Origin of the sequence: Vibrio algivorus, assembly GCF_030161215.1 — a bacterium.
GTDB classification, from domain to species: Bacteria; Pseudomonadota; Gammaproteobacteria; order Enterobacterales; family Vibrionaceae; genus Vibrio; species Vibrio algivorus.
This window is the reverse complement of the sequence record NZ_BSPV01000004.1, coordinates 1-57,671: the sequence shown is the minus strand read 5'-3', so window position 1 is coordinate 57,671 and position 57,671 is coordinate 1. Positions and strand designations below refer to the sequence as shown.

Below are 57,671 nucleotides of genomic sequence, written 5' to 3'. Positions count from 1 at the left end.
ACGACAAGAACTACCAACGTAATAACAATGCAAAACCTAAACTTTCCATTGTATTACAAGGACTTTCAGAGCTAAAACGCTTCTACCGCCAAAGTGACTAATGACTGAAACAATACAAATTAAGGGAGCTTCGGCTTCCTTTTTTTATATTTGAATTTTTACCCTATTTATTTGCTCAAAAAGCAAGCAAATAATTAAAATTAAGGGTTTACAAAAACTTAAGCTGTATATATTATTTATCGCAATTCGGAGGGATGGCTGAGTGGTCGAAAGCACCGGTCTTGAAAACCGGCAAGGGTTAATAGCTCTTCTAGGGTTCAAATCCCTATCCCTCCGCCACATTTATAACGCATTAAGCCCTTAATTTTTCTTAAGGGCTTTTTCGTATATACAGTACTACAAATCACTTTCATGACAATGAAGTGAGGACAATATACTTACAAAAGCACCCAATGGCGTGTATCAAACCCACACTTGCTTCCCTAAGGCTTTACAGAGATCTGGCTATCCATTCGATGAAAAGTTAGCTTGTTAACAAAAAATCGCTCATAATCCTTCCATTGAAGCTCTTGCCTACTTTGAAGATCACATTATTTCAGACCTACCAAGTAATATTGACCTATCTGGTCTTGAAGCGACTGAACCGAGCGAAAAAAGTATCCCTTCCAAAGTAAGTACCTTTTGTTTAATTACTTAAACGATTTCTAGAAAGTAAAGAGAAGCGCAATATTCGTCCGTTAACTGCTCACCAGATCAATAAATGTATTTCTCACTATCTGAATTTTCTTGAGATACAAAATGTGCGGAAGACATTGATTGCTACAATTCAAGATAGTGAGCCTCATCGCGAACAGCTAAATTTATCACGATTCCTAAGTCTAAGTGTTACTGAAGAACAGATTTATCTTATTGATAAATCAATGAGTATGCTCCGTGCCCCCTACAATCAACAGGGCAGCCATCTCGAACTTAGTCAATCTTTTGAAGTTATAAATTCCGATCTGAGATAAAAAGGTGACCTAAAATCGCACTTAGTTAGAAATGAGATACTTAAAAAATTGAGCAATAATAAGGACGGCTTGGGACGTTTCCTTAAAAGATTTGGAGAGAAAAGATAGTATGAAAAAGAAAAGTTGGATAGATAATTTTGCATATTTTCTAACTGAACAAGCTTTTTAAATCATACCAGAATTCTATCGACTAACTCATATTATGTATTCATAGTAAGTTGGCGGGTAAGAATCCTACTTACTTGCCCGAATGACTCTTGCTCCGAAATGAGTTTAAGTTGTAGTATCAACAGCCACCATAAGGTAGAACAGAGTCAAAAATGAGATTTACATACCAGCCTAAACGTCAGAAATGTAATACAATAAACATATGAACTCCAATGCTATAGCAAAAAAAGAACAACGAGATGAACATGAGCAATTCTATACAAGTCGAGAGCTTGGACGATTGCTGATTTCTCACTTACCAGACAAAACTTGGCTCAAAAATGAGCTAAGCGTACTGGATCTATGTATGGGACAAGGAGCGCTTTTAGAATGTGTATCGGAAGTTGCTCCTCAAGCCTCACTTTTTGGTACGGATATAGATCAACTCAATATAGATGCAGTAAATTTAAACTCACAGCTTGATATTGAGACATGCTGTATTGATGCCACCACCCCAGAGCTGAGTAATCTATACGCAAAAAAATACTTTGATATTATCGTTGGAAATCCTCCCTTCAAACTAATTCGTAATGATGTGCATATAAAATCTGAACTGGAAAGTATTGGTTATTATTCTTCATCAAAACATATAGAGGCGGAAATATATTTCTTATTATATGGCCTTAAACTTTTAAGAGATGGTGGCTACTTAGCCTATATTTTACCCGATGGAATATTTACAAAGGTATCACTAAAGACGCTTCGAAAGTTTCTAGTTAGTAAATTTTGTATTCGTTCCATTATGGAAATTGAACCTAAATCCTTCGACGGAACTGAAGCAAGAACCCATCTGTTAGTAATTAAAAAAAGTAATCCTGATAAATCGCCAGTTTCGTTATTGAAGGCTAACCTCCCAACACAAGCAATCTCTGAATCCGAGTTTGAGAATAGAGGTGACTACTCCTACTATAGAAAAGCTTGTGCTTTAAAAATGAAAACATTAGAAAGCCTTGGTGCTAAAATTTTTCGGGGAAGGAAAACAAAAAAAATGCTTTTAAACATGGAAGTTAGTAACTATATCCATACGAGCAATATTAGCCATTCAGGTTCAACTTTAAAAACTACACTCTGTGCTAACGATAAATTGGTTGCTATCAAGGGTGATATTATAATTGCGCGTGTTGGCACCCGATGTCTAGGTAAATTTGGGGTGGTAGAATCTGGAGAGTTTTTCGTGTCTGACTGTGTTTTTATCGTTAGATGCGAAAATATCAACTACCAAAAACTAATCTTGAATACACTTTCATCTCCTTTTGGTAAAAGCTGGATTGAGTCCGTTTCTAAGGGAGTTGGAGCAAGACACATAACAACTACAGATTTATATCAATTCCCGATTATTATAGAAAAAAATGAAAATACCTGAAAAACACGAGCAAATATATGATTATGCTGTAAAAGTAACTAAGCAGCTCATAAGGTTTAATTATTGGGATAGGTTAGAAATTTCCGATCTCGATGCTTGGCTAGATAACTTTGAAAGTGATGATGAAAAATATTTCGCTTCAGGAATTTTGTTATCTATCATATACAGAAGCAATAAATCTATAAATACCTTTGGTGCTAATATTATCCAAATAAAGCTCCCCAATATCTTAAAGAAGTATGGTGTTTATAGTATAGAATGCATTGAATCTTGGGAAAAAGATCTAAAAAATGGACAAACCCAAAAGCTACCAATAAGGTTCTCGGCAATCGAAGGCATTGATGGCAAACCAGGTAAGAGTGGATCTGCAATATATAGAGCAATATGTAATCAACATTTCCATTCTCGTCTAGGCGTCTTATGCAATGAAGTATCAACAAAATTGAAAAGTGATGATAACTTTAAAGTTCTTGTTTTGTTTGATGATATTCTTGGTACAGGAGCACAATTCAGAAAATATATTGATAAGTTTGAGATTGATGATTTGGGAATTAAAATAATATACTTCCCCTTTGCTGCATATCAAGAAAGCATCGATTCAATACATAAAGATTATAAGAACATTATAGTTTGTCCTGTTGAAGTTTTAACAGATAGTGAATCATTATTTTCTAAAGATAATTTGGCTTTTTTCAATAAATTTCACAGCCAAAACACTAGTGAAGAGATTAAAGAATTTTATTTAAAAATGTGTAAGAAAAAAAACATTAAAACAAAAGATACTCTTGGGTTTGGAAATTTAGCGCTTACATATTTCTTTAGCAACTCCGTTCCAAACAATAACATTGCAGCATTATGGTATGATAGCGAAACATGGACTCAACTGGTAGGAAGATAAATGGAAAAGAAATTATCTGACGTTGTATCAAAAAACCGCGCGGAAGAGTTCCCTGATGATCTTTGGGGTCAATATGTTCTGCCTTTAGAATACGAAGCTGCAAACCTGCATAAGTTGACCAAAGGTGCTGTTATAGAAGGTGGTAGAGGCTCTGGAAAGACGATGTTTTTGAAGTATCATTGTCACGAGACCATGTTTAGTCAACTGAGAACGAAATTACCTGATGACATTGCTAATCATATAGGTATTTATTGGAAACCAGATACTTCATTTACCCAAATGATTAGAGATGAGTGGTTAGACGAAATGTGGAGTTCGGCATTTAATACATATGCATCTCTATGTGTAATAATTGAGTTTTGTAAACTCTGTAATAGTATTGCTACTTCTAATATATCAAACAAACGCATAAAAGAAGGAATTAAAAAGGTTAAAATACCCAAAGTTCTGGCTGAGGATATTAATGTCGATCACATAGAACTAATAAGGTTAGAATCAGAAATAAAGTCTTGTTTATACAGATTGACTAACTGGATTAACCTGCCAAACACAACGAACCCTCCTTATAATCTTTCACTAAAACCTGTGATTAGTTTAGTCAGTGACTCGATAAGAAGCGTTGATGGAGTACTAAAAGATACAACTTTTCACATTTTAATTGATGAATTTGAAAATTTATCGTTCGACCAACAAAAAATAATTAACACTTATTTGAAACACAGTGAAAAGTCTTTAATTTTTAGTATTGCATATAAAAAGAACGCAAAGGTCAGTAATGAAACCTTGAGCCAAGAAAAAATAGTGGATAGAAATGATTTTAGGCGTATAGACTTAGAATCTATTTACTTGAACGATTTAAACCCCAAATCTTATGAAGTTCTTGCCGCTGAAATATTAGCGTTAAAGTTATTTGAAGCCAATTGTTCATCTAGTAGTGAAAATGATGAAATAATTCAAAACTACTCTAACCCTGATTTTTTAACTATACGTAAAGACACCACATATCAAAGCAGGTTAAGGCATAGTGTTAAGTCTCTATTCGAAAGTATGAATCTTACTGAAGTTAGTAAACTCATCCTTTCAGATAAAGTTCTATTGAATAAACTTAAATCAACCTTGATATTAGAAGGGTTAAAAAAACACAAGGAGCACTCCTTTTCAGAGCTTGACTTTATTGATAAAAACCACCCCGAAGCCAGCATAGTAAATGGGGCTATTTTGAATCGTAGCTCTACTGACTTGGTTACATTGAAAAAGGATTTTGAAAATTATAAATCAGGTAGTGATAATACACCATATAAAGGTTGGATAAGTAATAACTTATACGGTGTAATTTTATATATATATAATACATTACCACAAAGAGAATGCCCTTTATATGTGGGGTTTAACCAATTTATTTTGATGTCTAGAGGTAATTTAAGGCACTTTTTAGAATTATGTTACCAAACTTTCATAAGAGCAGAAGTACAGAGTGAACTCACTGAAAATTCAAGCGCTATTAATGTCGATATTCAAGGAAAAGCAACCAAAGCTACAAGTACTGCTCAGCTAGAGAAAATAGAAGAACTTGGCTCAAATGGAATTCACTTGAAAAGGCTTGCAAAAAGACTGGGCAGTTTATTTTCGCTATCTCAAAAAAGAAAATCTCAAAGTGAATCAGAAGTTAATCACTTTACAATAGCGTTATCCGACATTTCGTTGTTAAATGATGATACAAAAAAACTTTTAAACGAAGCATTGGTTTGGTCGGTTCTATTTCAAACTAGAGGAACAAAAGCCAAGTCAAATAATGACATAGAAATGATAGATTATATACTTCACCCTGTACTATCTTGCCATTTTGGTATTAGCCCTAGAAAAAAAAGGAAGTTGAAGTTTAACGTTGAACAAATAGAAACTATTTGCTACGGGAATGAATCAGATTTTAGTCAACTGAAAAATAAGTTTAATAAACAATGGGGTTTAGATAGTAAAAAATCAGAAGATAATGAATCAAACAATAAAAATGGGCAGTATTCATTATTATGATTAAAATAAAAAACATACATGAGCATTGCACTCTCGGTGACTTATCTATTTCTAATTATGATGTTATTTTTCACGGAAGAGAAGTCGATATAAGAACGAAGGAAATACTGAATAAGATTACTAAAGAATGCAATGGTAATGCTTTCTTTGTGAAATATAGCAAAGATGCTTTTCGTTTAAAAATTGGAAATGAAGATGTAAGTCCTAGAAAACTTGAAGAATTCTTTTCCTCCAAAATGTACAACTCAGTGTTCATTGAAGCAACTTCATTGGATTTACCTGAAATAATTTACATATTTTCTGGAATTACTTTATCGAAGTCTTCTTGCAATATCACTATTTCTTATTTAGAACCCGATGATTACCAGCGTTCAACAAATACTAGTGATAGTAAACAATCAGGAATTCAAGAACAGGAATTCAACCTTAGTGACAACCAGGGTAATTTCGGATATTTACCGCTGTTCGCTGTAAACAACTCCCAGATGTCAAAGTCAACTCTCGTGACAACTTTGGGATTTGAAAGTAGTAGACTTGGGCAATTACTTTCTCAAGATGACGGTTATGCGTATGAAAGGATAGAAGCTTATGTTGGCCTTCCTGCTTATAAACCTGGTTGGGAGAACCGCTCCATTTACAAACACATGAGATATTTATCACCAGATTCAGCAGAGTTAAAACTATTCCCAGCATGTAATCCATATGAATTTACCAAACAACTCGGCAAGCTTACTAGGAGAGGGCAAAATAAGCAGCTAGTTTTTGCTCCAATGGGAACAAAGCCAGCTGTAATAGCAATATCTACCTTTTTGGTAAATGAGTGCTTGGGACAAGATAAAAATTCTAAATTTGGTGCGCTCTATGATTTCCCTGAAAAGTCCCAAAATCGTAGTACTGGAGTAGGTAAAATATATTCTTATGATCTTGAGTCAAAGGTTAACGAATAATCAAATGAGAGAATACACTTAATGAGTGTTCAAGTATTTTACACATAGTTTTCGCTTGATTACATTAAGTTTGTTTGTATGATTTTTGATTGGCTAATAATAAATCGAGTGTGACAATAAATCAGAGTCAGCTGACTTAGACACTTGTATATTATTTTCAGCTTTAAGTATCAAAAAATCTTTTATATTTAAAGGGTTATAAAGAAGTCTTGACGAGAGGTAGTCTTCAACTCCCTATCCCTCCGCCACATTTAAGCTCCTGATTATTCAGGAGCTTTTTTCATCTTTAGGGTACTGAAAATCATCTAATTGTAAACATCCCCTAAAATACACCTCATATACACCTGCATACCAACCCTAAGACCTTACTTCAGGTTATTGATACTAATCTCTCGATTTGCTCTAAAACGGTAGCAAAACGACAAAGATAATTAGTAGTCTTTATGTTGTAGTTAAATTACCTATAAATTAAAGCTTTCACTAAACGCTACGATTCGATCAGCGTTAACCCCTCGGTCACTACGGCCGACTCGAGAGACACTACGTATATCAATACGACTTTGGTTGTTTATCGGTGTAACTTTAATGACTACATCGTCCATAAAACCAAAAAAGGCGGTTTTAGCTGTTGCTTCAAAACGTAATGCTTTTTGATCTTCAGCAACAATCTTCCATCCTTTACCTTTCGCTATATCGAGTGCTTTTTCGTACGCATCAGTGGCAGAAAGGTTAGATAATATTGGTTTAATGTATGGATACGCTGCTTTTTGAATGGTTGCGACCTCTTCCCCTGCATAAATTAAAGAGTTTTTGGCCCCTGTACGCGTATCATCCAACACTAAAAATTCAGGAGGGTTAGTTGTGTCGGTAGTAATATCATGAATGGCTGGTGCACGTTTTACGGGTATCATCATGCCATGGAGCATTGGTGCGATAAGTCCAACACCTATTAACATTGCAATCAAAGATTTAATCACACCTATACGATTACGAGTCACATACTGTGAAATAAACCCTAATGTGCTCAAAGTAAGTACAGATAAACCTATTGGATTGAGATAATTTCGAACATAACCAAATCCAACGATAGGTTCCCATAATCCTAAATGAGCGCCAAAGATCATTCCTATAATCGCAAGTAAAGCAACAGAAGCAATCACTAATAATAATGTGCCAATATGAGAGGTACGGTTGTTCATCATTTTCGATCCTTTGAAAGTGAGTAAAGAGTAATAATGAGCCATTTTAGACTCATTATTAGGTACTTTTTTATTTAGAGCTGCATTACTATGTATTTAATCAATTATTGATCATCTTGAACTTTGCGAGCCGTACGGAACCATTTGCATATCAAGACAAAGAATAATGGCGCAAAGTAATGGCAAATAAAGCACCTAGCCTTCCGCTGTTAATTTCAACTTTCACTTTCCTTATTGCTGTCACTGTGCTGGAAACAAATTAATCCGCCATGAGGCGTTGGATTTCTTCTCTGGTATTTAAGGCGATGTCCACAAAAGCACGCGTAGTCGCACTTTGGTTCGATTGTTTATATTGAAGCTGCACGGGAATATAAGAGTTAGTGTTTTCTATTTCAATAAAATGACAACCCTCACTGTACAACTTCCGCAGACAATATGGCGCAATGGCAACCCCCAATCCTGCTGCAACCTCAGTGACCAAGGTTTGCATGTGTCTAGGTTGGCTAATAATGTTGGGTGAAAAGCCAGCTTGTTTACATAGCATAATGGTTTCATCGAACAGCCCCAGAGCTTCATCGCGATTAAAAATAATGAAAGGATCCTCTTTTAATTTCGAGATCGTAATAGACGTTGCGGTTGCTAACGGGTGGTTTTCATTGACGATTGCCACCAGTTTATCGATATAAATATCGTGTTTGAAATAATCATCCGCAATTGCATTTGGTAAAGGGCGAGAAAACGAAATATCAATTTGATCTTTTTTCAGCGCTTCGATTTGCTCTGTTGCCGTCATTTCAAACAAAGTAATGTGCACGTGGGGAAATTGCGCTTTATACAAGCGAACAAGCTTTGCCATAAAAGCCAAGCAGGCTGAGCTTAAATGCGCAATATTAAGGGTGCCAAGTTGTCCACTATGAGCACGTTTGACCTGCGTTTTCGCTTGCTCGGTTAAGGCTAAAATCGCCGAGGCATCTTTGAGTAACTGCTCACCGGCTTGGGTAATGGTAACGTCTCTGGAATTGCGCTGAAAAAGCGTCACCCCAAGTTCACTTTCAAGTGCCGAAATATGGCGGCTGATCGCAGGCTGCACCGTATGCAATTGTTTGGCCGCATCGGAAAAGCTTTGATGTTTCGCCACACTGATGAAACTTTTTAACTGTTTGATATCCATGATTGGCTCATTTTAATAATGATGGAGTCCATGAAAGGAAATCTATACAACTTTGATATAGATTCGATAAAATCTTATCATTTTTGTTATTCATCCGTAAGCATTATGCTGCTCTCATTGTTTTTTTCAAGTGAGTTTATGATGAATCATTCCACATCTTCTCCAACATTAAGTCGATTTATCTTATTGTTGATGACCACTGCGATTGCAGCAACAGCGGCCAATTTATACTACAACCAACCGATTTTACCTTTGATTGCGCATGAATTTAATTTAAGTGATTCGCAAATTGGCGGTGTTCCTTCGTTAACCCAATTTGGTTACGCCTTTGCTTTATTATTTATTTCACCGCTTGGGGATTCAGTACCCCGCCGCCGTTTAATTGGCATTTTGTCGTGTTTGTTAGTGGCCGCTTGTGTAGTGGCAGTGATAACGCCGAGTTTTCCATTGTTATTATTGGCGGTCTTTTTGATTGGTGTCAGCGCCAATATTACCCAGCAATTAATTCCATTTGCGGCCTCAATGGTGACGCCTGCACAAAAAGGCGCAACGCTAGGCACCTTAATGATGGGCTTAACGTTGGGCATCCTGTTATCACGTACCTTAAGTGGTTTTGTTGGGGAACATTTTGGCTGGCGCAGTGTATTTATTATGTCGGCATTATTGGCAGCGACCTTTGGCATTTTATTACGGGCCTTTTTACCTAAAAATCAACCACAAACCAGCTTGAGCTATGGAGCGTTGTTAAAAAGTACCTTAGCGCTTTTTGTGCAACATAAATCATTGCGTATTTATACCTTAGCTGGTGCTTGTTGGTTTGCAGCTTTTAATGTGTTGTGGGCGACCTTGGCCTTGTATGTGAGTGATGCGCCATTTCACTATAATGCTCAACAAGCCGGTTTATTTGGTGTGATTGCTCTAGCGGGCGTGATCGGTGCAAAATCATCGGGTAAATGGGTGAATGCCCTTGGCTCCAGAAAACTGGTGATGATGGTGTTGATCTTAGCGGCGATAGGGTTTGCGCTAACCGGAGTCTTTATCGGTAACTTATGGGCTTTAATTATAGGCATTATTCTGATTGATTTTGCTATATTTAGTGCGCAAGTTGCCAACCAAGTACGGGTGTTTAGCATTGACCCGAGTGCGCAAAGCCGTATCAATGGTATCTACATGTTGGGATATTATTTAGGTGGCGCGGTAGGTTCTGTTGCTGGGGTAAAAGCGTTTGCCTTGTACCAATGGCCAGGTGTGGTGGCGGTAAGTATTGCCTTTATTGTGACTAGTGTCGTGATCAATGCGTTTGCTAAAAAATAGCCTTTATTTATCAATAACCAAAATTATCTAAGTAGTTGATGGTTTTTGTGTAATTGTCATCTATTTATACATATTAAAATTTATAACATCTTCTACTCACTTGTCCGATAACGGCTCTTTTCTTCATACATCTGTTTATCTGCCTGATGTATTGATTGCGTTAAAGATGTTATATCGTCAAAATGGCTATAGCCAATCGAGATACTTAAGGTAATATCTTTAGTAAATGCCGTACCACTAATGGCTTGATGAAGTTTACGTTTAATTTTTTCGGGGTTAAGAATTTGTGTATTGGTAACAATCAAAAACTCATCCCCACCTAGACGTATACAAACATCCGAAGCTCGCATACAGTAACGCATCCCTGACGCAATATAACGAAGCGCATCATCGCCTACCTGATGGCCATAGTTATCATTAATATCTTTAAAGTCATTAACGTCAATATAAAACAGTGTACCTTTTGTCACCCCCATCTCACCCATTTCATCTAACACCCGTTTATTAAACAATCCGGTAAGCTCATCAGTTTTTGAGAGTGATGACAAACGTATAGCTTCTTTCTTGTGCTTATTTAATACACAGTACACCATCGCCATAATGAAAAGCATCGATAAGAACCATGGCAGAACATACTTAGTGATGTAATCGGTTCTCATATAAGCGGTAATAGTAATTCCGTTATATTCCTCTTGCTTGAATAATATTTGAGGAAAGAATCGGTTATCTCCTATAGAAAACTTCTGATCTCGAAACTCAATATCCAACGTCATATACTGACTTAACCATGGCCCTAATGAATCCAGCATTTGCTTTTCAAGTTTAAAACGCATACCTAAATCACCAACTAACTTATTATTGACAAACACGGGGGTAATCAAAACAACAATGCTATTACCTTTTGGATAGGAACGCTCTAGAGTGGTAAGTATAGGTTTCTTGTAGTCAATAGATATATCATCTTTTCTATAGCGAAATGGCGTCAATCGAGGAGGTTGCGAGCTAAGGTTGAGTCGATTCTTGGTATAAGCAAATTGTTGGCCTTCAGAATAATAAGTGAAGAATGCACCAGGAGCACTATTGTCTTCTTCTGCCCAACTTCGGTCTAATTCATGCATAAATAAAGATAAATTAAACGGCAAATTAACCACATCTCCCTGAGCAATCAACGCACCTGCGTACTCAGAAAATTGATCAGATGTTATGTTAAAGCCTTCGATACCGAGCGATTCAATTTTTGTCAGTTTCAATTGTTGGTTTAGCTGATGAGACTCTTCCAGCATTGGCAATATTTCGGAGAGGTGTGCGGAAATTTTTTCATTTGAAACAAAGTATTGTGAAAGATCATTTTTCATATCAGACACAACACTTTCTGCATAATTGAAAATTGTGACGCAACTATAAGCAAGCCAACACAGTATGCAGGTCAAACATAAATATAAAAAAGAATGAGATGATTCTTGCTTAGATCTAGGCATTCAACATCCTTTTATTCATAAGAAACTATATTAAAAGTTAACAGCTTCGCTTAGCTGATAAATGTACTGGTTTCACAATATAGAGATTAAACCTATACTCAAAGTAATTGGAGTTGCAGTGAGGCGACAAGTGAATGAGACCCCATGAGCATAGCTCGCCTATGACTTTCTTTAATAAAGAGATAGGGGGGCGAATGAACGCCGTCAACAAAGCTGCAGCTTCAAGTACGACGGGTATATAAATGATGCGGCTTATTCAAACTCATCCTTCATTTAACAACAATATTTATTCCAATAGTTTAGGGCTTGCTTATAAGCTTTTTCATATTGTTGAGTCTCAGTGAAAAGCACCGCAGCCATACTAGCAACCACTGTATTGGCCATTAAATTAGACGCTTCTTCAACTTGCAAAAAAGCAGCCTTAGTCGGCATAGCTAACTCGGAAACCATCATTTCTGGCCAATAGAACGACTCCACCCCACGTTGACTACTCAGCCATACCGTTTGGCTTACTTTAGGGTTATATTCCGATTCTCCATTTTGCCCTTTATAAGAAATCACCGATAAACTTTTACTATCAATGGTTTGATCAACTTCCGCATGAAGTTGTTGAAAACCTGGATGAAAACTACCACGAACACCAATCTTGGCAGCGCCTGGATTTAATGCACGCACCACAGTATTAATTGGCGTTCTTAGACCATAACGGTTCTTCCAACCAATCATAGTTTGAGCAATAGGTGCGAAGTGATTTAAGGGAAGGTATGAGATACCATGAGACTCAAGCTGTTGCTGAGCATCTTGTGGGTTTTTAGCGACTGGAATCTCGAGTTGTTCAAGGTAATCTTCAATATGAGTTCGGCCACTAGCAATGTCTTTATAGCCATGCAGTAATACTTTATAGCCATTGAGCGAAAGTATCTTTGCAGCTAAACCATGCCAAGGTTGATCCGTTCCGTTATCGGCCTTTCGTTTACCGGCATAACATGGCCAATCAATATCAGCACCTAAGCTAGGTACTCTGGATTGAAAAGCTTTCACGAAACCTGCGATTTCTTCATTGGTTTCATTCTGGACACGGATCAACATCAATAGCATGGCCATTTGATCATCCCCCACCGAACCATCACCAGATTCCTTACTGGTTAAATAAGCATCCATGACATCAAAAGCTTGCTGCTCTGAAAGTGGTTTTCGTCCGCGCTCACCACGTCCAACTGTGCGAATGCATTCTAAAATAATACTCATATCCATCCTTGTTACTTATGCTTAATCATTTAACTAATAATAGTTATATCAGAACGCTTTACTTCCCGCTTGGCTTTTTAAAGGGCATTTTCTTGGTGGCTGATTTTCTAAAACTACGCTTTTTAAATGGTTTCCGCTCGACTTGTGGTAAATCTCGTAATGAAGAGGGAACACCAGAGTTTTGAATTTTATTGATAATTGAACTGATCTGCTGCTCTAAACTTTGCATGAAGGGCGCATAAGGTTGCTGCTTTTCAGCCATCGCTTGTAGTTGGTGCTCCCAATGAGCGGTCATATCAGGATAGGTTGATTCTGATGGTAGAGCATGAATTAGCCCTCTACCCGCTTCACTACTTAAAATATTTCGTCCTTGCCGTACCAACAACTGCCTTTTAAATAAGGTATCCAATATACCAGCCCGAGTCGCTTCAGTTCCTAAGCCATCAGTGTCTCGCAATATTTTTTTCAAGTTTTTATCTGCTACAAAACGTGCAATCCCAGTCATTGCTTGTAAAAGTGTTGATTCGGTGAAATGACGAGGTGGCTCGGTTTTATGATCTTTTATTTCACCTTCTCGACAAGTGAGTACTTCACCTTGTTGTAATGCAGGAACTGGATCGGCCTCAGTCTCTTCAACTTGAGCAGTTTTACCCGCTGGCAATAGGCTTTTCCAACCAGCAGAGACTAACACCCGACCTTTTGCAATAAATAAACCACCAGCAATATCAAACTCTAATTGCGACTCAGCGTAAACAGCTGCAGGATAAAATTGCATTAAATATTGTCTTGCGATCAATTGATAGATTTTCGCTTCATGTCCCGATAGCCCATTGGTCAACATTTTTTTCGGTGTTGGAATAATTGCGTGGTGAGCATCCACTTTATTGTCATTCCATGCTTTAGATTTAAGAGTTAAATCTGCATTATCGACAGCACTCGCTAACTGTTTATCATTTTGACTAATCGCACCTATCACTGCTGGAGATTGCGCGAAATGCTCTTTCGGTAAATATCGACTATCTGAACGTGGATAAGTAATAAGCTTATGCTTTTCATACAAAGATTGGCACACATTCAATACATCTTGAGCACTCATTTGAAAACGACGGGCAGCATCTATTTGCAATGCTGATAATGAATAAGGCAAAGGTGGGGCTTGTTTAGTTTGTTTTTGCTCGGCGCTTTTTACAGTTACTGGCTGACCTTTTATTCGCTCTGCGACATTTTCAACCAACTTACGGTTAAGTACTCGACCTTCTTCATCTTGCCAAGGCTTAATGGCTTCACTCGGCTTCCACTTTGCACGGATATCAAATATATCCGAGCCATTTTGATAAGGAATTAAAGCATGTAGAGAAAAATAATCCCGTGGAATAAAGTTCTCAATTTCTTCATCTCGACGCACCACTAAACCCAATACTGGCGTTTGTACACGACCAACCGATAATACCCCTTGATAACCAGCTTGTTGACCAAGTAAGGTATAAGCACGAGACATATTCATGCCATATAACCAATCTGCACGAGAACGCGCCAAAGCGGAAATGGACAGTGGAATAAATTCTTGGTTAGAACGCATTTGAGTCAGTGCACGTTTTACCGCAGGTAAATTCAAATCATTAACCAATAAACGTTGCGCGGCTTGTTTTTGTGTTTTAGTGGCTTTGAGGTAATCAATCACTTCATCAACGAGTAATTGTCCTTCTCTATCGGGATCGCCCGCATTCACTAAATCAGGTTTTTGCTTAAAAAGTTGCTTAATAACCGCAAGTTGTTTTTTAGCCGCTGCACGAGGGCGCAACTGCCACTGTTCAGGAATGATTGGTAAATCGGCAAGGTTCCATTTTTTATAGCGGTCATCGTAAACATCCGGCTCAACTTGTTCGAGCAGGTGACCAATACACCAAGTGACAACATCACCATTGCCGCAGCGAATATAACCTTGCTCATTTTTATGAGGTTTAGGTAATGCTGAGGCTATCGCTCGCCCTAGGCTTGGTTTTTCCGCAATAAATAAACGCACAATTTTTCCGTATCACCAAAAACAAAGGGCCACATTATCGAATGTCGCCCTTAAAAATCAACCAAAAACTGTTAATTTATACAGTATTTAACGCGCGGTGCGTTTATAGGTATGAAACATAATCAGCAATGTTGCGCTCTGGCACTTTCATCGCGGAACAACCTGGTGTACCTAAGTATAAAAAACCAACGATTTGATCTTCACCTTCTAAACCAAATGCTTGATGAACTTCTTGGTGGAACATCCATTCGCCCGAGCGCCAAAACCCTTGAAAGCCTTGTGCCACAGCAGCCATTTGCATTGCTTGTGCAGCGCAACCTGCAGATAAATACTGTTCTAACGCTGGCACTTTTTCATGCTCTTTCACTTTGGCGATAACTGTGATCACCATAGGTGCACGAAATGGCGCTTTCTTTAATTTTTCAATCACCGCATCAGAGCTTTGATTCACTTCAGCAGCATGAACCAGAATATCGGCTAATTTACGTAAACCTTCACCTTGAGCAATCACAAAACGCCAAGGTGTCAAGTTACCATGATCCGGCGCTCTCAGCCCTGCTTTAATAATGTTTTCTAACGCTTTCCCTTCCGGTGCAGGTTCTACGAGATTAGCAATTGAACGGCGCTCTAATAATAAATCCAATGCTTGCATAACTATCCCTACGGCTTGATATAAAGAATGAGAATCATAATCAAATCGTCATGACTTGGCTATGATTCTCATTACAATTTCAATAATTCATGCAGGCAAAAAACTAGATCATAATGACATTGCAACCTTAGTCCCTTGACGAATCGCGCGTACCGCATCTAATTCACCGGCAACGTCTGCGCCACCAATTACATGTAATTTACCATTGAGTGATTGCCACTTATCTTCAAATGGGCGCACTGATACTTGCCCCGCACAAACAATAATATTATCCGCATCAAGTAAGGTTTCTTTTTCATTTAGCGTAATGTGTAAACCTTGTTCGCTGACTTTTTGATAGGCAACGCCACCCATCAGGTTAACACCGCGTTTTTGCAACGTAGCACGGTGGATCCAACCTGTAGTTTTCCCTGGCCCCTTACCGACACGACCTTGACGACGCTGCATTAACCACACTTCTTTGTCACTGATGCTTTCTGGTAATGGCATTAATCCCCCCGCCATTTTGAGGTTTTGATCAATGCCCCAATCATCCAACCAATCACTGATGCTATGTTGCTCCGGCTCGGTGATCATACTCGCCACATCCACACCAATACCACCAGCTCCAATGATTGCCACTTTATTACCTAGTGCCGTTTTTTCACGAATCAAAGTTTGATAATCGATGACTTTTTGATTATCTTTCATCCCTTCTAAATCCAGCACTCTTGGTTTCACGCCAGAAGCCATAACCACTTCATCGTAGTCGGCAATATCATCAAAGCTTACTTCAGTATCGAGCTTTAAGTTCACTCCCGTTTCTTCTATACGGTTCGCAAAATAACGAATCGTTTCTCGGAACTCTTCTTTACCCGGAATTTGCATCGCCAAACGGAACTGCCCACCAATTCGATCATTTTTTTCAAATAAGTCAACTTGGTGACCACGCTCTGCAGCAATGGTTGCGCATGCTAATCCAGCAGGCCCTGCACCAATAACCGCAACACGTTTTTTGGTTTCGGTGGCAATAATTGGCATTTCAGTTTCATGACAAGCTCTTGGATTCACTAAACAGCTTGCCGTTTTTCCTTTGAAAATATTATCGAGACAGGCTTGGTTACAACCAATACAGGTATTAATTAGTTTAGATTTTTGCGCAGCGGCTTTATTAACAAAGTCAGGATCGGCTAAGAAAGGACGAGCCATTGACACCATATCGGCATGCCCTTGAGATAAAATATTCTCCGCCACTTCTGGAGTGTTAATACGGTTACAGGTGATCACCGGAATCGATAAATGAGGTTTGACTTTTTCGGTTACCCAAGTAAATGCCGCACGAGGCACTTGAGTTGCAATGGTAGGTATGCGGGCTTCATGCCAACCAATTCCTGTATTAATTAGGGTGACACCTGCTTGTTCTAACGCCTTGGCAAGCTCCACTACCTCGTCAAATGTACTACCTTGCTCAACCAGATCCAACATGGACAAACGAAAGATGATAATGAACTCATTGCCGACTTTTTCGCGAATCGATTTCACAATTTCTAAAGCAAAACGAATACGATTTTGATAGCTACCACCCCATTCATCACCACGTTGGTTTGTTCTCTGACAAATGAATTGATTAATCAAATAACCTTCAGAGCCCATGACTTCTACACCATCATAGCCAGCGGTTTGCGCGAGATAAGCGGTATTAGCAAAGTCACCAATAGTATTACGAATTTGTCTGGCGCTCATTTTGCACGGGGTAAACTTGGAGATTGGCGCACGAGTAGCAGTAGCACTTTGTGAGAATGGGTGCATTGCATAACGGCCAGCATGGAGAATTTGCAATGCTATTTTACCACCATGCTTATGAACAGCTTCCGTCACAACACGGTGTTTTTTTGCATGAGAAGAGGTACTTAATTGCGCACTAAATGGTGCTAAGCGGCCTCTTAAGTTTGGTGAAAAACCACCCGTCACAATTAAACCCACACCACCTTTAGCACGCTCTTCATAAAAAGCCGCGAGTTTTTTTAGCTCACCGCGCTCTTCTTCTAGGCCAGTGTGCATTGATCCCATTAACACGCGATTGCGTAATTGAGTAAATCCAAGGTCCAGTGGCGCTAATAAATGTGGGTACATGGTCTCACCTGTGAGTCTAGTTGTTATTATATGGTCAGACCACATTATCGCCTCCCGTGTTACCATTCAAACATCTGTTTACATTTTTGCAACCTAGCTCAATTTTCCGCTTCCTATTTCTTAAAATCGATGATGTTGAGAAAAAATTCAGATGAATGTTGTGTTTAACAATTGATGAGGCAACACTCTTAGTTCAGCTTATGTTACATTGCTCGGATAAGTTATTGATCATGTTTAACTGGATAGAAATATGAAAAAACTATTTTGCTTTATTGCGACGATCTTTAAAGGCCTATGGAAGTTGATATCCTTCCTACGCGTTGCCTTGCTCAACCTGCTATTTATTGGTGTTTTGGTTCTTGTCTACTTCTCCTTCTTTCCACAACAAGATCCAACTTCAGAGCAAGCAGGCACACCTAAAAAAGAAGCCCTGGTTCTCAATTTAGAAGGGCCAATTGTAGAGCAACGCTCTTACGTTAACCCTTTTGATTCCTTATCGGGAACCTTGTTCGATAAAGACCTACCGAAAGAGAACGTATTATACGATATCGTTTCGACCATTCGCTTTGCCGCTGCGGACAATTCGGTGCCTGGCTTAGTGCTAAATTTAAAACAAATGCCGGAAACCAATCTCACCAAACTTAGGTATATCGCCAAGGCGCTTAGCGAATTCAAAGCAACGGGCAAACCTATTTATGCTTATGGCGATTTTTACAATCAAAGCCAATATTATCTAGCCAGTTATGCCGATAAAGTACTCCTTTCGCCAGACGGGGCGGTCCTTCTTAAAGGTTATGGTGCTTATACGCTTTACTATAAAGATTTATTAGAAAAACTCGATGTCACCACGCATGTTTTCCGAGTAGGAACTTACAAATCGGCGGTAGAGCCTTTCATCCGTAATGATATGTCACCAGCAGCGAAAGAATCAGCTACTGCATGGCTGACCCAATTATGGGGTGCTTATATTGATGATGTTTCACACAATAGAAAGATCGACGCAAAAGCGATCACTCCAAGCATGGATGAGTTTTTGGCGAAAATGAAAAGCGTTGATGGTGACTTAGCGAAGCTATCGAAGCAAGTAGGCTTAGTCGATCAATTAATGACTCGCCAACAAGCCATGAACTTTATGCGCTCTAAGTTTGGTGGCACAGAAAAAAATGGCTATAACGGCATTAGCTATTATCGCTATAAAGAAAAGGTTACACAGCCTATCGTCACAACTGCTGATAAAGTCGCCGTAGTCGTGGCAAGCGGAACAATTTTAGACGGTGACCAACCTAAAGGTAGTGTTGGCGGAGATTCAATGGCTCGCCTATTACGACAAGCTCGCTTAGATGACAATATCAAAGCGGTTGTATTACGTGTAGATAGCCCAGGTGGTAGTGCGTTTGCTTCTGAGATTATTCGCAATGAAATTGAAGCATTAAAGCAAGCGGGCAAACCCGTTGTTGTATCAATGTCTAGCCTGGCAGCTTCTGGTGGTTACTGGATCTCAATGAGTGCTGATAAAATCATAGCCCAGCCGACGACCCTTACAGGTTCAATTGGTATCTTTGGCATTATTACTACCTTTGAAAAAGGCTTAAGTAAACTTGGCGTGAATACTGATGGTATTGGGACTAGTCCATTCACAGGTGTTGGTCTTACCAATGGCCTTTCTAAAGGTGCTTCTGAAGCCATGCAAATGGGAATTGAGCATGGTTATCATCGATTTATTTCCTTGGTCGGTAAGAACCGCAATATTAACGTTGAAGATGTTGATAACATTGCCCAAGGCAGAGTATGGACTGGGCAAGATGCGATGAAACGTGGTTTAGTCGATCAAATGGGTGATTTTGATGATGCGATTAATGAAGCAGCAAAACTGGCGAAGATTGATAGCTATCAATTAACTTGGATCGACAAGCCATTAACGCCCACTCAACAAATGCTGCAAGATTTATTTAGCTCAATGGATGCATCAATCGGCAACCCATTAAATAAGTGGCTACCAGATTCACTCAAGCCTGCGGCAGCGCAAATGGCGCAAAGTGCCGATTTGCTGAATAGTTTAAATGATCCGAAAGGTTACTACTCGTTTTGTTTAACTTGCCAAGCTAACTAACGACTTTTAAAGTACTCACCAACCCAAAACCAGCGATGACCTATCGCTGGTTTTTTCATTTCTCTATATACAATTTCTAATTCTCGAGCAATGGAAGTCGCTTGGGTATGCCGTGAATTATCGCTATAATCCGCCACCTGTCTGTTCCTACAAACGATATCCTAAAATTATGACTAGAAAACATATCTACATTGCCTACACTGGTGGCACTATCGGCATGAAGCGTTCTTCTCATGGCTACGTTCCTGCCGATGGTTTTATGACTCAACAATTACAAGCAATGCCTGAGTTCCATCGTGAAGAAATGCCACTTTTCACCGTGCATGAATATTCCCCATTGATGGATTCTTCTGATATGACGCCAAATGACTGGCAACATATCGCTGATGATATTAAAGCTAACTATGATAAGTATGATGGTTTCGTGATCCTACACGGCACCGACACTATGGCTTACACCGCTTCTGCTTTATCTTTCATGTTTGAAAACCTTGGTAAACCAGTGATTGTAACAGGTTCTCAAATTCCATTGGCAGAGCTGCGCTCAGATGGCCAAGCCAACTTATTAAATGCCTTACACATTGCAGCAAACTACCCCATTAATGAAGTAACGTTATTTTTTAATAACCAATTGATGCGTGGTAACCGCAGTACTAAATCACGTGCTGATGGTTTCAATGCCTTTACTTCCCCTAATATGCCGCATTTACTTGAAGCCGGGATTAACATTCAAGTCAGTAACCCTGATTTAATTGATAAAAAGCCAGAAGGTGAATTTAGAGTTCATACCATCACACCACAACCAATAGGTGTGATCACCATGTACCCAGGGATCTCGCATGAAGTGATTCGTAACACACTTCGCCAACCTGTTAATGCGATGATCTTACTAACCTTCGGTGTGGGTAATGCTCCGCAAAACAAAGAAATGCTTGGTCATTTAAAAGAAGCGTCAGAGCGCGGTGTTATCGTCGTTAACTTAACTCAGTGTTTAACTGGTAAAGTGAATATGGATGGCTACGCGACTGGTGTATCTTTAGCGGAAGCGGGTGTGATTAGTGGTTATGATATGACGCATGAAGCAGCTCTAGCGAAACTGCACTACTTATTGAGTAAAGATCTAAGTTACGAAGACATTAAATCTCAGATGAAGCAAGTATTGCGTGGTGAGATGAGTTTATAAGCGTTACTCGGGTTCTCGTTACTCGAAAAAGATCATTCGAGTAACGAGAAGCAAAGCGCCCGATAAACGAGATTCGGATCTTTCAGAACTAGTTATCCACCTTAACTCTCAAAATATCTTCTTCCGCTTCTGAAAATTGCTTTTTAAGTTCGGCTTTCGATTTAAACGTCACTTCACCGCCTGCCGCAACCGACATATGTTGAGAGTCATAATTATGCTTTGATTGATACAACATTACTGCTTGCATACATGAGTCGCGCTGCTCTTTCGTAATAGGCGTACCATCTAACCAACGACCAGTTTCAATGGCATAATTTAAACGCTCGAACACTTCCGGTGTCATCGCATTCAGCAGTTGTTCAACATTCATATTTTTTTCCTTTCAAATTATACCTACATTAAATAGCCTCCGTTGAGGTTAAGTAATGCAGAAATACACGCTAACGATTAAAAACCAACGACACCGAATTCACACAAAAACGCTGGCCGGTTGTTTCTTGAGGACCATCTAAAAAAACATGTCCTAAATGACTATCACATTGTGCACAACGGATTTCAGTTCGAATCATTCCATGGCTATGATCTTCTAAATATTTAATGGCGTTTTTTGAAATCGGCTGATCAAAACTTGGCCAACCACAGCCAGAATCAAATTTATTATCCGAAGTAAATAAATCTGCTTGGCAGCAAGTACACTGATAAGTACCTGTTTCTTTATTATGAAGCAAAGTACCGGAGTATGGCGCTTCCGTTCCCCCAAGACGACATACTCTATATTGTTCTTCTGTTAGGGATGTTTTCCATTCTTTATCCGTCTTTTTCACAACGACCTCATTATTATTCACTGCAAAGTCAATCATCATTAAAGCAAAATTATTAGACTACTTTACCATTGATTGTTTTGAACAAAAACTTGCCAATTACCCATAATGTGGCACATACTTTCCCACAGTTTAAAATAGTGACTTGAATCACGGGAAACTATGGTTCATAGTCTGAATGTTTCCAAATTGCTAGTAATGGAATCAGAAGCATACCGGCTGGGTATGAATTAATCGATTTATGAGAATTCAGAAAGAAAGTAACTCTTTTTTTTGACTTTAAACAAGTAAACACCGATTATGCCTTGCAGGATGTAACTGGCTTCTGTAATTTTACTACCAGTTATCTTTAATCTGAAATTAAGTTGTGGAGCAACTACAATGACTATCAAAGTAGGTATTAACGGTTTTGGCCGTATTGGACGTTTCGTTTTCCGTGCTTCTGTTGAGCGTGACAACATCGAAGTTGTTGGTATCAACGACCTTATCGACGTTGAGTACATGGCGTACATGCTTAAGTACGATTCAACTCACGGTCGTTTCAACGGTACTGTTGAAGTAAAAGACGGTAACCTAATCGTTAACGGTAAAACTGTACGTGTTACAGCTGAACGTAACCCAGAAGATCTTAAGTGGAACGAAATCAACGTTGACGTTGTAGCTGAAGCAACTGGTCTTTTCCTAACTGACGAGACTGCACGTAAGCACATCACTGCTGGTGCTAAGAAAGTTGTTCTTACTGGTCCTTCTAAAGACGCAACTCCAATGTTCGTTAACGGCGTAAACTTCGACACTTACGCTGGTCAAGATATCGTTTCTAACGCTTCTTGTACTACTAACTGCCTAGCACCTATCGCTAAAGTTCTTAACGACAAGTGGGGCATCGAATCTGGTCTTATGACTACTGTTCACGCAACTACAGCAACTCAAAAAACTGTAGATGGTCCTTCTGCGAAAGACTGGCGTGGTGGTCGTGGTGCTTCTCAAAACATCATCCCATCTTCAACTGGTGCTGCTAAAGCAGTAGGCGTTGTACTTCCTGAAGTACAAGGCAAACTAACTGGTATGGCTTTCCGTGTACCAACTGCTAACGTTTCTGTAGTTGACCTAACAGTTAACCTAGCAAACGCAGCAACTTACGAAGAAATCTGTGCTGAAATGAAGCGCGCTTCTGAAGGCGAACTAGCTGGCGTTCTTGGTTACACTGAAGATGCTGTTGTTTCTCAAGATTTCATCGGCGAAACTAACACTTCTGTATTCGATGCAGCTGCTGGTATCGCACTTAACGACAAATTCGTTAAAGTTGTATCTTGGTACGACAACGAAATCGGCTACTCAAACAAAGTTCTTGACCTAATCGCTCACATCTCTAAGTAAGCATTAGTTTAGATTTTCTTTGAAAGGTCTTCTTTTAAGAAGATAAGCTACAAAAGGCGGCCATTGTGTCGCCTTTTTTGATTTTAGTTCCTAGGTGGCTATTTCCTAGTCCCTAGGTCTTCACTGACGCTTAATACCAATCATACTAATTATCTGATCATTCTTGCTTGTTAAAAAACACGATAACTTCGTTGTACTTTTCGTTTATAAGAAAGTTAATTGTAGAATAACTACTTATCGAAAATTTTCGCCTTGTTCTCAAGCCTTTTCCCTACGCAATTTCTGACCATTTAATTAGTGTGATTTGTATAATAATCACTACAATAGTAATTATTTTGATGACTTCGCCCTAGTCTGGAGACTGTCTTTTTCTAGAAACTAGGGACTAGAAACTAGGAACCCACGCCATGAACCTAACCCATTTACCTATCATCAGTACTCTCTCTGACTGCATCACGATTACTCAAAAAGATCAGCTTAAAATCATCCACATTCAACACCCTAAAGCCGAAGCTGCAATTTCTCTATTTGGTGGGCATGTGATTTCATTCAAGCCACAAGGCGAACAAGATCTTATCTTTACCAGTGAAGACGCGATCTGTGATGGTAAAACTCCCTTGCGTGGCGGTATTCCTGTCTGCTGGCCGTGGTTTGCTAAAGCATCTGAACCAAGTCATGGTTTTGCACGGACAACAGAATGGTCTTTGGTGGAGCACAGAGAAAATGAAGATGGCGTGATGGTTCGAATTGAACTAAAACCCTCTCAAGAAACATTAGCCATTTGGCCTCATCAGTTTGAAGTCTTTTTAGATGTTGAAGTCTCTGAACAATTAACCACAACTATGCACATCAAAAACACCGATGAGCAGGCATGGAAATTCTCTGGTGCGCTGCATACTTATTTCAACATTGCCAATATTCTTGATACTAAAATTACCGGTATGGGCGAGCATTACATCGACAAATTACAAAGTGGCAAAATTTGCTTAGGTGGGGATACACTTTCCATCACTTCAGGTGTCGACCGTGTTTATACTCATCCAACCAAGCAAATTTGTATTTCAGATCCTCAAAATCAACGTACTATCAGTGTAGAGAATCAAGGTGATACTGCAGCTGTCATCTGGAACCCATGGGAACTTGCACAAGGCATGGTAGACATGAAAGATGATGCCTACGCCAATATGGTATGTGTTGAATCAACTCTGTACGCTGAAACACTGGACGACGGCCACTCGCTTGAGCCAGGTGAAAGCTATTTACTAAGTACTAAGATAGGTTTGAAAGCTATTTACTAAGTACTAAGATAGGTTTGAAAGCGTAAGACTTAATCTAGCAACTAGGGACTAGGAACTTTTTCGCCTAGTCCTTTTTTCACTACTCACTCCATGCCATACTCCGCATCCAAATTAACAATAAGATTAAACTGTATGACTTATCAATGCCCTCTTTGCCATCAAACACTCACTGAGACTTCGACTGGATTCAAATGTGAAAGTAATCATCAATTTGATCGAGCAAGAGAAGGCTATGTCAACCTTATGCCGGTGCAGCATAAACGATCCAAACAGCCGGGTGATAATGCAGAAATGATGCAAGCTAGACGTCGATTTTTAGCATCCGAACAATACCACCCGATGCGTGAAGCGGTAGCGGCATTATGTAAAAAGCACTTAGTAAATACTTCTCACCAATTATTAGATATAGGTTGTGGCGAAGGTTATTACACCCACTATATTGCTCAACAATTACAACAACAAACCTCAGCTGCTACTTGTTATGGATTAGATATTTCTAAAGTTGCCATTCGCTATGCTGCAAAACGCTATAGCAATAACACGATGCAGTTTTGTGTCGCTTCTAGTCACCGGCTACCCTTTGCGGATAATTCACTCGATGCCATTTTGCGTATCTATGCGCCATGTGACCATCAAGAGCTGCAGCGTACTACCACTAACCATGGACTAGTCATTACCGTTACCCCTGCTGCTCGACATTTATATCAGTTACGAGAGCTTGTGTACCAAGATGTTAGGTTACACGATGAATCACCAGAAAGTATTGTAGGATTTACGCTACTAGAAGAGCAAAAGCTGCATTATGAGATGGAAATGACGGGTAGTGAAGCAGATGATTTACTCCAAATGACACCGTTTGCTTGGAAAGCATCAGAGAAAACCAAAGAAAAATTAAAACATGCTCCACAGTTTGACTGTGAAGCAGATTTCATTTTACGAGTTTACCGCAAACAAAATTAAGCTAGTACTAGCGCCATTAGCCTTATATACCCAAGTGACTTCAAGATGCAGAATTCAGAGCTACCATCCAAGTCTTTAAACAAGAAAGATTCGTGCAGGAATGTAATCACCTTTCAAATGAATCTGACGCAGCCTTTCTATTATAAAAAAGAAGAGGCTTGGATGAAGCTCCCGAAGGGCAAGTTAAAACAAGCTTTATGCGGCGTTAAATTAAATATAGATAGAATCGATCATATTCAATTTGCCTTGCCTAAAACTTGTTTTAATCTTGCTGAAACTCGCATCTTGAAGTTACTTGGGTATAACCTACAAAGCAGCACAACGCTCTTCTAATATAGGGTTACTGTTGTGCTGATAACTTTTTATTATTTCAGCTTTTTGACATTCAAACACGCTCACAGGATATTGTTTGTCCCAAGCGCTAAATAGCTGCTTTTGTTGCTTGCTTAAACGAAACTGTGAGTAGGTAACATCAAAATATAAATAGGTACGAGCGATTAGACCGCGTGCTTGTTGTGGTGGTTGGGCCTTTCTATCTTCAACATGAAAGTCACATGAGCCGAAATCACTTTTGGTTCCTGACATCATTTGAAAGTTATAATTTGAACGGTAAGCATTAACACTGCCGATTGCGGCAAATAGATTATATCCATCCGCTTGCATTAAGCGATATTCATGATTCACTTTTTCTGCACATTTACGGCCTTTGTATGCCTTACCTTTGCTGCTCACACATTGCTTATCCCCTTCTCGCCATTCTTTAAATGCACGTCCAAAGTTTTCCGCAGGCACGATATGCTCAAACTCAACTCGCTTAGCGCGTGAAGTATACAGGGAATCATTAAATCCTTGGGGCAAGGTAACTTGTTTTTTCTCATCAAATTGCGCATCACAGTAGACTGTCTTACGCATACTTGTCTTGTTATAAACGTTTTGCATCAGCAAGCGCTTTGCTTTTGAAAACGAATCTATTTGCGTGTTCTGAGTTGCTGAGGCCACATTGGTAACCAACATCGGCGAAAACAACACACACGCCATTAATGGCCATTTTTTCATTTGAGACTTCCTATTTGAAGCCTCTATTCTACGTCTCTTCTAATACTTTTTTCATACTATTTATCATTAGATTGCTCAATAAAAGCGCGACCGTACTTACGAATAATTATCATTAATATTGATGAGCATCAAATTGTCCGATAAGATAGCCAACCAATTGGAGATCATCATGTTACCTAAACGACTAAACACACCCGCTTTCGGCCTACTTACTCTGATGCTAATCAGTGGTTGCAGCTCACTCGTCTCTTCACAGAATAATCCAACGAGTGTCAGCAGCTTTTACGATTATCAACTCTACACTCCAGAAGGTGACCATATTTCATTGTCACAGTGGGCTAAAAATAACCAAACAGCCGATGTGATATTAATTGGTGAGTGGCATACTCATGCGGGGATTCACAGATTTCAAACTGATGTTCTTAAACAATTCATTCAAAATAAGCAAAACGTTACTCTATCAATGGAGCAATTTAGCCGAGATAGTCAGTCTGTCGTTAATTCGTACTTAAATGGTGAAATAGGCGAACAAACCTTAATCAAGCAAGCTAATGCATGGCCGAACTATGAAAGTGACTACCGTCCATTAGTCGAACTGGCTAAAAGTAATCAATTAAAGATTATTGCCGCTAACGCACCTAAACCAATGGTTCGCTGCATTAGTAAACATGGTTTAGATTATTTAGCTAAACTACCTCAAGATAAGCGAGCTTATGTGGCAAGCAAGATAGACTTAAGCGATTCACCATATAAACAAAAATTTATGGCATCAATGCATCATGGCAAGCCAAGCCAGCATTTAAATATGTATGCATCTCAGCTCACGTGGGATGCCACCATGGCCGAAAGCATAGTCAATTATAAACATGCTCATCCTAAAGCTACCGTCGTGCATATTGCTGGAAAATTTCATACCGAAGCTGGACTAGGTACTGCCGCACAAATAAAGCAGCTTGATCCTAGTTTAAATGTCATCATCGTCACTCCGGTAAATACAATCATTAAAGGCGATAACGATTACCAACTTGAAGTTCTTAGCCCACCAGTGAGATATGTCAAACCTGAACACCAAAAAGCAGCATTTAGTGAACTATTCAAAAATAAGACCGAGCCTGATTGCTCATAGAGTAATTTGCGTTAAGCAAAAGCATTGGTAAGTAACCTCAGCTGCGGATAACTAGAAGTCACTCAATACAGCACTTCAGGCGTCTAACTTCGTTAAAATCAACGCAATAGGCCAGCTATTGACTTATGATTTTGCCTTGTTATCCATCCCAAATTGCAGCATTGAGAGAAAGTCATCAATCCTAGATGCCTGACAGATGTTTTTATCATTTTTATATCAGTGTGTTAAGTTAATTATTGTGACACTCTTATCCAAAGCTGAGGTTAAGTAATAGTTGAACTAGTAAGTTAATTTCGATTAGGGTGGTTCAAAATGTGATCCTCCCAATCCACAACATCAATTTCATAAACCACTTTATTACGAACACTTTCACCTGCTGCATGCATGGCTGATTTCGATCCAGTAATAAGCGGATGCCATTCAGGAAGAGGTTTATTTTCTGCTAGTAAGCGATATGAACAGGTTTCAGGTAACCAGTTAAATTCATCGATTTTATCACGAGTCAGCTTTAAACATTCTTCTCCAGATTCAAAACGATTCGGGTAGTCTTTACAACCACATGTTTTACTATTGAGCCAGCTGCAAGCAACGTTGGTGTAATAAACTTCATCACTATCTTCATCCATCAACTTATGCAGGCAACATTTACCGCAACCATCACATAGTGATTCCCATTCTTGCTCACTCATTTGTTGTAGTGACTTAGTTTGCCAAAATGGAGTTGTCATAATATGCCTGCTTAAACTTGTATAGAATCTAGGCTGCGTTTTATACGCTGATCACCGACAAAATTCAAGTTATGCTATTTTCTGTATGGGTATTTTGCTACTATCTTCGACCAATTTTTGAACTACAGAGATGTATTTTATGGAATGTCGTCTTGGATGTGGTGCTTGTTGCATTGCACCTAGCATATCATCACCGATCCCGGGTATGCCGAAAGGTAAACCTGCTGGTGTTCGGTGTATTCAATTAAATGAAGATAATTTATGCAAGCTGTTTGGTAAGCCTGAAAGACCTAAGGTATGTCATGCATTTAAAGCGGAAAAAGCTATTTGTGGTAAAACTGATCAAGAAGCTTTATTTATTATTTCAGATCTGGAAAAGATAACTTAGGTACAACTCGAAACTCGAAACTCGAAACTCGAAACTCGAAACTCGAAACTCGAAAAATATTGATATCACCAACATTAAAATCAAGCTTCGAATTTAAGTATTATATTTAATCTATAACTTTTGTCGACCAAGTAACGAGTGAGATAACGTGGTGCCATCGACTAACTCTAGTTCACCGCCCATAGGAACACCATGAGCAATGCGGCTAGCATTAACGCCATGAGCCTTACACAACTGAGCGATATAATGTGCGGTCGCTTCCCCTTCTACGGTCGGGTTAGTCGCAAGAATCACTTCTTCAACATCACCGATACTTAAGCGGTAGTCGAGCAAATCTAAACCAATATCACTAGGTCCAATTCCATCAAGTGGCGATAAGTGCCCCATCAGAACAAAATAACGACCAGAATATTGTCCAGTTGCTTCAATTGCAGCAATATCAGCAGGCGTTTCTACTACACAGATCTGCCCATTTGCTTGACGCTTAGGATTGGTACAGACATGGCAGGTATCTTGCTCGGTAAAAGTTCGGCATTGATCGCAGTGACCGATCTCTGTCATTGCTTGAGATAAAGCTTCGGCTAATTGCAAACCGCCCTTTCTATTACGCTGCAATAAATGAAAGGCCATACGCTGAGCCGACTTGGGGCCAACCCCAGGTAAGCAACGTAAGGCCTCCATTAATTGTTCCAGCATACTGCTTGTGCGCATGTATGTCTCTCTACTGGTTCAATTAAAATGGCATTTTCATACCTGGTGGTAATTGCATACCGCCAGTCACTGAAGCCATTTTTTCTTTTTGTGTTTCTTCGACACGACGAGCAGCATCATTAAATGCAGCTGCAATCAAATCTTCTAGCATTTCTTTATCGTCTTCCATCAAGCTTTCATCGATTTCCACACGACGCACGCTGTGGCTACCAGTAATGGTCACTTTTACAAGGCCTGCACCAGATTCACCAGTGATTTCCATATTTGCGATTTCTTCTTGAAGCTTTTGCATACGCTCTTGCATCTGCTGGGCTTGCTTCATCATGTTGCCCATTCCGCCTTTACCAAACATGCTTATTCTCGCTTGTTATCTAAATAGAATGATTGTGGATATTATTAGTTTATTGGGTCGAACCGATAAAAAATCAACTCGCTCTTCTAGCTAATAATGTGTTTTGTTAATTAATTGCATATGGTTTAACCATTAAATAGGTCTTACGCTGTCTTTATCTATTTCTGCTGCGAAACGCTTTTGCAAGAATTGGATATTAGGATCAGTATCTAGACTTTCAAATGCTTGCTGTAACTTTTCTTGATAAAGCTTTTCTCTTAATTCAAGCGGCGTAATACCATCAGCACTATTTTGGATAACTAATTCACAACTTTGCTGAAAATGTTGCGACAAGACTTTCGTCAATTCCTCTTGCGCCTTTGGGGTATTCAAATGTGCTTGCTCAGCACGTAAGCCTAACGTAATGACATGATCATTTTTACTATAAGTGGAGTTTAATGCCAGCTGCTGTACCAATTTCGCCGTATTGAGTTGATCGATGATCGCCGCCCACTCATTTTGCTCAATACTTTCATGCAATAGTTTTTCTGCCATCTCTGGCGTTTTAATATGCTCTAGCGCTTTCTTAACTTGAGTCGGCGTTAGCTCTTGGCCTTCTTGCTGCGATGACTGAGGTTGAGTTGGCTTCCACTGATAGGGTTCATTCGAATCGTCTGGTTTTGCAGCTCCAGAGATTGGCGTACCATTTGGTGATATTGGCGACCCCTGCACAGCTTCAACCGCGGCGGCCGTATGCTTGCTTGCAATACGGTCAAGTACCGATGTTTTCACTGGTTTAACAGACGTCGCTTCAGTCTTTTTTGTTGGGACATTCCCAGTTGTAGGCGTAGTGCGTAAGTTTTCACGTTTACTACGCAGCTGATGTCTCAATCCGGTTAACGGTGAAGCGGATGCTGCTGACTGCTGCTGAGTTTGAGGCACTTGCTGTTGTGATGCCTCAGTATTGCCAACCGCTGATTGTGGATGTCCTGATGGTTGGTATCTTGGTGGTTCCGCTGCTGGTTGGCTGGCAGCGGAGTGATCACTATCCCCCATTTGATTTGCTACAGGGACACTTGATGCTGCTGGTGGGCTTACTGGCTGACTACGCGCAGACTGATCCGTTGCCGATTGAGGTATAGAGTGTTGTGCTCCACTCACATTTCTAGGTGCAGATTCAACCACCGGAATGCTTTTCGTTTGCGCAGCTGGAGCCACAATCGAATTACCAGATGCCGCTTGTACCGGCCTAAAAGCCAGCATTCTCAACACTAACATTTCCGCTGCCATTTTCTCGCTCGGAGACAATGGTAAATCTTGACGGCCTTTCAAAGTCATCTGGTAGTAAAGTTGTACATCTTGAGGCGTCAAAGATTGGCTCAAAAGCTCAACTCTTTCCGCATCAGGTTGCTCTTTATTTAAGCTTGCTGGTAATGCTTGGTACATAGCAATGCGGTGTAATTGGCTACTTAACTCTTTAAATAAGCCATCCCAATCAATACCATTTTCGGCCAGTTGCTCAAGGCAGTTCATCGCTGTTTGTGGTTGCTTACTGCTGATCGCCTCAAGTAAATAGATCGCTTGTTCAGTATCCAGTGTGCCTAGCATGTTCGAAACGGTCGCACTATCAATATGCCCATTTCCTAAGGCAATCGCCTGATCAGATAAACTTAATGCATCACGCATACTTCCATCAGCCGCATGAGCAATCAAACTTAATGCTCTAGGTTCTGAGGTGATGTTTTCTTCACCTAACACAAAATCTAATTGTTCATGAATTTGATCTGAGCTAATCGGTTTTAAATGGAACTGCAAACAACGAGAAAGAATCGTCACTGGCAGCTTCTGAGGATCGGTCGTTGCTAATAAGAATTTAACGTACTCTGGCGGCTCTTCCAGTGTTTTTAATAATGCATTGAAACTATGACGAGATAACATGTGTACTTCATCAATCAGGTACACTTTAAAGCGCCCACGTGCTGGCTTATATTGAACGTTATCGAGTAACTCACGGGTATCTTCTACCTTAGTACGAGATGCCGCATCAATTTCCAATAGGTCAACATAACGACCTTGATCGATTTCAACACAGCTATCACACACACCACATGGGTTGTCGGTAATACCGGTTTCACAATTCAAGCCTTTGGCAAACAGTCGGCCGATCGATGTTTTACCAACACCACGAGTTCCGCTGAATAAATAGGCGTGATGCAGTCGGTTCTGCTTTAAGGCATTCTCTAAAGCAGTAATTACATGACCTTGGCCAACCACATTTTCAAACTTAGTTGGTCGCCATTTTCTTGCTAACGCTAAATAACTCATCAAATCTTCCGGTTCAATCATTCCGACTGTTGAATAGTGGGTTTATTAAGAATATTCCCCACTCAGATTTTAGTGACCTGCAAACTCACAAATGCTATACACATTTAAGCCTAGTGCTTTCAATTTTTCTTCACCGCCGATTTCCGGCAAATTAATCACAAAAGCTGCATCAGTTACTTCACCACCTAATTGGCGAATCAGTTTAACGGTCGCCTCAATGGTTCCGCCAGTTGCAAGCAAATCATCAACCACTAATACTTTATCGCCGGCTTTAATCGCATCGGTATGAATTTCAAGAACATCTGTTCCATACTCTAACTCATAAGATTGAGAAACGGTTTCACGTGGCAATTTACCTGGTTTGCGAACAGGCACAAAACCAAGACCTAACTCCAACGCTAATGGGGCGCCAAATAAAAACCCTCGAGCTTCCGTACCTACTACTTTGGTAAAACCCATTGATTGATATTTTTCAACCAACAACTGGATCGTAGCTTGATAAGCTTGCGGGTCTTCCATCAAACTCGTTACGTCACGAAATAATATCCCTTTTTTAGGGTAGTCAGGAATGGTTTTAATGCTCGCTTGAATAAGTGATTGAGTATCAGTAGTCATTATAGAATTCTTATCTTAGGTAAACTTTAGCTTGATAATAACATCACTAAAGCTTGGGGTAATTATTAATATAACTTCAGCAGAGAAAGTCGTTGCTGGATATGGCAAGTATGTTAGTGATTTTCACTAGGATCAGCAACATTTGAAGTTGGCTCATGAACCGGTAAGCGGTGGAAGCAAAAAAACAAAATCGCAAAGCCAAACACCAGTCCTAGCTTGAGCCACCAGTATGGAACCATCACAAATGAGAAAGTAAAACTCATTGCCAATAGCACATAGCCTCTTTTTTTCATAGCAGCACTCACTGCTCGATGCTGATTCCAGTTATCAATAATTGGACCTAAATGCGGATGGTGATGGATCCAGTAATGAAATTTCTCATTACTACGCATAAAACATGCGCTAGCAAGCAGAAGAAATGGGGTGGTTGGAAGTAAAGGAAGAAAGATCCCAAGCACACCGAGCACCAGAGATAAACCACCAACGGCATTAAGTAACATTTTACGGATGATGGTTTGATTCCTTACAACAGACGGCTAAGCGCTAATTTTGGCTTAAAAGATTAATCCATGTAAGTGTTGCAGGAAGAGTAGGTAAAAGTAAAGCGACAATCATACCTAAAAAGTAAAATAGGTTGAATGGTTCGTTAAAGTTTTCATCTGCCATTTTTGATCCCTCTTATTAAATTGAGGGCAAAATATAAGAGAAAGCGGGACAAACAAAAACCGACAAAACTCATGGTTATTAAGAAGCTGTCAGGTCGCTCACAGAATTCACGCCAAAGAGATAGGCTTTATTGCGTCATATTTTTGATAGTTAATTTAAAACTGCGCACGCCGAGTTCACTTAGTACCAGCTCACCACCTTTCTTCATGGGTAGATGACTGGTTACAAAGTTTTTAGTACAACCTTCACCTAGCTTAATGCCCTTCTCAATGGCTTGAGTTGAGTGAGCTTGAGTCGAGCTGTCAAACAACCAATTGCTTTTCAGGCCCGCCGGTAAAATAGAGATCGTCCCTTCTACCATATCAGCAATACCAAATAACGCATTAATCGGCTCTGAACATTTAGTGCAACTAATGCCTTTCTCTACCGCATCGGCTAAATCTTTTAAATCAGAATAGCAACGCTTTCGAGTTCTTAAAAAGTCATTAAACAAGGCTCTGATCAACAAAGCAGTCCCAACACCGTTCTCGCCACCATCCGATGAATCAACAAGGTAAAAAGCAAAGCGTCCATCCATTAGCCAAGCATAATCAAATACCAATGGCATCATTTCTGAGGGTTGTAAAACATGATAACTGCATTTCCATCCCCCTTGCTGAGTATCTCGCTCAGGCTGTAGGGCATGCAGTAAATCTCGTGAGGTAACGACGTTATCTTTAAGATGATTTAAGTGCCAGTATAATTCCTTCTCTTCATCAACTTGACCGGAATGATCTAACTGAAACCATTGGCTAGAAAAATCACGCACAACACTCGGATTAGCTTGTGACTCTTCCAAGGTGCTTTTGATAGCAGAAGTAAAATGATCTAAATGGGTAATAGGTTTGGTGAGAAAGTCTTTAATACCAAAGCGTAATACGCGCGCGACATCCCCCATATCTTCGGTGGCTGACACCACAATCATTGGCAACATCGGAAACTGCCAACTGACCTCTTCAACTAATTCAATACCGCTCATGATCGGCATATTTAAGTCACAAATCATCAAATCTGGCACTTGATGGCGTAATAGTCTTAGCGCATCAAGGCCATCTTCTGCTTCAGTGACTTCAAAATTAAGTTTTTTTAAATACGAAGCAATCATACTGCGAAAAATAGAATCATCATCCACCAACATGATTGTTTGTTTTGCACTATTTAGTGACATTTTTACATTCTGCACTTGAGAAACAGATTTATGCATATTGGGGTAACCTCTTAATACGACTCAGTGCAATAATTTAACGTGACTTATGCAGGTTAGCTGAGAGTGCTTACGGTTCCTTCGTCAATCTTCCTTACTTAAAGATTTAGATACTAGCTCTGAATTCTGCATCTTGAAGTCACTAGGCTTATCATAAAACCTTTTAAAAGGTAGTTATTAAAAGTTTTAAATTCAAATTACTGTGATGAATATTATGACTTGATCCCAAAAAGCCATGCTCGAGTGAACTTTCAACTACCCCGTCAATCAGATAAATTCTTTTCAAAACAAACATAAAAAAACCAAGGTCTCTATCAGTATATTATGAAGAGTAATTTGCTGAAATTAACGTGAATACAAGTTATGGTGATATCAAATAACTATAATGTTTGATGTTAAACAACCATCTTACTTAATGTTCCGCTACACTACCCTCTACTCGTAGTATAAATAAGTGCTCGTACAATGAAACTTGATGATTTAAATTTATTCCGACTGGTTGTGGATAATGGTAGCTATACCGCTACTTCCCGTAAAACAGCTATACCTGTGGCAACAATTACTCGCCGTATCCAAGCTTTAGAAGAAGGATTAAATCTACGCCTACTTAACCGTAATGCTCGTAAACTCTCTTTAACTGAAGCAGGTCAACGATTTTACGATGAATGTTCTCCACTGTTAAAACACTTAACCGAAACCACAGAGACCATTTCTGACGAATGCCGGGGCGCATCAGGCAAACTGCGTATTTCAGCGCCAGCCAATACAGCCAAACGCATTATCATGCCAATGCTTAATGAATTCATGGCAAAATACCCTGATATTCGTATTGAGTTATTAATGACCAACTATGCTGATCGACTTGATCCAACTGAATGGGATGTCATTTTCCGCGTGGGTCCTCAACGTGACTCAACGTTAATTGCTCGTAAAATCAATGAAGTCAAAGATGTACTAGTCGCCAGCCCTAAATACTTGGCAGACTGTGGAGATCTACACCATGCTGATGATTTACGCCATCATGCTTTGCTGAAAGGTCTACCACTAGTAAAGTGGCAATTAACTAACTCACAAGGTGAAACTGTCACCATCAATGAAAAGGGTCGATTAGAAGCGAGTGAGTTAAATGTAGTACGTAAAGCTTGTACCCATGGTTTAGGTATCAGTTTAATGCCGAATGTAATGATTGAAGCTTATTTGCGTGAGGGCCGCTTAGTACGGGTACTTGATGATTGGAGTGCCAATTCTCGCGATATCTACATGCTGTATAATCACAAGAATCATCAGCCCGAAAAAGTCCGTTTATTAATTGACTTTATCGCACAGCATGAAGCACTTTAGCTCTGCATTGTCAGAAACTCAGTGACACTAATCATAAAAAAGCCAGAATTATCAAAATTCTGGCTTTTCAACAATATCAACGGCTAATAATACCAATCACAGTAATTAGCTGATCATTAGTACGATTGGTATAAAGCTTACGCGCCTTCGTTATGCATTTCTAAGTTAGCTAAATCAACCTGCATATCACGCTCTAATTTGGCGTCATCATTACGTAATGAATCAATATGATCTAGGTATGCTTGGTCAATATCACCAGTAACATACTGGCCACTAAACACAGAACTCTCAAACTGAGTAATGCTTAGATTGCCTAAACCAACTGCAGACACCAAATCTTCTAGGTCTTGGAACATCAAAGCATCAGCGCCAATCATCTTACAAATTTCATCAGTTTCACGGCCATGAGCAATCAACTCATTGGCACTTGGCATGTCGATACCATAAACGTTCGGGAATCGAACTTCAGGAGCCGCCGACACCATATAAACATTTTTAGCCCCAGAATCTCGAGCCATTTCGATGATTTGTTCAGACGTAGTACCACGAACAATTGAATCATCAACTAGAAGTACGTTCTTGCCTTTAAATTCAGAACGAATCGCATTCAATTTACGGCGAACCGATTTTTTACGTTGTTGTTGACCTGGCATAATAAAAGTACGGCCAACGTAACGATTTTTCACAAACCCTTGACGGTATGGCTTGTCAATCAACTGAGCAATTTCTAAAGCGATATCACACGAAGTTTCCGGAATTGGAATCACGACATCGATATCAAGATCATCCCATTCACGTTTAATTTTTTCACCCAACTTTTTGCCCATTTCAACACGCGCGCTGTAAACCGAAATTTTATCGATAAATGAATCTGGGCGAGCAAAATAAACAAACTCAAAAATACATGGATTCAACGTTGGCTGCTGCGCACATTGTTCACTAAATAGCTGTCCATCAAAAGTGGCATAAATCGCTTCACCTGGAGCAACATCGCGTACAAAATCAAAACCAACCGCATCTAAAGCTACAGACTCAGAAGCAACCATATATTCTGTACGTTCTCCTACCTCACGCTTACCAAGGCATAAAGGACGGATACCATTAGGGTCACGAAAAGCAACCATACCATGACCGATAATCATCGCAGCAACTGCATAAGCACCTTTAACGATCTTGTGCACTTTTTTAATTGCGCCAAACACATCGGCTTGAGTCAGTGGGTAGTTTTCAGAAAGGTCAATTTCTTGGGCAAGAATGTTGAGTAATACTTCAGAATCAGAGGTAGTGTTAATATGACGGCGACCTTGCTCGAACAACCACTGGCGAATGTCATGAGCATTGGTCAAGTTACCATTGTGCGCCAGCGTAATCCCATAAGGGGAGTTTACATAAAATGGTTGAGCCTCTGAAGCGCTAGAACTACCTGCGGTTGGATAACGAACATGACCAATACCAACGTTACCTTGTAGTCGTTTCATGTGTTTAATTTCAAACACATCCTTCACTAAACCATTGGCTTTACGCAGACGAAAACGATTGCTATCTATGGTAATAATACCTGCGGCATCTTGGCCACGATGCTGCAATACCGTTAAAGCATCATAAATCGATTGATTGACAGGCGTTACACCTACGATTCCAACAATACCACACATGTCTTAACCCTCGGTTGGTGGAGAACTGGCGCCTCCAGTTTCATTACAAAGGTGCGCCAGATAAAAAGCTTGAAGTCTGTTTTAAGTGATCAAAAAATGGGGCAATGATTCGGCTAAATTGCGGGATCAACTGCGACGATTTCCACCACTCTGAATTTGGAAACGCGGTAAACGCATCCATAAAAAATAACACGACTGCAATGATCAACACGCCACGTAATGCCCCAAAAACCACACCTAATACCCTATCAGTACCAGATAACCCGGTTTTCACCACAAGTTGGCTAATAACATAATTCACTAACGCTCCAACAATCAGCGTTGCAACAAACAAAGCCCCTAGAGCAGCTCCATTTCGAACCATGTCATTTTCAATATTGGTAAAGTACGCAGCCAGCTTTAGGTAATAATGAGTGGAGATATAAAATGCACCACACCAAATCACTAAAGACAGAGCTTCTTTAACAAAACCACGAACTAAGCTGATCAAAGCGGAAAAGCCGATCACCCCTAAAATGACAAAATCTATCCAAATCATAAAATTTACATCTTAAGTTGGCGCGCATTTTACCAGAAAAATACGCTACGCAAACGTTTTCTTATTGATTAAGTGGCTTAAAAGTCTGCAATTGACCTTTTAAACTTGTAATTTCTTGCAGCTTATCAATCTGTTGTTCCATCTTTTCTTTAGAAACATCAGGACCAATAATAACTCGAGATAGCTTACCATCTTGTTTTAGATGTGCTTGAAATCCGCGTTTTTGTAAATCAGCCACCAACTTTTGGGCATTATCTTTATTACTAAGCGCCACCAATTGAATGATCCATGCATTATCACTATATTGGTTTTTCTCGCGAACTGGTGCAGGTTTGGTAACTACCGGCTTAGGTTGTGGCTTTGCTTCAGGCTCAGCTTTTACCGTTACTGATTTGACTGACTCTGATTTTGGCGCTTCATCGACGGTTACCGTCACGGGTTCCTCTGGTAAAGCAACATCAAGTTCAACGGGCTTTTTCACATTTTCCGAGGTTGAAGCCTGACTTACGTCATCCGTAGGTTTAATCGGAATTGCCGCAAACTCTTCCTTGTAATGCTCTTTCTGCCCATCAAAAACATCAGGCAAAACAATGACACCAATCGCGACAAGAATCACGGTACCAATCAAACGGCTTTGAAATTTACTCGCCATTTTGACGTCCTCTTATTTGTTTACTTATCATTTTTTTGTTGCCAGTAATTCAGAACTTCCCCTACCGTATGGAAAGAACCTACTACAAGCAATACTTCATCTTCTGTAACGTGTTCATACGCTTGAATAAATGCATCTACAGGCGTTTCATAGCTGCCTTCATAACAAGGTAGATGTTCAATAAGTTCATCTACTTTGGCGGCACGAGGCCCATGCAATGAAGCCGGATACCAATGTTTTACCATAGGAGCCAGAGTCTGCAATGTACTCGTAATATCTTTATCGTGTAGCATCGCCACGACTGCTCGTACCGACTTACCTAAATACTGCTTTGTTAATTGTTCAACTAAATACTGTGCCGAATGTGGATTATGTGCAACATCCAATAAAATAGTTGGTTGTGAAGATAATAACTGCATACGACCAGCAAGACGGGCGGCTTTTAAACCATTAACGACATTAATATCCGTTAACTCTAACCCAGATGCACTCAGAGCCATTAACGCAGTCGCGGCATTGGCTAGCGGTAAAGATGGAATAGGTAATTCATCTAGATCAAAACCACCCGATTGCCAACGCCATAATTGACGATCTTCATCGATAACTTGATAGTTAAACTGCAATCCAACTTGATAAAACTCTGCTCCAATATCATCAGCATGTGCTGCAACAGTAGGAGGTGATTTTGGTTGACCACAAATCGCCGGTTTACCTGAACGGAAGATGCCCGCTTTCTCAAAACCAATAACATTGATATCACTACCTAACCAATCAACATGGTCGATTGCTAAACTGGTGATCACTGATACATCATGTTCAACGACATTCGTTGCATCTAATCGACCACCTAATCCTACCTCAAGTAAGACAACATCAACTTGTTCAGTTTGAAAAATTCGTAAAGCGGCAAGTGTTCCAAATTCAAAAAAGCTCAAGCTGATATCATTGCGGCTACGCTCAATAAAATCAAAGGATTGAGTTAAGAGACCGTCACTCACATCATGACCGTTAATACGTACACGTTCATTATAATTGATGAGATGGGGAGAACTGTAGACACCGACACGATAACCTGCATCAAGTAAGATCGCTTCCATCAATGCACAAGTCGAACCTTTGCCATTAGTACCAGCAACGGTGATCACTTTAGGGGCAGGCTTGGTTAAATTTGCAGATTGAGCGACTTTGTTTACCCGCTCTAAGCCAAGATCGATGGCACTGGTATGGATATTTTCTAAATAATGAAGCCACATCGACAAAGGTGATGTGGCTTCAGGAGAATTATGTTTACTCATTAAACGCATGACTCATTACATCTTCACTTAAGTAAAGATAAGGTATCATTTATTTGCTGCCTTGGCACTATACCAGTAACGTTAATGAGGATTATTTCTTATCAGCAACTGGTACTTCATAAGATGACTCATCATCAACCGAAACCACGAGTGGTGATTGATAATTAGTCATCTTAGCAACAAGACCTGCGATGCGCTGACGCATTTCACGGCGATCAACAATCATGTCAATTGCACCGTGATCGAGTAAGAATTCACTCGTTTGGAAATCTTCAGGTAAGTTTTCACGAACTGTTTGTTCGATAACACGACGACCAGCAAAACCAATAATAGCTTTCGGCTCACCGATATTAATATCACCTAACATCGCTAAACTTGCCGACACACCACCATAAGTAGGGTCTGTCATTACCGAAATAAATGGTAAGCCTTTTTGCGATAGACGCTCAAGTGCTGCACTGGTTTTTGCCATTTGCATCAAAGACATTAATGCCTCTTGCATACGGGCACCGCCACTTGCAGAAAAACACACTAAGCCACAGTTATTAGCAATCGCTTCATCAACCGCACGAACAAAACGTGCACCGACAACAGAGCCCATTGAACCGCCCATGAATGAAAACTCAAACGCACAAGCGACTAAAGGCATGCCTAAAAGCTCACCTTTCATAGCAATTAACGCTTCGGTTTCACCACTCGATTTTTGAGCTGCAGTGATACGGTCTTTATAACGTTTAGAGTCTTTAAACTTCAGTTTATCTTTCGGCTCAAATTCTTGGCCAATTTCAACTGTTGTACCTTGATCTAAAAATGTCTCTAAACGACGACGACCTTTCATACGCATATGATGGTCACACTTTGGGCAAACTTCTAAATTACGCTCTACTTCTGCTTGATATAATACTTGCTCACAAGAAGTACATTTGGTCCAAATCCCTTCCGGAATAGACGCTTTACGTGTATTAACAATATTTGTAGTTGTAAAAATTTTTTCAAGCCAACTCATGGGAAGACCTTTTAGCTAGATCCCTCGCTGTATGCAAAGGATGAGAATTTGAGAAATAAATGCGAGGAGATTAAAACACATAATACCCGCACTGTAGATAAAAAACTGGTTGTACCTATATTTAGCCGCTGAAATAAACATCAAATTTTGATGAAAATTAAACCACTCAAGCTTTTATACACTAAAGATATCAATATATAAGTACTGATTAACGTTAGTGTAATAATAATGTGAAAAAAATCCACCCTAATCTATATGGGGGTTACTTGGTATATCTCTCATCACAAAAGGTCGGCAGACTGTAATCTATTCGAATTGGGCGAATACATTCCATCAACAAAGCTGCAACTTCAAGTACGAAGAATATTGTTAATCAGCAGGTAAAAATAGTGGCCCAATCGCAACATTAGGTAAGTGAAAACTTTCAGGGTAATCAACATCCACCAGATACAAACCTTCGGCTTTTGCCGTTGCCCCTGCTAGGCTGCGATCTTTTTGTTCAAGCAACCAAGCGATCCATTCAGGATTTTCATCACCGGTTCCCACTTTGATTAAGCTACCAACAATATTACGCACCATGTGATGAACGAAAGCATTGGCTTTAATATCGACTATCACATACTGGCCCATTCTAGACACATTCAAATGCATCACATTTCGCCAAGGGCTGAGTGATTGGCAATGTACTGCTCTAAAAGAAGTAAAGTCATTTTCACCCAATAGAAACTGGCCTGCTTGGTGCATTTTTTCTGCATCTAGAGGATTGTGATAATGACTTACCCCAGAATGTAAGATTCCTGGTCGAAAGGCGTTATTAAAAATAATGTAACGGTAACGGCGCGCTGTAGCACTAAAACGTGCATGAAATTCATCAGACACTTCATGGGCCCATCTCACCGCAATATTACTAGGGAGATTGGCATTAACTCCCATCGTCCAAGCAACAAGCTTTCTTGACGCTGTAGTATCAAAGTGAACAACTTGTCCGGTACCATGAACGCCAGCATCTGTACGACCAGCACATTGGATTTCTACAGGATGGTTCGCTACAACAGAAAGCGCTTTTTCTAAATGCTCTTGCACACTAGGCACATCTTTTTGTCTTTGCCAGCCGAATAACTTGCTACCATCGTATTCAACACCTAACGCAATACGCATCTGAAATCACTCTTAATCCACAAATAAAACGGCCGCAAAGTATATACCCAAGTGACTTCAAGATGCAAAACCAGCACTATCATCCAAATCTTTAAGCAAGGAAGATTGGTGAAGGAATGTAATCACTTTATTTAAATTGAAGATAACAGCTTATTCGCTTCAGCCTGCAATGCTTCATCACCTTTTGAGATCACCGTTTTTAATAATTTAATCGCGGTGCGCTCATCGCCCATTTCAAGAAAAACTTTAGCTAAATCAAGGTTACTATTCATTTCTGCATTGATATCAACATCAAAATTATTTACATCACCTAGTACATCAGGGAAATCATCCAACCCAACATCAAGATCTGGCTCTTCTTGCTGCTCTAGATCTAGATTACCCGAGTCGACATGTTCAAAATCTTGTGTTACTTGATGTCCAACATAAGAGGAAGTTGTCGTTTCAGCAAAGTTATTTTCAGTTAAATCGGCATCATCTTTATTGTCTGTTTTTTCTGCACTATTGAGGTCAAACACCAGTACATCATCAAACTTATGGTTGGCAATATCATCTTCAATAATACGTTCATCTACAGCCGGGATATCTGCTTCAAAAGCCTGAGGCTCTGTATCAGCATCGTGACGTGCTTCTTCCTCACCATATTCGGGTAACTCATCGTCAGAAAATTCAAACATTTCTGTTTCTGTTTCTGTTTCTGTTTCTGTTTCTGTTTCTGTTTCTGTTTCTGTTTCTGTTTCTGTTTCTGAAGAAGCTTGTGGTTGTGTAGATCCAGTGTCAACCACTAGCATCGCTGGTTCGATTTTTTCTTGAGGGGCGACTAGACGCTCTAATTCCTCACTACGCTTAGGTTGGCGAGAGAATAGTAGACGAATAATAAATAAGATTAGCACTAGCGGTAATAAAATAATAACCCACAGCCACGGGTGTTGATTGGCTATACGTATAAACGCTTGAGGCGTATCAATTGAAGTCGACTGAGTTTCTGCTTCATTAATTTGAAGACGACTTTGTTCACCCGCTTTCAGCGAGGTTTTCAGTTCATTAAGCTGCTGCTGTATTTTATCTAACTCTGAAGTTAGACGGTTATTCATCGCTTCAACTTGAGTCAACTCAACCTGCTCAGCATCCGTTTGGGTATCCGCTGCCTGTTGTGAGTTGATAGTCTGCTGTGATTCAGTGGTCGCTTGATCATCAACCGGAATAACCGATTCTGATTGTTCATCAGAGGTTACTTGCTGTTTCCCATTCAAATGTTCATTCAAAGTTTTCGTATTATCGTGGTTAGATAAATCTGGAGAAGGTTGTGTTGATGGGTAGTCTGCTAATGTTGCCGGTTTAGGGGGTTGGAGCGATTTATCTACTTGTGACGGAACTGGTCGCAATTTTTCACGACGAATAATCTCGACGGCTTCTTGGGTTGACTCTTTTTCTATCGCTTTAAGTGTCGGTAAACGTAATACACTCCCAGGGATTAAGCCATGAATATTATGATCTTCAAACGCTTTCTGATTCAACTTATAAGTTGCTAATACCGTTTGTGCAACCGAAACACTCTTACTAGGACGATAGTCTTTAGCAATTGACCATAATGTTTCATCCTCGCTAGTCGGTCCATAGATTGATGCGATATCTTCAGTAGGTTCAAATGCCGTGATATCCGAAATAGGCTGCGCAGGTACATGGCTTGACGGCTCCATTGTAACTCTGCTGTCATCAGCACAAGCAACCGAAATTTGGGTTACAAGAAGTAGCATGGCAGGAGCAATGAAATGTTTGAATGTACGGCGCATAAAAGTTCGGCTAATCCAAAGGTTTAATCAATAAATTTAAATATATAGGATAACAATACCAACTCCAACAAATAAGTGCTCATCTTAGCTTATTAAAAACCGCCATTTATTACTGTTTTTTATCGAATAAAATGATCTCACTATTAAATTCGAACCGTTAAAAAAATTATTGATAACGAGATCAAAAAAAGCCCTCACTTTTCAGTATAGGGCTTAATTCAATTTCGTGTCTTGATACTACTTGAGTATCACTGTTAGAAATAATCTCGAATCAACACTTCGGCAATTTGTACCGCGTTGGTTGCTGCGCCTTTACGTACATTATCGGCAACAACCCACATATTAATACCACTGTGGTGGCTGATATCATTTCGTACACGTCCAACCATTACGGTATCTTTACCGCCAGCATCACGGACTTGGGTTGGATAATCTATTCCACGGAACACCTCCACACCTTCCATTTGCTCTAGCATATCCATAACTTGCTCAGCATCGATTGGTGTTTGAGTTTCAATATGTAGAGATTCAGCATGACCGTAAAATACCGGTACACGTACACAAGTAGGATTTATTTGAATAGATGGATCGTTGAAAATCTTCTGAGTTTCCCACACCATTTTCATTTCTTCTTTGGTGTAGCCATTGTCCATCATCACATCAATTTGCGGAATACAGTTAAATGCAATTTGCTGAGTAAAGGCATCTTTCTCTACTGGTAAACCGTTCAATAATTTAGCGGTTTGACCTGCCAATTCATCGATACCTTTTTTGCCAGCACCAGAAACCGACTGATAGGTTGCAACGTTGATACGCTCAATGCCAACTGCATCATGTATTGGTTTTAACGCCACTAACATTTGGATAGTAGAGCAATTTGGGTTGGCAATAATATTGCGATTTCTAAATTCGGCAATGGCTTCAGGGTTCACTTCAGGCACAACAAGTGGCACATCAAATTCGTAACGAAACTCAGAAGTGTTATCAATCACGACTACGCCTTCATCAGCTGCGATAGGCGCCCATTTTGCTGATAATTCCCCACCAGCTGAAAATAAAGCGATATGCACTTGTGACCAATCAAAGTCTTCGACATTTTGAACACGAATTGTTTTACCATTGAAGCGATAAGTCTTCCCTTCACTACGCTCACTAGCGAGTAAATAAAGATCACCGACTGGAAACTTACGCTCTTGTAATACTTCAAGCATAGTTTCACCAACGGCACCAGTTGCACCAAAAATTGCAACGTTAAATTCTTGACTCATGAAAACCTCAATTTAAATATGGAGCATATTGAAGATTTAAATACACTTGATTAAGCGCGCTTAAACCCTAAATGATAAAAAGGCGTCAGTTCGACTTTCGATTCTTGATGCATGGCTAAGGTTATTGCGCTGTATTCGCGCCGATCCCAATAGTCTTTTCTCATAGCATCAAAGGCTTGAGCCTGGATTACAGGTTCTGTTTGAGCAATCTCTCGACGAAAAACCGCATCATCATGGCGCACATCATAAATCAACTGAGTTAAATTGTGCAGTAATGCTTGGTTTTTCTTACTATCTTCGGTCCAGCCTGCTGATAAATCAACCATAGGTACGGGGGCCGTTGGTAATAACTCATCTGGATTTGCTCGGTTATTTACCCCAAGAAATTCGCAAAAACGATTAAAGATCATTGTAGTACCGCGCGCTTTCCCTTCCAGACCATAGCCTGCAATGTGTGGCGTAGCAAACGTCAGTAAAGGTAACAGTTCTAAATCTACATTCGGTTCAGGTTCAAATACATCCAAAACCGCGGTAAAACCATCGGCTTGTTGCAAGCGTACTTTTAAAGCCTGATTATCCACCACTGGGCCACGAGCAGCATTAATTAAAATTTGATCGCCACGTAATTGGTTTAATTCTAGCTCACCAAGAAGATGATGTGTTGGCCACTGCCCTGTTTGATTGATCGGGGTATGGAGTGAAATAACATCGGATTGTTCGAGTAACGTATCTAAATCCACAAAGTCTCGTTCATCACCTTGGGCTTGCTTCGGGGGATCATTGAGTAGTACTTTAATGCCAATAGCCTGCAGACATTGCGCCAGATAACTGCCCACTTGACCTGCACCGATGATTCCCACCGTTTTATCGAATATAGAGAAACCTTGTTGCTGAGCTATCACCAGTAAAGAGCTAATGACATATTCCGCTACTCCAACTTTATTACAACCTGGTGCTGCGCTGAATGTAATGCCCTTGTTTGCTAACAATTCTTGATCCACATGATCCATGCCTGCAGTAGCCGTACCGACAAACTTCAAGCGATCTGCTTTGGCTAATAATTCTGCATTCACTTTGGTCACAGAGCGAATCATTAATGCATCTACCCCAATTAAATCATCAGCGCTTATATTGCGCCCTGATTTCATCTCAACCTCCCCTAATTGGCTAAACAAGGCTTCGGCATACGGCATATTCTCATCAATGACTATTTTCATTTTTTACACTCATGAACAACTAATTTCTTTAATAATAAAAAAATCCCCGACCGAAGCCGAGGATTATTTACTCTAAATGTCGCGATTATTCTCAAAGTAATTGGAGTTGCAGTGAAGGGACAAGTGAATAAGTCCCCATGAGCTTAGCTAGCCTAAGTGATTGGGGCGAATAAACGCCGTCGACAAAGCTGCAGCTTCAATTACGAAGAGAATTAAGCTTCGTATTTTTTAATCACTAATGTTGCGTTAGTACCACCGAAACCAAAGCTGTTTGACATGACTGTCTTCAGCTCTTGTTCACGTGGTGCTGTTACGATATCTAGACCTTCAGCTGCTGGATCTAACGTTTCTACGTTAATGCTTGGTGCAATGAAGTTATTATCAAGCATTAAAGTTGAGTAAATTGCCTCATGAACGCCTGCCGCACCTAGTGCGTGACCCGTCATTGCTTTAGTTGCAGAAATCGCAGGGCATTTGCCGCCGCTGTCTTTACCAAATACTTCTTGGATTGCACCAAGCTCTTTCACATCACCAACTGGCGTTGAAGTGCCGTGCGTGTTTACGTAGTCGATAGCATCTACATTTTGCATTGCCATCTTCATGCAACGCACTGCGCCTTCACCTGATGGCGCTACCATGTCGTAGCCATCAGAAGTCGCGCCGTAACCTACGATTTCGCCGTAGATTTTTGCGCCACGAGCAAGTGCATGCTCTAGCTCTTCGATAACGACCATACCGCCGCCACCAGAAATAACAAAACCATCGCGGTCTGCATCATAAGTACGAGAAGCACGTTCTGGTGTTTCATTATACTTAGTAGAAAGTGCACCCATCGCATCAAACATCATTGCAGATGACCAGTGAAGCTCTTCACCGCCGCCAGCAAACACAACATCTTGTTTACCTAATTGAATAAGCTCAAGTGCGTGGCCGATACAGTGTGCTGATGTCGCACAAGCAGAACTGATGCTGTAGTTAACACCGCGAATTTTAAATGGTGTAGCAAGGCATGCAGAAACTGATGATGCCATCGTACGTGGGACCATGTATGGACCAATACGCTTAACGCCTTTTTCACGCAGAGTATCGACAGAAACCACTTGGTTTTGAGAAGAAATACCACCAGAACCAGCAACTAGACCAGTGCGGTCATTTGAGACTTGCTCGTCTGTTAGCTTCGAATCTTCAATCGCTTGCTGCATAGCTAGGTAGGCAAAAGAGGCGGTATCACCCATAAAGCGCATTTGTTTACGATCGATATGCTCACTTGGGTTGATTTTTAACTCACCCCAAACTTGAGAGCGTAGACCCGCTTCTTTAAATTGCTCTGAACCTGTGATGCCAGATTTTCCTGTTTTTAAAGAGGCTAAAACTTCTTCTACGTTATTACCAATACTAGATACAATGCCTAGGCCAGTGATGACGGCTCGTTTCATGTGACGTTCCTATAATTCAAAAATCGCTTAATGATAACTGACTTAACAAAATAAGTGGTCAGCTTTCCTTGATACCCTAACTCTCGTGAGTAAATTTTATTCACTATCGGTTACATTACTTTCAGTTTATCGAACCGATTTAACATGTGTGTTGATCCTGATCGCCATGCTAACGAAAAGCGTGACATGATGAAAGCTGAGTTTAACTCAACACTTCATTGCTTATATCAGTAGAACACCAACTACTCTGCATTTTAAGATCACTTGAGTATATAATAGCTCCAAATTGATACAAAATGACAGGTAATATCCGCGTGATCAAAAATGCCCAACTGGATTGGAATGAATCCGGTACTCCCGTTTCCCACCAATTTGACGATGTTTACTTCTCGAACGCTAATGGATTGGAAGAAAGCCGCTATGTATTCATTCAGCAAAATCATCTACCTATGCGTTGGCAACAAGCCTCTCAATCTCGTTTCATTATTGCTGAAACTGGGTTTGGTACTGGGCTTAATTTTCTCGCGGTTTGGAAAGAGTTTGAAACATTTAAGCAAAACCAACCTGATTCACCATTAACTCAATTACATTTTATTAGTTTCGAAAAGTTCCCAGTCCATATTGATGATCTGGTTAAAGCTCATGCCGCTTGGCCAGAACTTACTGACTACGCGAAACAACTCCAAGCACACTACCCTATTGCAGTACCAGAATGTCATCGTTTAATACTCGCCGATGGCATGATCACGTTAGACTTATGGTTTGGTGATATCCATGACAATCTGCCAAAACTCGCTCAAACCGAAGCCGGCCTTGTTAATGCTTGGTTCTTAGATGGCTTTGCGCCAAGTAAAAATCAAGATATGTGGAATGATGCTTTGTTTAAACACATGGCCCGCTTAACCAAAGCTGGAGGAACATGTGCAACGTTTACTGCAGCAGGGTTTGTCCGTCGTGGATTAATTGAAGCTGGATTTGACATGAAAAAAGTCAAAGGCTTTGGTACTAAACGTGAAATGATTGCTGGCACATTACAGCCGTCATTAGCCAAACAGCAGACGTTCGCCAAAAACACTTTTGCTCCTTGGTTTCAACGTTACCCTATCGATCAATTTGATCGCCTACAACCTATTGCAATTATCGGTGGGGGAGTTGCTAGTGCCACATTAGCGTTAGCGTTATATCGTCGAGGTCATAGCGTTAGCCTTTATTGTGAAGATAATAAACCAGCGTTAGGTGCTTCAGGGAATCGACAAGGAGCGCTTTATCCACTCATTGCAGAGCCCGAATCACCACTCAATCGTTTCTTTGCGCCGGCTTTTCTGTTTGCCCGCCAATTGGTTAAGCAAGCCGCTCAACAACTTGAATTTGATTACGACTTATGTGGTGTCACTCAACTAGCTTGGAGTGATAAAGCCAAGAAAAAGCTCGATAAAATGCTGCTTAATGACTACCCACAGGAATTACTGCATAGTCTAACCGCAGAACAAACAGAGCAAGTCATCGGTTTAGATATCGACCAAGAAAGCATCCATTACCCACTTGGCGGCTGGTTATGCCCGCAGCAACTCACACAAGCGATTATTTATGAGCTATCGCAGCAAAAAAATGAACAGCAAGAAAGCGGGCAGCAGCCAAACGTTGAGGTTCATTTTAATACTCGAATTGAATCGCTGTCTTATGATGAAGCTGAGCAAACTTGGACACTTCATCATTCACACAAGAATTTCCAACACCAATCGGTAGTCGTTGCAAACGGCCATCAATTTTCTCGCTTTGAGCAATTAAAAGCGATTGCGGCAACGTCGGTGAAAGGACAAGTCAGCCATATCCCAACGACAGAATCGTTGAGTAAGCTCAAAACCGTCTTGTGCTATGACGGCTATATGACTCCGCAAAATCCCAATAACGGTCATCATTGTATTGGCGCAAGCTATGATAGAAATAATATCGATCAAGCATTTGATCCAGAAGCGCAACTCAGTAACGGCGAGCGTTTAAAGCAATGCTTACCAAATCAATCCTGGCCGAATGAGGTTGATACCAGTGAAAACCTTTCTCGACAAGGCATTCGCAGTGTCACCCGAGATCACCTACCTTTTGTTGGCAATGTGTTTAAATTCGAACCTGTTGTAGAAAGTTACGCCAAACTTGATCCACAAATTCTACGTAAACGCCCCGATTTAATGCCAGATATCCCGCATTATCCAAATTTATTTTGTATGGTGGGGCTAGGTGCTCGTGGGTTGTGCTCTGCGCCATTATTAGCCGAAGTACTGGCCTCACAAATATCCGGTGATCCACTTCCCTTACCACTCGAAGTATTAGAAAAAATTCATCCAGCAAGAATGTGGGTTCGAAAAATGCTAAAAGGTCGACCGATCACTGAAGAGTGATCTAGTCTCTGCCTTGTTCAAATACCCAACAATTCTCTGCAAAAACAATCACAAAAGGTCAACAGACCCTAGAAACTACACAATATAAAAACGGGATGAACCATCACAGTTCATCCCGTTTTTTAATATCCTTCATGATGCCTGTTCAAATAAGCGAATTACGCTTTTAAACTTGCCGCGGCATCCGCTAGTTTCTTAGCAATGTCAGTATCCGTCACTTCGCCATTTTCCATATCAAACACATCATAAAAGCTTGGTACTGAAACGGATGCTTTCACTTCAGCGTGAAAGAAAGCAGCTGAACCAACCGCTTGAGCTAAAACACTTTGTGCGCCACCAGGGCCTGGGCTAGTTGAAAGATAAACAGCGGGCTTATGAGCAAACATTTGTTGATTAATACGAGATGCCCAATCAAACAAGTTTTTATAAGCTGCAGTATAAGTACCGTTATGCTCAGCAAAAGAAATCACAAATGCATCGGCACTTTCTAATTTTGCAAAGTAAGCCTGAGCACTGTCTGGGCGACCGACTTCTTTTTCCGTATCTTCACTAAATAGTGGAACTGGGAAATCATTAAGATCTAACACTTCAACTTCTGCACCATCAACAAGATTAGCGGTATAAGTGGCTAATGCTTTATTAATTGAATTAAAACTTGTACTTGCACCGAATGCGATAATTTTCATAACTATTCCCTATCAAAACTAGTTGTTGTTTACGATGGATATTACTTTACGATATTACTCATCGCTTACCAGACAACTTCCTATATCAACTTGTTCAAAAAATCAGAACGACTAAATTTTAGCGCTAAGCGAGTGCCACATATCGGCTACAATCACTTGATCTGCTGGCGTGAGTTCATTACGTGCTTGATCTAAACTATCTTGAATGCGCTGCTTAAACACCTCAACATCTTGAACATTTTCTGCTTCACAATCAGCAGCAGAAAGAGAGATGTGTCCTCTTAAATAACCACCAGCAAACAACTCATCGTCAGATGCCGTTGCCACTGTTTGGTCAATAGCTTCCAGAAGTTTTTCTTCCAATTGTATAATCATCTTGCTCTCTACTGTATTCAGACTAATTAAACCACGACGAATTGCTCAGCTTTAAGTGGTGGTACTTGATAATGTGATTGTAACGCATTCGATAACATAGCAACACGTACTGGTAATCCTTGTTGTAAAATTTGCATCACTTCTTGATGAACTTTCTCCATAAACGTTAAACGGTCTGGTTCAAAATCACCATTTAAATTGTCACAACTCACTGAAAATGGAAAGCCAGCACTAACTGATAATATCCATTCATACGCCTGAGGACGTATTTCTACTTTTTCAAACTCAGCTTGCACTTCCTCAGTTCGACCGTCGGGTTCATACCAATAGCCAAAATCCTCTAATAAGCGGCGCTCAGGCCCTGCGACACACCAATGCGCGATTTCATGCATGGCTGAAGCAAAAAAGCCATGAGCAAAAATAATGCGGTGATAATCTACATTCTCATCTGCAGGTAAATAAATAGGCTCATCATCACCACGCACCAACTTAGTGTTATAGGAGTGATAAAAAGTCTGATTAAATAGTGAAATAATCGCCTCTGGAGTATGGCGATGTTGATTAGAGCTCATTAAATTAATTACAACATACAAAGGAACATATCCGCTATTGTCCTTACTTTTACCTGTAAGGTAAAGTCTCGCCACCCCCAACTCGATGATTCAAATGTAACCCACCTATAAAGCCAGCATAACAAAATTGCAAACCCATTATTTTTTCTAATCAATCAAGCCCAAAAATCACGATAATTCTCATTCGCCAGCCTGTTATAGAACGCATACAATCACGCCCTTATTTCAGACCTAACAACGGTGAGAATGCCATGTTATTAAGCATTATTTATATTATTGGTATTACAGCAGAAGCCATGACCGGCGCATTAAGTGCTGGTCGTAAAAACATGGACTGGTTTGGCGTGATGTTGGTGGCAAGTGCTACGGCAATCGGCGGCGGTAGCGTACGTGACATTTTATTAGGCCATTACCCTTTAACTTGGGTTAAACATCCTGAGTATTTATTGATCACTTGCCTTGCGGGGATCTTAACCACTTGGTTAGCGAAATGGGTAGTCAAATTTAAAGGCGTTTTCATTCGCTTAGATGCATTAGGTCTTGCCGCTTTTAGCATTATTGGTTGCCAAGTCGGTATCAATATGGGACTACATTTTGGTATTTGTATCGTGGCAGCCATCATAACTGGTGTATTTGGAGGACTATTGCGTGACTTAATTTGTCGACAAGCTCCATTAGTTTTACATCAAGAGTTATATGCTTCTGTTTCAATGGTTGTCGCAGGGTTATATTTATTGCTACAGCATTATGGTGTAGATGAAAACATGACGATTATTGTGAGCCTAGTTTCAGGCTATTTACTACGTATGGCTTCGGTTCGCTTTAATTGGCGCTTACCAGTATTCCAACTCAAAGTTGAAGGCTCGGTGCATTAAAAGTCATATTACCTGAATGTCAAATAAAACAAAGGCAATGCCAGCAAAGGTGCTTCTGCTGGCATTGTTGTTGCTTTCCATTAATTGATAACTCACCAAAGCGGTAATCTAACCCACAAAAACATGACAGGCATACACAATAAACTATCTAATTACATATAGTTATGGATTACTAACTACTACCATTTCAGTGGTACCAAAAGGTGTAGAACCTCCCGATGGTAAGGCTATGTCATAACCATAATCGTAGCCAAACGCCACACCGTCATAAACACCAGGGCTGGTATAGCCATACGAAAATCCATAGCCATAAATCAGAAAGTAATCACCTTCTACCCAAGCTTCAATCACTCCATCTCTTGTCACCGTCAAAGGAGCAAAATAAGAAGTTATAAAAGCTGACTCAGTGACATCTTGGCTCGTACCATCAGCAAATGTCGCGGTAATGGTAATTTTACCCTTTTCACCAACTGATAATTGAGTTGGCTCAACTGATGCATCTAGCCCCAGTGGAGCGACATCTTTAACCATAATGCTACTCGTAGAACCATGGCCACGAAATGTCACTCTTACCTCAACACTATTAGCATTACTAGGCATATCATTAGTTATTACTTTACCAAAGCCATTAACTGACACCGCATCAGATTCTGCGGTTATCCAATTCGCTTGACGAGTAATATCGCGAATTGTTCCATCGCTATAGGTCGCGGTTGCCATCAATTGACCATAAGTTCCTTTAGCTAATGACAGGCTGGTCGGCTCAACAGAAATACTTTCAAGTGCGATATCTTCTACTGTTATTTCTACTGGTGCCGAAGTAATACCATCAAAACTGGCAACCAGTGAGGTGACTCCCTCTTGATTAGCATACAATTGATTGTCTTCCATGATATTAATAATACTTTCATCGTTAGCTGATAAGGTTAGTAATGGCTGTGCGGAAATATCTTTCACTGTACCATTGCTGTAGCTTGCCAGAATTTGAATACGCTCTGTCGTACCTTGAAGTAAGTGATTAGACAATGGCTCTATCGTTATGCTTTCAAGGGTGACATCGCTAATTTGCAACATAGCAAAGCCCGAGCTATTCTCACGATCGAAAGTTATTTCAACCGGAGTAGCAGTTGCCCTCAATACTGTGGCAACACCCGTTAATCGATCAATACTGACAACACTAGGATCAGAAGAGCTCCACCCCCAATCAGAGTAATAAGAGTTATCACCAGAAACTTGAGTCACATCGGTTGAGCTTGCAAACCCTTGCATACCTAACAAGGCAGTTGCAGTAAACTGCTGTACAAAACCTTTCTCTAAGCTGATCACGGTTGGGGTAACATTAATGGCTCCAACAGCCGCACCAAAAACGGTTAATTGTGCGGTATCTTGCATACCTTGGTAAGTCGCGGTAATAGTCGTGTCATTGTCGAGGTCATCATCTCCGTCAAACTCATCACAAAATACCACCCCATTTTCATCAACTATCACAAAGATAGGATCAGAACCCATGGGTGGAAAGGGATTATTTAAGGTCGTTGCAGAGGCACTCCATATCACTTGATCAGTAATATTTTCAGTTGTGCCATCAGAGTATTGAGCAATAGCTGTCAGTGGCTTTTTAACTGAGGCAGGTAGCAAAAACTTTTTAGGTGACACAGTAATTGCCACTAAAGTTGGACCAGTAATTGTTACCGCTACTTCTGATGATTTAGTTACACCACTTTGTGTTAATGTTGCACGAATCAACGTATTACCGGCGCTGATGGCCGTACCTATCCCGGAATCTAATATGGAAATAAGGTTAGTATCACCACTTTCCCAGATCACTTCATCTGTCACTATGGAGGAGCTGTTATCAGAATAAGAAGCCGTTGCTTGAAATTGAACGTGCTCACTAGTCGCAACTGTTGAGCTACTTGGAGAGACTGTCAACGCCGTTAAGATAATACTATCTTCAGCATTAGGCTCCTCATCCGCTCCATCGTCTTCTCCAGTAAGGTTATCATCTGGTAACTTCACTGTGTGGCCTGGCTGAATAGGTTCTTGACTCGACTGAGAAGGTAAACTGCTAGTACTATTATCACATCCTGTGGTCGCAAGCAGGAAAATAATGATAAAACATGATAAGACTAAACGACTAACACCCATCAAGCATCTCCTTTTCAAGTGAATACATCAAATTCACTTCTCCCTTAAAAGTAAGATTATTCCTACTCTTAATGAGTATAGTCATTGGAAATCTGTAAGGTTTCTTTTTTCATACAAAAGCGCCTTGAAATATATACATTTCAAGGCGCTTGGCGTGAGTTACTTGGGTATAAACAATTAAGTTAATTAAATAGTCGGTGTCTCTGTTGCCACCCCATGATTTTGACCGCGATGTCTTAATAAATGGTCCATCAACACAATCGCCAACATCGCTTCAGCAATCGGGACAGCACGAATACCAACACATGGATCATGACGACCTTTAGTAATTAAAGTAGTCGATTCACCTTGGCGATTAATGGTTTCACCCGGAACGGTAATACTTGAGGTCGGCTTCAATGCAATGCTAGCAACAATATCTTGTCCAGAAGAAATACCACCTAATATACCGCCTGCATGATTAGATTTAAAACCTTGTGGAGTCATTTCATCACGGTGTTGACTACCCTTTTGATTCGCAACAGCGAAACCATCACCAATTTCAACGCCTTTAACTGCGTTAATACCCATTAAAGCATGCGCAATATCGGCATCTAAGCGGTCAAAAATAGGCTCACCTAAACCAACCGGCACATTAGTTGCGACGACAGAAAGTTTTGCTCCAATAGAGTCACCTTGCTTTTTCAAGTCACGGATTAACTCATCGAGTGCATCAACTTTATCAACATCCGGACAGAAGAACGGGTTTTTCTCAATTTCATCCCAATCGACTTTATCAATCGTCACATCACCCATTTGTGATAAATAAGCGCGAACTTCAATCCCAAACTCTTGCTTTAAATACTTTTTAGCAATACCACCTGCCGCGACACGCATAGCGGTTTCACGAGCGGAAGAACGGCCACCACCACGATAATCACGTACACCATATTTTTGATGGTAGGTATAATCAGCGTGACCAGGACGGAACTTATCCATAATTTCAGAATAATCTTTCGAACGCTGATCGGTGTTTTTAATCATTAAACCAATCGAAGTTCCAGTAGTTTGTCCTTCAAATACGCCTGAAAGAATCTCCACTTCATCGGGTTCACGACGAGCGGTGGTATAACGCGAAGTACCTGGACGACGACGATCAAGATCTTTTTGTAAATCTTCTTCTGATATTTGTAATCCCGGAGGACAACCGTCAACAATACAACCTAAGGCTTTACCGTGGCTTTCGCCAAATGTAGTCACTCGAAAATGCTGACCAATACTATTCCCTGCCATGAATCCCTCTTAATCAATCTTTTGCTTTTTATAGATAGTGTCGTCAAGCCTTAAACTTGTAAACCCTATTTTTAAAAATAATCGTGGCCTTCGCCAGAAATCACCTAACATACCCAACCAAATTGGAGCTGATGCTCAAGTGCGGCAGGTATAAAAATGCCAACCGCAAATAAAGAAAGGTTGGCATTACATAGTTTAACTATCGCTAATCAAGGCTATTTTTTATAAATTGAAAACTCACTAGCATGTTCAACTAGTTGTTCACGAGTTAATAGAAATACACCATGACCACCATTTTCAAATTCTAACCAAGTAAATGGGACTTGCGGATATTGATCCATCACATGCACCATAGAGTTACCCACTTCGCAAATCAAAATACCATTATCGGTTAAGTAGTCCGGGGCATCGGCTAAAATACGGCGCATCAGTTTCAAGCCATCGCTACCTGCTGCTAAGCCTAATTCAGGTTCATGCTTAAACTCTTCCGGCAAACTGTCCATATCTTCTTGGTCAACATACGGCGGATTGGTCACGATGATGTTGTATTTATCTTGCGGAATATCATTAAAGAGATCCGAACGCAGTGGGTACACTTGCTGTTCTAAGCCATGATCATGAATATTTTGTTCGGCCACTTCCAACGCATCAAGTGAAATATCGACGGCATCCACTTCTGCATTTTCAAAAGCATAGGCACAAGCAATTGCGATACAACCACTGCCAGTACACAAATCCATAATGCGCGTTGGTTCTTCAATTAACCAAGGCTGGAATTGCTGTTGAATAAGCTCACCGATTGGTGAACGTGGTACAAGTACACGCTCATCGACATAAAACTCAAGACCACAGAACCATGCTTTATTGGTTAAGTATGCGGTTGGGGTGCGTTCGTTAATACGCTGAATAACACGCTCAACGATGCGCATACGCTCGCTGGTAATTAAACGGGAATTCAATACATGCGGCGGAACATCAATTGGTAAATATAAAGTTGGAAGAATTAATTGCACAGCCTCATCCCACGAGTTATCTGTGCCATGACCATAAAACAGACCAGCCGCATTAAATCGACTCACTGTCCAACGAATCATGTCTTGAAGGGTATGCAGTTCTGATACCGCTTCATCTATAAAAATTTTATCCAAGAGTGCCTCCGCATGGATTTTCACCAAGTTGCTTGATTGCGATTCTAAATACTTTAGACGCTCGCATCTTAGCTAAGCTTAAGGGTCATACCCAAGTGACTTCAAGATGCAGAATTCAGAGTTATCATCCAAACCTTTAGGCAAGGAAGATTGGCGAAGGAATGTAGACACCTTTCAAACCAATCTGACGCAGCCTATCTCTTATAAAAAAGAAGAGATTTGGATGAAGCTCCCGAAGGGCAAGTTAAA

Annotated in this window: 51 protein-coding genes and 1 tRNA gene (1 of these 52 running past the window's edge); 17 read left to right on the top strand and 35 right to left on the bottom strand. The window is 40.2% G+C overall.

Annotated features, from left to right (window positions below; genetic code table 11):
* From QQJ93_RS05880 to QQJ93_RS05855, 6 genes are all read left to right on the top strand, one after another.
* Window positions 1-101, top strand: partial view of a DUF3413 domain-containing protein gene (locus QQJ93_RS05880; RefSeq protein ID WP_089122624.1) — the 3' portion only. It extends 1,717 nt beyond the left edge of the window; the window shows 101 of its 1,818 coding nt (coding positions 1,718-1,818); its start codon lies off the left edge, out of view; it ends in the stop codon at window positions 99-101.
* 147 nt (window positions 102-248) lie between these two features.
* Window positions 249-339: transfer RNA gene (locus tag QQJ93_RS05875), tRNA-Ser, on the top strand.
* A gap of 1,041 nt (window positions 340-1,380) precedes the next feature.
* Entirely contained in the window at window positions 1,381-2,580 is a 1,200-nt protein-coding gene (locus QQJ93_RS05870; protein WP_089122623.1) for an N-6 DNA methylase, read from the top strand.
* The gene (locus tag QQJ93_RS05865; RefSeq protein ID WP_089122622.1) at window positions 2,567-3,478 is read left to right on the top strand and encodes a phosphoribosyltransferase-like protein; all 912 of its coding nucleotides are present in this window, start codon (window positions 2,567-2,569) and stop codon (window positions 3,476-3,478) included. The genes QQJ93_RS05870 and QQJ93_RS05865 overlap by 14 nt, the downstream gene beginning before the upstream one ends.
* Window positions 3,479-5,509 (top strand): ORC-CDC6 family AAA ATPase, encoded by a 2,031-nt coding sequence (locus QQJ93_RS05860; protein ID WP_089122621.1) that lies wholly within the window; start codon window positions 3,479-3,481, stop codon window positions 5,507-5,509.
* Entirely contained in the window at window positions 5,506-6,456 is a 951-nt protein-coding gene (locus QQJ93_RS05855; RefSeq protein WP_089122620.1) for a hypothetical protein, read from the top strand. Before QQJ93_RS05860 ends, QQJ93_RS05855 begins: the two co-directional genes overlap by 4 nt.
* A 461-nt stretch (window positions 6,457-6,917) precedes the next feature.
* On the opposite strand, the gene QQJ93_RS05850 is transcribed toward QQJ93_RS05855, so the two are convergent.
* Together QQJ93_RS05850 and QQJ93_RS05845 are read right to left on the bottom strand one after the other, a co-directional pair.
* The gene (locus tag QQJ93_RS05850; protein ID WP_089122619.1) at window positions 6,918-7,658 is read right to left on the bottom strand and encodes a DUF1499 domain-containing protein; all 741 of its coding nucleotides are present in this window, start codon (window positions 7,656-7,658) and stop codon (window positions 6,918-6,920) included.
* 256 nt (window positions 7,659-7,914) lie between these two features.
* Window positions 7,915-8,826, bottom strand: coding sequence for a LysR family transcriptional regulator (locus QQJ93_RS05845; protein ID WP_089122618.1), 912 nt, complete (start codon window positions 8,824-8,826; stop codon window positions 7,915-7,917).
* Between the two features lie 18 nt (window positions 8,827-8,844).
* Here QQJ93_RS05845 and QQJ93_RS05840 point away from each other — a divergent pair, with 18 nt between their 5' ends.
* A complete protein-coding gene (locus tag QQJ93_RS05840; RefSeq protein ID WP_348542212.1) occupies window positions 8,845-10,140 on the top strand; it encodes an MFS transporter in 1,296 nt (431 codons plus the stop codon).
* A gap of 92 nt (window positions 10,141-10,232) precedes the next feature.
* Here QQJ93_RS05840 and QQJ93_RS05835 read toward each other — a convergent pair whose 3' ends face one another.
* The 5 genes from QQJ93_RS05835 to QQJ93_RS05815 form a co-directional block, all read right to left on the bottom strand.
* A complete protein-coding gene (locus tag QQJ93_RS05835; protein WP_284186070.1) occupies window positions 10,233-11,495 on the bottom strand; it encodes a GGDEF domain-containing protein in 1,263 nt (420 codons plus the stop codon).
* A gap of 396 nt (window positions 11,496-11,891) precedes the next feature.
* Complete coding sequence (locus tag QQJ93_RS05830) at window positions 11,892-12,866, bottom strand: glycosyl transferase family protein (protein ID WP_089122616.1); 975 nt, start codon at window positions 12,864-12,866, stop codon at window positions 11,892-11,894.
* 58 nt (window positions 12,867-12,924) lie between these two features.
* Window positions 12,925-14,892 carry a DNA topoisomerase III gene (locus tag QQJ93_RS05825; protein WP_089122615.1) on the bottom strand — a complete coding sequence of 656 codons (1,968 nt, stop codon included), beginning with the start codon at window positions 14,890-14,892 and terminating at the stop codon, window positions 12,925-12,927.
* 100 nt (window positions 14,893-14,992) lie between these two features.
* Window positions 14,993-15,541, bottom strand: coding sequence for an NAD(P)H nitroreductase (locus QQJ93_RS05820; protein ID WP_089122614.1), 549 nt, complete (start codon window positions 15,539-15,541; stop codon window positions 14,993-14,995).
* A gap of 108 nt (window positions 15,542-15,649) precedes the next feature.
* Window positions 15,650-17,653, bottom strand: coding sequence for an NADPH-dependent 2,4-dienoyl-CoA reductase (locus QQJ93_RS05815; protein ID WP_089122613.1), 2,004 nt, complete (start codon window positions 17,651-17,653; stop codon window positions 15,650-15,652).
* 250 nt (window positions 17,654-17,903) lie between these two features.
* Between QQJ93_RS05815 and sppA the strand changes: the two genes are divergently transcribed.
* Complete coding sequence (gene sppA, locus QQJ93_RS05810; RefSeq protein ID WP_089122612.1) at window positions 17,904-19,763, top strand: signal peptide peptidase SppA; 1,860 nt, start codon at window positions 17,904-17,906, stop codon at window positions 19,761-19,763.
* On the opposite strand, the gene QQJ93_RS05805 is transcribed toward sppA, so the two are convergent.
* A complete protein-coding gene (locus QQJ93_RS05805) occupies window positions 19,760-19,900 on the bottom strand; it encodes a hypothetical protein (RefSeq protein ID WP_160117468.1) in 141 nt (46 codons plus the stop codon). The two genes, sppA and QQJ93_RS05805, sit on opposite strands and share 4 nt — an antisense overlap.
* Before the next feature lie 32 nt (window positions 19,901-19,932).
* Here QQJ93_RS05805 and ansA point away from each other — a divergent pair, with 32 nt between their 5' ends.
* Window positions 19,933-20,946: an asparaginase gene (ansA, locus tag QQJ93_RS05800; RefSeq protein WP_089122611.1), complete on the top strand. Its 1,014-nt coding sequence runs from the start codon at window positions 19,933-19,935 to the stop codon at window positions 20,944-20,946.
* Window positions 20,947-21,034: 88 nt separating this feature from the next.
* On the opposite strand, the gene QQJ93_RS05795 is transcribed toward ansA, so the two are convergent.
* Window positions 21,035-21,316: a YeaC family protein gene (locus QQJ93_RS05795; RefSeq protein ID WP_089122610.1), complete on the bottom strand. Its 282-nt coding sequence runs from the start codon at window positions 21,314-21,316 to the stop codon at window positions 21,035-21,037.
* A 70-nt stretch (window positions 21,317-21,386) separates the two neighbouring features.
* Window positions 21,387-21,770 carry a peptide-methionine (R)-S-oxide reductase MsrB gene (gene msrB / locus QQJ93_RS05790; protein WP_416376224.1) on the bottom strand — a complete coding sequence of 128 codons (384 nt, stop codon included), beginning with the start codon at window positions 21,768-21,770 and terminating at the stop codon, window positions 21,387-21,389.
* A 378-nt stretch (window positions 21,771-22,148) separates the two neighbouring features.
* On the opposite strand from msrB, the gene gap reads away from it, so the two are divergent.
* From gap to rlmA, 3 genes are all read left to right on the top strand, one after another.
* Window positions 22,149-23,144: a type I glyceraldehyde-3-phosphate dehydrogenase gene (gene gap / locus QQJ93_RS05785; protein WP_089122609.1), complete on the top strand. Its 996-nt coding sequence runs from the start codon at window positions 22,149-22,151 to the stop codon at window positions 23,142-23,144.
* Between the two features lie 407 nt (window positions 23,145-23,551).
* Complete coding sequence (locus QQJ93_RS05780) at window positions 23,552-24,442, top strand: D-hexose-6-phosphate mutarotase (protein ID WP_089122608.1); 891 nt, start codon at window positions 23,552-23,554, stop codon at window positions 24,440-24,442.
* A gap of 132 nt (window positions 24,443-24,574) precedes the next feature.
* Entirely contained in the window at window positions 24,575-25,402 is an 828-nt protein-coding gene (gene rlmA, locus QQJ93_RS05775) for a 23S rRNA (guanine(745)-N(1))-methyltransferase (RefSeq protein WP_089122607.1), read from the top strand.
* Window positions 25,403-25,708: 306 nt separating this feature from the next.
* Here rlmA and QQJ93_RS05770 read toward each other — a convergent pair whose 3' ends face one another.
* Window positions 25,709-26,458, bottom strand: coding sequence for an endonuclease (locus tag QQJ93_RS05770; RefSeq protein WP_089122606.1), 750 nt, complete (start codon window positions 26,456-26,458; stop codon window positions 25,709-25,711).
* A gap of 217 nt (window positions 26,459-26,675) precedes the next feature.
* On the opposite strand from QQJ93_RS05770, the gene QQJ93_RS05765 reads away from it, so the two are divergent.
* Window positions 26,676-27,584, top strand: a complete 909-nt coding sequence (locus QQJ93_RS05765) for a ChaN family lipoprotein (RefSeq protein WP_160117496.1) — start codon at window positions 26,676-26,678, stop codon at window positions 27,582-27,584.
* Window positions 27,585-27,871: 287 nt separating this feature from the next.
* Here the strand turns inward: QQJ93_RS05765 and QQJ93_RS05760 are convergent, their stop codons facing one another.
* Window positions 27,872-28,312: a YcgN family cysteine cluster protein gene (locus QQJ93_RS05760; RefSeq protein WP_089122604.1), complete on the bottom strand. Its 441-nt coding sequence runs from the start codon at window positions 28,310-28,312 to the stop codon at window positions 27,872-27,874.
* A 139-nt stretch (window positions 28,313-28,451) separates the two neighbouring features.
* Between QQJ93_RS05760 and QQJ93_RS05755 the strand changes: the two genes are divergently transcribed.
* Window positions 28,452-28,700, top strand: coding sequence for a YkgJ family cysteine cluster protein (locus QQJ93_RS05755; protein WP_089122603.1), 249 nt, complete (start codon window positions 28,452-28,454; stop codon window positions 28,698-28,700).
* 111 nt (window positions 28,701-28,811) lie between these two features.
* Here the strand turns inward: QQJ93_RS05755 and recR are convergent, their stop codons facing one another.
* The 7 genes from recR to QQJ93_RS05720 all read right to left on the bottom strand — a co-directional run bounded on the left by recR (window position 28,812) and on the right by QQJ93_RS05720 (window position 34,591).
* Window positions 28,812-29,411 (bottom strand): recombination mediator RecR, encoded by a 600-nt coding sequence (recR, locus tag QQJ93_RS05750; protein ID WP_089122602.1) that lies wholly within the window; start codon window positions 29,409-29,411, stop codon window positions 28,812-28,814.
* Window positions 29,412-29,433: 22 nt separating this feature from the next.
* A complete protein-coding gene (locus tag QQJ93_RS05745; RefSeq protein WP_027697389.1) occupies window positions 29,434-29,763 on the bottom strand; it encodes a YbaB/EbfC family nucleoid-associated protein in 330 nt (109 codons plus the stop codon).
* A 132-nt stretch (window positions 29,764-29,895) separates the two neighbouring features.
* Entirely contained in the window at window positions 29,896-32,067 is a 2,172-nt protein-coding gene (dnaX, locus tag QQJ93_RS05740) for a DNA polymerase III subunit gamma/tau (RefSeq protein WP_089123562.1), read from the bottom strand.
* Between the two features lie 69 nt (window positions 32,068-32,136).
* On the bottom strand, window positions 32,137-32,682 hold the full coding sequence (gene apt / locus QQJ93_RS05735; protein WP_089122601.1) for an adenine phosphoribosyltransferase: 546 nt from the start codon (window positions 32,680-32,682) through the stop codon (window positions 32,137-32,139).
* Window positions 32,683-32,795: 113 nt separating this feature from the next.
* A complete protein-coding gene (locus tag QQJ93_RS05730) occupies window positions 32,796-33,182 on the bottom strand; it encodes a YbaN family protein (protein WP_089122600.1) in 387 nt (128 codons plus the stop codon).
* A gap of 43 nt (window positions 33,183-33,225) precedes the next feature.
* A complete protein-coding gene (locus tag QQJ93_RS05725) occupies window positions 33,226-33,348 on the bottom strand; it encodes a hypothetical protein (protein ID WP_284186047.1) in 123 nt (40 codons plus the stop codon).
* Between the two features lie 127 nt (window positions 33,349-33,475).
* The gene (locus tag QQJ93_RS05720) at window positions 33,476-34,591 is read right to left on the bottom strand and encodes a response regulator (protein WP_089122599.1); all 1,116 of its coding nucleotides are present in this window, start codon (window positions 34,589-34,591) and stop codon (window positions 33,476-33,478) included.
* A gap of 465 nt (window positions 34,592-35,056) precedes the next feature.
* Here QQJ93_RS05720 and QQJ93_RS05715 point away from each other — a divergent pair, with 465 nt between their 5' ends.
* Window positions 35,057-35,932: a LysR family transcriptional regulator gene (locus tag QQJ93_RS05715; protein ID WP_089122598.1), complete on the top strand. Its 876-nt coding sequence runs from the start codon at window positions 35,057-35,059 to the stop codon at window positions 35,930-35,932.
* Between the two features lie 137 nt (window positions 35,933-36,069).
* On the opposite strand, the gene purF is transcribed toward QQJ93_RS05715, so the two are convergent.
* The 10 genes from purF to fabB form a co-directional block, all read right to left on the bottom strand.
* Window positions 36,070-37,587, bottom strand: a complete 1,518-nt coding sequence (purF, locus tag QQJ93_RS05710) for an amidophosphoribosyltransferase (RefSeq protein ID WP_089122597.1) — start codon at window positions 37,585-37,587, stop codon at window positions 36,070-36,072.
* Between the two features lie 43 nt (window positions 37,588-37,630).
* The gene (locus QQJ93_RS05705) at window positions 37,631-38,125 is read right to left on the bottom strand and encodes a CvpA family protein (RefSeq protein ID WP_089122596.1); all 495 of its coding nucleotides are present in this window, start codon (window positions 38,123-38,125) and stop codon (window positions 37,631-37,633) included.
* A gap of 61 nt (window positions 38,126-38,186) precedes the next feature.
* Window positions 38,187-38,777, bottom strand: coding sequence for an SPOR domain-containing protein (locus tag QQJ93_RS05700; protein ID WP_089122595.1), 591 nt, complete (start codon window positions 38,775-38,777; stop codon window positions 38,187-38,189).
* Window positions 38,778-38,797: 20 nt separating this feature from the next.
* Complete coding sequence (gene folC, locus QQJ93_RS05695; RefSeq protein ID WP_089123561.1) at window positions 38,798-40,072, bottom strand: bifunctional tetrahydrofolate synthase/dihydrofolate synthase; 1,275 nt, start codon at window positions 40,070-40,072, stop codon at window positions 38,798-38,800.
* A gap of 91 nt (window positions 40,073-40,163) precedes the next feature.
* Window positions 40,164-41,078 (bottom strand): acetyl-CoA carboxylase, carboxyltransferase subunit beta, encoded by a 915-nt coding sequence (accD, locus tag QQJ93_RS05690; RefSeq protein ID WP_089122594.1) that lies wholly within the window; start codon window positions 41,076-41,078, stop codon window positions 40,164-40,166.
* Between the two features lie 369 nt (window positions 41,079-41,447).
* Complete coding sequence (gene truA, locus QQJ93_RS05685) at window positions 41,448-42,236, bottom strand: tRNA pseudouridine(38-40) synthase TruA (protein WP_089122593.1); 789 nt, start codon at window positions 42,234-42,236, stop codon at window positions 41,448-41,450.
* A gap of 131 nt (window positions 42,237-42,367) precedes the next feature.
* On the bottom strand, window positions 42,368-44,029 hold the full coding sequence (locus QQJ93_RS05680) for a FimV/HubP family polar landmark protein (RefSeq protein WP_089122592.1): 1,662 nt from the start codon (window positions 44,027-44,029) through the stop codon (window positions 42,368-42,370).
* A gap of 254 nt (window positions 44,030-44,283) precedes the next feature.
* Complete coding sequence (locus QQJ93_RS05675) at window positions 44,284-45,297, bottom strand: aspartate-semialdehyde dehydrogenase (RefSeq protein WP_089122591.1); 1,014 nt, start codon at window positions 45,295-45,297, stop codon at window positions 44,284-44,286.
* A 50-nt stretch (window positions 45,298-45,347) separates the two neighbouring features.
* Entirely contained in the window at window positions 45,348-46,514 is a 1,167-nt protein-coding gene (locus QQJ93_RS05670) for a 4-phosphoerythronate dehydrogenase (protein ID WP_089122590.1), read from the bottom strand.
* Between the two features lie 212 nt (window positions 46,515-46,726).
* Entirely contained in the window at window positions 46,727-47,950 is a 1,224-nt protein-coding gene (fabB, locus tag QQJ93_RS05665) for a beta-ketoacyl-ACP synthase I (protein ID WP_089122589.1), read from the bottom strand.
* A gap of 296 nt (window positions 47,951-48,246) precedes the next feature.
* Between fabB and mnmC the strand changes: the two genes are divergently transcribed.
* Window positions 48,247-50,346, top strand: coding sequence for a bifunctional tRNA (5-methylaminomethyl-2-thiouridine)(34)-methyltransferase MnmC2/FAD-dependent 5-carboxymethylaminomethyl-2-thiouridine(34) oxidoreductase MnmC1 (gene mnmC / locus QQJ93_RS05660; RefSeq protein WP_089122588.1), 2,100 nt, complete (start codon window positions 48,247-48,249; stop codon window positions 50,344-50,346).
* Between the two features lie 158 nt (window positions 50,347-50,504).
* On the opposite strand, the gene QQJ93_RS05655 is transcribed toward mnmC, so the two are convergent.
* The 3 genes from QQJ93_RS05655 to QQJ93_RS05645 form a co-directional block, all read right to left on the bottom strand.
* Window positions 50,505-51,032, bottom strand: a complete 528-nt coding sequence (locus QQJ93_RS05655; protein WP_089122587.1) for an NADPH-dependent FMN reductase — start codon at window positions 51,030-51,032, stop codon at window positions 50,505-50,507.
* Between the two features lie 111 nt (window positions 51,033-51,143).
* The gene (locus tag QQJ93_RS05650; RefSeq protein ID WP_089122586.1) at window positions 51,144-51,407 is read right to left on the bottom strand and encodes a YfcL family protein; all 264 of its coding nucleotides are present in this window, start codon (window positions 51,405-51,407) and stop codon (window positions 51,144-51,146) included.
* A 26-nt stretch (window positions 51,408-51,433) separates the two neighbouring features.
* Window positions 51,434-51,979: an elongation factor P hydroxylase gene (locus QQJ93_RS05645; protein WP_089122585.1), complete on the bottom strand. Its 546-nt coding sequence runs from the start codon at window positions 51,977-51,979 to the stop codon at window positions 51,434-51,436.
* A gap of 251 nt (window positions 51,980-52,230) precedes the next feature.
* Here QQJ93_RS05645 and QQJ93_RS05640 point away from each other — a divergent pair, with 251 nt between their 5' ends.
* Window positions 52,231-52,854, top strand: a complete 624-nt coding sequence (locus tag QQJ93_RS05640; protein ID WP_089122584.1) for a trimeric intracellular cation channel family protein — start codon at window positions 52,231-52,233, stop codon at window positions 52,852-52,854.
* A gap of 162 nt (window positions 52,855-53,016) precedes the next feature.
* Here the strand turns inward: QQJ93_RS05640 and QQJ93_RS05635 are convergent, their stop codons facing one another.
* From QQJ93_RS05635 to prmB, 3 genes are all read right to left on the bottom strand, one after another.
* Window positions 53,017-55,002, bottom strand: a complete 1,986-nt coding sequence (locus QQJ93_RS05635; protein ID WP_089122583.1) for an Ig-like domain-containing protein — start codon at window positions 55,000-55,002, stop codon at window positions 53,017-53,019.
* 186 nt (window positions 55,003-55,188) lie between these two features.
* Window positions 55,189-56,274 carry a chorismate synthase gene (gene aroC / locus QQJ93_RS05630; RefSeq protein WP_089122582.1) on the bottom strand — a complete coding sequence of 362 codons (1,086 nt, stop codon included), beginning with the start codon at window positions 56,272-56,274 and terminating at the stop codon, window positions 55,189-55,191.
* Window positions 56,275-56,489: 215 nt separating this feature from the next.
* Window positions 56,490-57,422 carry a 50S ribosomal protein L3 N(5)-glutamine methyltransferase gene (gene prmB, locus QQJ93_RS05625; RefSeq protein WP_089123560.1) on the bottom strand — a complete coding sequence of 311 codons (933 nt, stop codon included), beginning with the start codon at window positions 57,420-57,422 and terminating at the stop codon, window positions 56,490-56,492.
* Between the last annotated feature and the right edge of the window lie 249 nt (window positions 57,423-57,671).

What these genes read in the sequence shown, in the direction of transcription:
- QQJ93_RS05870 (WP_089122623.1), top strand. Translation starts at nt 1,381, where the DNA reads ATGAACTCCAATGCTATAGCAAAAAAAGAACAACGAGATGAACATGAG.
- QQJ93_RS05865 (WP_089122622.1), top strand. Translation starts at nt 2,567, where the DNA reads ATGAAAATACCTGAAAAACACGAGCAAATATATGATTATGCTGTAAAA.
- QQJ93_RS05860 (WP_089122621.1), top strand. Translation starts at nt 3,479, where the DNA reads ATGGAAAAGAAATTATCTGACGTTGTATCAAAAAACCGCGCGGAAGAG.
- QQJ93_RS05855 (WP_089122620.1), top strand. Translation starts at nt 5,506, where the DNA reads ATGATTAAAATAAAAAACATACATGAGCATTGCACTCTCGGTGACTTA.
- QQJ93_RS05850 (WP_089122619.1), bottom strand. Translation starts at nt 7,658, where the DNA reads ATGATGAACAACCGTACCTCTCATATTGGCACATTATTATTAGTGATT.
- QQJ93_RS05845 (WP_089122618.1), bottom strand. Translation starts at nt 8,826, where the DNA reads ATGGATATCAAACAGTTAAAAAGTTTCATCAGTGTGGCGAAACATCAA.
- QQJ93_RS05840 (WP_348542212.1), top strand. Translation starts at nt 8,845, where the DNA reads ATGATGGAGTCCATGAAAGGAAATCTATACAACTTTGATATAGATTCG.
- QQJ93_RS05835 (WP_284186070.1), bottom strand. Translation starts at nt 11,495, where the DNA reads ATGAAAAATGATCTTTCACAATACTTTGTTTCAAATGAAAAAATTTCC.
- QQJ93_RS05830 (WP_089122616.1), bottom strand. Translation starts at nt 12,866, where the DNA reads ATGAGTATTATTTTAGAATGCATTCGCACAGTTGGACGTGGTGAGCGC.
- QQJ93_RS05820 (WP_089122614.1), bottom strand. Translation starts at nt 15,541, where the DNA reads ATGCAAGCATTGGATTTATTATTAGAGCGCCGTTCAATTGCTAATCTC.
- QQJ93_RS05815 (WP_089122613.1), bottom strand. Translation starts at nt 17,653, where the DNA reads ATGTACCCACATTTATTAGCGCCACTGGACCTTGGATTTACTCAATTA.
- sppA (WP_089122612.1), top strand. Translation starts at nt 17,904, where the DNA reads ATGAAAAAACTATTTTGCTTTATTGCGACGATCTTTAAAGGCCTATGG.
- ansA (WP_089122611.1), top strand. Translation starts at nt 19,933, where the DNA reads ATGACTAGAAAACATATCTACATTGCCTACACTGGTGGCACTATCGGC.
- QQJ93_RS05795 (WP_089122610.1), bottom strand. Translation starts at nt 21,316, where the DNA reads ATGAATGTTGAACAACTGCTGAATGCGATGACACCGGAAGTGTTCGAG.
- gap (WP_089122609.1), top strand. Translation starts at nt 22,149, where the DNA reads ATGACTATCAAAGTAGGTATTAACGGTTTTGGCCGTATTGGACGTTTC.
- QQJ93_RS05780 (WP_089122608.1), top strand. Translation starts at nt 23,552, where the DNA reads ATGAACCTAACCCATTTACCTATCATCAGTACTCTCTCTGACTGCATC.
- rlmA (WP_089122607.1), top strand. Translation starts at nt 24,575, where the DNA reads ATGACTTATCAATGCCCTCTTTGCCATCAAACACTCACTGAGACTTCG.
- QQJ93_RS05770 (WP_089122606.1), bottom strand. Translation starts at nt 26,458, where the DNA reads ATGAAAAAATGGCCATTAATGGCGTGTGTGTTGTTTTCGCCGATGTTG.
- QQJ93_RS05765 (WP_160117496.1), top strand. Translation starts at nt 26,676, where the DNA reads ATGCTAATCAGTGGTTGCAGCTCACTCGTCTCTTCACAGAATAATCCA.
- QQJ93_RS05760 (WP_089122604.1), bottom strand. Translation starts at nt 28,312, where the DNA reads ATGACAACTCCATTTTGGCAAACTAAGTCACTACAACAAATGAGTGAG.
- QQJ93_RS05755 (WP_089122603.1), top strand. Translation starts at nt 28,452, where the DNA reads ATGGAATGTCGTCTTGGATGTGGTGCTTGTTGCATTGCACCTAGCATA.
- recR (WP_089122602.1), bottom strand. Translation starts at nt 29,411, where the DNA reads ATGCGCACAAGCAGTATGCTGGAACAATTAATGGAGGCCTTACGTTGC.
- QQJ93_RS05745 (WP_027697389.1), bottom strand. Translation starts at nt 29,763, where the DNA reads ATGTTTGGTAAAGGCGGAATGGGCAACATGATGAAGCAAGCCCAGCAG.
- dnaX (WP_089123562.1), bottom strand. Translation starts at nt 32,067, where the DNA reads ATGAGTTATTTAGCGTTAGCAAGAAAATGGCGACCAACTAAGTTTGAA.
- apt (WP_089122601.1), bottom strand. Translation starts at nt 32,682, where the DNA reads ATGACTACTGATACTCAATCACTTATTCAAGCGAGCATTAAAACCATT.
- QQJ93_RS05730 (WP_089122600.1), bottom strand. Translation starts at nt 33,182, where the DNA reads ATGTTACTTAATGCCGTTGGTGGTTTATCTCTGGTGCTCGGTGTGCTT.
- QQJ93_RS05725 (WP_284186047.1), bottom strand. Translation starts at nt 33,348, where the DNA reads ATGGCAGATGAAAACTTTAACGAACCATTCAACCTATTTTACTTTTTA.
- QQJ93_RS05720 (WP_089122599.1), bottom strand. Translation starts at nt 34,591, where the DNA reads ATGCATAAATCTGTTTCTCAAGTGCAGAATGTAAAAATGTCACTAAAT.
- QQJ93_RS05715 (WP_089122598.1), top strand. Translation starts at nt 35,057, where the DNA reads ATGAAACTTGATGATTTAAATTTATTCCGACTGGTTGTGGATAATGGT.
- purF (WP_089122597.1), bottom strand. Translation starts at nt 37,587, where the DNA reads ATGTGTGGTATTGTTGGAATCGTAGGTGTAACGCCTGTCAATCAATCG.
- QQJ93_RS05705 (WP_089122596.1), bottom strand. Translation starts at nt 38,125, where the DNA reads ATGATTTGGATAGATTTTGTCATTTTAGGGGTGATCGGCTTTTCCGCT.
- QQJ93_RS05700 (WP_089122595.1), bottom strand. Translation starts at nt 38,777, where the DNA reads ATGGCGAGTAAATTTCAAAGCCGTTTGATTGGTACCGTGATTCTTGTC.
- folC (WP_089123561.1), bottom strand. Translation starts at nt 40,072, where the DNA reads ATGAGTAAACATAATTCTCCTGAAGCCACATCACCTTTGTCGATGTGG.
- accD (WP_089122594.1), bottom strand. Translation starts at nt 41,078, where the DNA reads ATGAGTTGGCTTGAAAAAATTTTTACAACTACAAATATTGTTAATACA.
- truA (WP_089122593.1), bottom strand. Translation starts at nt 42,236, where the DNA reads ATGCGTATTGCGTTAGGTGTTGAATACGATGGTAGCAAGTTATTCGGC.
- QQJ93_RS05680 (WP_089122592.1), bottom strand. Translation starts at nt 44,029, where the DNA reads ATGCGCCGTACATTCAAACATTTCATTGCTCCTGCCATGCTACTTCTT.
- QQJ93_RS05675 (WP_089122591.1), bottom strand. Translation starts at nt 45,297, where the DNA reads ATGAGTCAAGAATTTAACGTTGCAATTTTTGGTGCAACTGGTGCCGTT.
- QQJ93_RS05670 (WP_089122590.1), bottom strand. Translation starts at nt 46,514, where the DNA reads ATGAAAATAGTCATTGATGAGAATATGCCGTATGCCGAAGCCTTGTTT.
- fabB (WP_089122589.1), bottom strand. Translation starts at nt 47,950, where the DNA reads ATGAAACGAGCCGTCATCACTGGCCTAGGCATTGTATCTAGTATTGGT.
- mnmC (WP_089122588.1), top strand. Translation starts at nt 48,247, where the DNA reads ATGACAGGTAATATCCGCGTGATCAAAAATGCCCAACTGGATTGGAAT.
- QQJ93_RS05655 (WP_089122587.1), bottom strand. Translation starts at nt 51,032, where the DNA reads ATGAAAATTATCGCATTCGGTGCAAGTACAAGTTTTAATTCAATTAAT.
- QQJ93_RS05650 (WP_089122586.1), bottom strand. Translation starts at nt 51,407, where the DNA reads ATGATTATACAATTGGAAGAAAAACTTCTGGAAGCTATTGACCAAACA.
- QQJ93_RS05645 (WP_089122585.1), bottom strand. Translation starts at nt 51,979, where the DNA reads ATGAGCTCTAATCAACATCGCCATACTCCAGAGGCGATTATTTCACTA.
- QQJ93_RS05640 (WP_089122584.1), top strand. Translation starts at nt 52,231, where the DNA reads ATGTTATTAAGCATTATTTATATTATTGGTATTACAGCAGAAGCCATG.
- QQJ93_RS05635 (WP_089122583.1), bottom strand. Translation starts at nt 55,002, where the DNA reads ATGGGTGTTAGTCGTTTAGTCTTATCATGTTTTATCATTATTTTCCTG.
- aroC (WP_089122582.1), bottom strand. Translation starts at nt 56,274, where the DNA reads ATGGCAGGGAATAGTATTGGTCAGCATTTTCGAGTGACTACATTTGGC.